The organism is [Erwinia] mediterraneensis (assembly GCF_900604315.1).
GTDB lineage: Bacteria > Pseudomonadota > Gammaproteobacteria > Enterobacterales > Enterobacteriaceae > Pantoea > Pantoea mediterraneensis_A.
Genome location: NZ_LR026978.1, coordinates 2,482,673 through 2,540,343, shown reverse-complemented (window position 1 = coordinate 2,540,343; position 57,671 = coordinate 2,482,673). Strand labels below are relative to the sequence as shown.

Annotated in this window: 54 protein-coding genes (2 of these 54 running past the window's edge); 24 read left to right on the top strand and 30 right to left on the bottom strand. The window is 54.8% G+C overall.

Annotated elements, in window-relative coordinates:
• Positions 1–90, top strand: partial view of an acyl-CoA thioesterase II gene (gene tesB / locus E0E17_RS11745; RefSeq protein ID WP_130834244.1) — the end only. The gene continues 768 nt to the left of window position 1, outside the view; 90 of the gene's 858 nt are visible here — the last part of the coding sequence; the start codon falls outside the window, past its left edge; it ends in the stop codon at positions 88–90.
• 73 nt (positions 91–163) lie between these two features.
• On the opposite strand, the gene amtB is transcribed toward tesB, so the two are convergent.
• The 5 genes from amtB to cof all read right to left on the bottom strand — a co-directional run bounded on the left by amtB (position 164) and on the right by cof (position 6,682).
• On the bottom strand, positions 164–1,450 hold the full coding sequence (amtB, locus tag E0E17_RS11740; protein ID WP_130834243.1) for an ammonium transporter AmtB: 1,287 nt from the start codon (positions 1,448–1,450) through the stop codon (positions 164–166).
• 33 nt (positions 1,451–1,483) lie between these two features.
• Entirely contained in the window at positions 1,484–1,822 is a 339-nt protein-coding gene (gene glnK, locus E0E17_RS11735) for a P-II family nitrogen regulator (RefSeq protein ID WP_007886947.1), read from the bottom strand.
• Positions 1,823–2,080: 258 nt separating this feature from the next.
• On the bottom strand, positions 2,081–3,856 hold the full coding sequence (locus E0E17_RS11730) for a SmdB family multidrug efflux ABC transporter permease/ATP-binding protein (RefSeq protein WP_130834242.1): 1,776 nt from the start codon (positions 3,854–3,856) through the stop codon (positions 2,081–2,083).
• Complete coding sequence (locus E0E17_RS11725; RefSeq protein WP_130834241.1) at positions 3,849–5,618, bottom strand: SmdA family multidrug ABC transporter permease/ATP-binding protein; 1,770 nt, start codon at positions 5,616–5,618, stop codon at positions 3,849–3,851. The genes E0E17_RS11730 and E0E17_RS11725 overlap by 8 nt, the downstream gene beginning before the upstream one ends.
• 242 nt (positions 5,619–5,860) lie before the next feature.
• Positions 5,861–6,682: an HMP-PP phosphatase gene (gene cof / locus E0E17_RS11720; RefSeq protein WP_130834240.1), complete on the bottom strand. Its 822-nt coding sequence runs from the start codon at positions 6,680–6,682 to the stop codon at positions 5,861–5,863.
• A gap of 95 nt (positions 6,683–6,777) precedes the next feature.
• Here cof and E0E17_RS11715 point away from each other — a divergent pair, with 95 nt between their 5' ends.
• Entirely contained in the window at positions 6,778–8,499 is a 1,722-nt protein-coding gene (locus tag E0E17_RS11715) for an SgrR family transcriptional regulator (protein WP_130834239.1), read from the top strand.
• Between the two features lie 27 nt (positions 8,500–8,526).
• The gene (gene queC / locus E0E17_RS11710; protein WP_130834238.1) at positions 8,527–9,222 is read left to right on the top strand and encodes a 7-cyano-7-deazaguanine synthase QueC; all 696 of its coding nucleotides are present in this window, start codon (positions 8,527–8,529) and stop codon (positions 9,220–9,222) included.
• A gap of 46 nt (positions 9,223–9,268) precedes the next feature.
• On the opposite strand, the gene E0E17_RS11705 is transcribed toward queC, so the two are convergent.
• The 9 genes from E0E17_RS11705 to bolA all read right to left on the bottom strand — a co-directional run bounded on the left by E0E17_RS11705 (position 9,269) and on the right by bolA (position 19,660).
• Positions 9,269–9,667 (bottom strand): acyl-CoA thioesterase, encoded by a 399-nt coding sequence (locus E0E17_RS11705; protein WP_130834237.1) that lies wholly within the window; start codon positions 9,665–9,667, stop codon positions 9,269–9,271.
• A gap of 100 nt (positions 9,668–9,767) precedes the next feature.
• Positions 9,768–10,094 carry a helix-hairpin-helix domain-containing protein gene (locus E0E17_RS11700; protein ID WP_130834236.1) on the bottom strand — a complete coding sequence of 109 codons (327 nt, stop codon included), beginning with the start codon at positions 10,092–10,094 and terminating at the stop codon, positions 9,768–9,770.
• 139 nt (positions 10,095–10,233) lie between these two features.
• Positions 10,234–12,102: a peptidylprolyl isomerase gene (ppiD, locus tag E0E17_RS11695; protein WP_130835532.1), complete on the bottom strand. Its 1,869-nt coding sequence runs from the start codon at positions 12,100–12,102 to the stop codon at positions 10,234–10,236.
• A gap of 248 nt (positions 12,103–12,350) precedes the next feature.
• The gene (gene hupB, locus E0E17_RS11690; protein WP_130835531.1) at positions 12,351–12,623 is read right to left on the bottom strand and encodes a nucleoid-associated protein HU-beta; all 273 of its coding nucleotides are present in this window, start codon (positions 12,621–12,623) and stop codon (positions 12,351–12,353) included.
• Positions 12,624–12,836: 213 nt separating this feature from the next.
• The gene (gene lon / locus E0E17_RS11685) at positions 12,837–15,191 is read right to left on the bottom strand and encodes an endopeptidase La (protein ID WP_130834235.1); all 2,355 of its coding nucleotides are present in this window, start codon (positions 15,189–15,191) and stop codon (positions 12,837–12,839) included.
• Positions 15,192–15,381: 190 nt separating this feature from the next.
• Positions 15,382–16,653 (bottom strand): ATP-dependent protease ATP-binding subunit ClpX, encoded by a 1,272-nt coding sequence (clpX, locus tag E0E17_RS11680; protein ID WP_130834234.1) that lies wholly within the window; start codon positions 16,651–16,653, stop codon positions 15,382–15,384.
• Positions 16,654–16,781: 128 nt separating this feature from the next.
• A complete protein-coding gene (gene clpP, locus E0E17_RS11675; protein WP_130835530.1) occupies positions 16,782–17,405 on the bottom strand; it encodes an ATP-dependent Clp endopeptidase proteolytic subunit ClpP in 624 nt (207 codons plus the stop codon).
• A gap of 334 nt (positions 17,406–17,739) precedes the next feature.
• Positions 17,740–19,044, bottom strand: coding sequence for a trigger factor (tig, locus tag E0E17_RS11670; RefSeq protein ID WP_130834233.1), 1,305 nt, complete (start codon positions 19,042–19,044; stop codon positions 17,740–17,742).
• Between the two features lie 301 nt (positions 19,045–19,345).
• Positions 19,346–19,660 (bottom strand): transcriptional regulator BolA, encoded by a 315-nt coding sequence (gene bolA / locus E0E17_RS11665; protein WP_130835529.1) that lies wholly within the window; start codon positions 19,658–19,660, stop codon positions 19,346–19,348.
• A 279-nt stretch (positions 19,661–19,939) separates the two neighbouring features.
• On the opposite strand from bolA, the gene E0E17_RS11660 reads away from it, so the two are divergent.
• The 8 genes from E0E17_RS11660 to E0E17_RS11625 all read left to right on the top strand — a co-directional run bounded on the left by E0E17_RS11660 (position 19,940) and on the right by E0E17_RS11625 (position 28,743).
• The gene (locus E0E17_RS11660) at positions 19,940–20,518 is read left to right on the top strand and encodes a lipoprotein (protein ID WP_130834232.1); all 579 of its coding nucleotides are present in this window, start codon (positions 19,940–19,942) and stop codon (positions 20,516–20,518) included.
• Positions 20,519–20,572: 54 nt separating this feature from the next.
• Positions 20,573–22,042: a muropeptide MFS transporter AmpG gene (gene ampG, locus E0E17_RS11655; RefSeq protein WP_130835528.1), complete on the top strand. Its 1,470-nt coding sequence runs from the start codon at positions 20,573–20,575 to the stop codon at positions 22,040–22,042.
• Between the two features lie 446 nt (positions 22,043–22,488).
• Positions 22,489–23,415: a cytochrome o ubiquinol oxidase subunit II gene (gene cyoA, locus E0E17_RS11650; RefSeq protein ID WP_130834231.1), complete on the top strand. Its 927-nt coding sequence runs from the start codon at positions 22,489–22,491 to the stop codon at positions 23,413–23,415.
• A 4-nt stretch (positions 23,416–23,419) separates the two neighbouring features.
• The gene (gene cyoB / locus E0E17_RS11645; RefSeq protein WP_130834230.1) at positions 23,420–25,402 is read left to right on the top strand and encodes a cytochrome o ubiquinol oxidase subunit I; all 1,983 of its coding nucleotides are present in this window, start codon (positions 23,420–23,422) and stop codon (positions 25,400–25,402) included.
• Positions 25,402–26,019, top strand: a complete 618-nt coding sequence (locus E0E17_RS11640) for a cytochrome o ubiquinol oxidase subunit III (protein ID WP_130834229.1) — start codon at positions 25,402–25,404, stop codon at positions 26,017–26,019. Before cyoB ends, E0E17_RS11640 begins: the two co-directional genes overlap by 1 nt.
• On the top strand, positions 26,019–26,348 hold the full coding sequence (locus E0E17_RS11635; RefSeq protein ID WP_130834228.1) for a cytochrome o ubiquinol oxidase subunit IV: 330 nt from the start codon (positions 26,019–26,021) through the stop codon (positions 26,346–26,348). Before E0E17_RS11640 ends, E0E17_RS11635 begins: the two co-directional genes overlap by 1 nt.
• 13 nt (positions 26,349–26,361) lie before the next feature.
• Positions 26,362–27,249 carry a heme o synthase gene (gene cyoE, locus E0E17_RS11630; protein ID WP_130835527.1) on the top strand — a complete coding sequence of 296 codons (888 nt, stop codon included), beginning with the start codon at positions 26,362–26,364 and terminating at the stop codon, positions 27,247–27,249.
• A 129-nt stretch (positions 27,250–27,378) separates the two neighbouring features.
• Entirely contained in the window at positions 27,379–28,743 is a 1,365-nt protein-coding gene (locus E0E17_RS11625; protein ID WP_130834227.1) for an MFS transporter, read from the top strand.
• Between the two features lie 39 nt (positions 28,744–28,782).
• Here the strand turns inward: E0E17_RS11625 and E0E17_RS11620 are convergent, their stop codons facing one another.
• A complete protein-coding gene (locus tag E0E17_RS11620) occupies positions 28,783–29,274 on the bottom strand; it encodes a YajQ family cyclic di-GMP-binding protein (protein ID WP_130834226.1) in 492 nt (163 codons plus the stop codon).
• Positions 29,275–29,401: 127 nt separating this feature from the next.
• Here E0E17_RS11620 and panE point away from each other — a divergent pair, with 127 nt between their 5' ends.
• From panE to E0E17_RS11605, 3 genes are all read left to right on the top strand, one after another.
• Entirely contained in the window at positions 29,402–30,322 is a 921-nt protein-coding gene (gene panE / locus E0E17_RS11615; protein ID WP_130834225.1) for a 2-dehydropantoate 2-reductase, read from the top strand.
• A complete protein-coding gene (gene yajL / locus E0E17_RS11610; protein ID WP_130834224.1) occupies positions 30,276–30,872 on the top strand; it encodes a protein deglycase YajL in 597 nt (198 codons plus the stop codon). The genes panE and yajL overlap by 47 nt, the downstream gene beginning before the upstream one ends.
• A gap of 109 nt (positions 30,873–30,981) precedes the next feature.
• Positions 30,982–31,866, top strand: a complete 885-nt coding sequence (locus tag E0E17_RS11605; RefSeq protein ID WP_130834223.1) for a hypothetical protein — start codon at positions 30,982–30,984, stop codon at positions 31,864–31,866.
• Here E0E17_RS11605 and thiI read toward each other — a convergent pair.
• On the bottom strand, positions 31,854–33,302 hold the full coding sequence (thiI, locus tag E0E17_RS11600) for a tRNA uracil 4-sulfurtransferase ThiI (protein WP_130834222.1): 1,449 nt from the start codon (positions 33,300–33,302) through the stop codon (positions 31,854–31,856). The genes E0E17_RS11605 and thiI overlap by 13 nt on opposite strands.
• A gap of 233 nt (positions 33,303–33,535) precedes the next feature.
• On the opposite strand from thiI, the gene xseB reads away from it, so the two are divergent.
• From xseB to E0E17_RS11580, 4 genes are all read left to right on the top strand, one after another.
• Positions 33,536–33,778 (top strand): exodeoxyribonuclease VII small subunit, encoded by a 243-nt coding sequence (gene xseB / locus E0E17_RS11595; RefSeq protein WP_130834221.1) that lies wholly within the window; start codon positions 33,536–33,538, stop codon positions 33,776–33,778.
• A complete protein-coding gene (gene ispA / locus E0E17_RS11590; RefSeq protein WP_130834220.1) occupies positions 33,778–34,677 on the top strand; it encodes a (2E,6E)-farnesyl diphosphate synthase in 900 nt (299 codons plus the stop codon). Before xseB ends, ispA begins: the two co-directional genes overlap by 1 nt.
• 19 nt (positions 34,678–34,696) lie before the next feature.
• Complete coding sequence (gene dxs, locus E0E17_RS11585) at positions 34,697–36,562, top strand: 1-deoxy-D-xylulose-5-phosphate synthase (protein ID WP_130834219.1); 1,866 nt, start codon at positions 34,697–34,699, stop codon at positions 36,560–36,562.
• A gap of 102 nt (positions 36,563–36,664) precedes the next feature.
• Positions 36,665–37,642, top strand: a complete 978-nt coding sequence (locus E0E17_RS11580; protein ID WP_130834218.1) for an aldo/keto reductase — start codon at positions 36,665–36,667, stop codon at positions 37,640–37,642.
• A 44-nt stretch (positions 37,643–37,686) separates the two neighbouring features.
• Here the strand turns inward: E0E17_RS11580 and pgpA are convergent, their stop codons facing one another.
• The 6 genes from pgpA to nrdR all read right to left on the bottom strand — a co-directional run bounded on the left by pgpA (position 37,687) and on the right by nrdR (position 41,765).
• The gene (pgpA, locus tag E0E17_RS11575; RefSeq protein ID WP_130834217.1) at positions 37,687–38,184 is read right to left on the bottom strand and encodes a phosphatidylglycerophosphatase A; all 498 of its coding nucleotides are present in this window, start codon (positions 38,182–38,184) and stop codon (positions 37,687–37,689) included.
• On the bottom strand, positions 38,171–39,148 hold the full coding sequence (thiL, locus tag E0E17_RS11570; protein WP_130834216.1) for a thiamine-phosphate kinase: 978 nt from the start codon (positions 39,146–39,148) through the stop codon (positions 38,171–38,173). Before thiL ends, pgpA begins: the two co-directional genes overlap by 14 nt.
• A gap of 58 nt (positions 39,149–39,206) precedes the next feature.
• The gene (gene nusB / locus E0E17_RS11565; protein WP_130834215.1) at positions 39,207–39,626 is read right to left on the bottom strand and encodes a transcription antitermination factor NusB; all 420 of its coding nucleotides are present in this window, start codon (positions 39,624–39,626) and stop codon (positions 39,207–39,209) included.
• 19 nt (positions 39,627–39,645) lie between these two features.
• The gene (gene ribH, locus E0E17_RS11560) at positions 39,646–40,116 is read right to left on the bottom strand and encodes a 6,7-dimethyl-8-ribityllumazine synthase (protein WP_130834214.1); all 471 of its coding nucleotides are present in this window, start codon (positions 40,114–40,116) and stop codon (positions 39,646–39,648) included.
• Positions 40,117–40,206: 90 nt separating this feature from the next.
• Positions 40,207–41,313: a bifunctional diaminohydroxyphosphoribosylaminopyrimidine deaminase/5-amino-6-(5-phosphoribosylamino)uracil reductase RibD gene (gene ribD, locus E0E17_RS11555; protein WP_130834213.1), complete on the bottom strand. Its 1,107-nt coding sequence runs from the start codon at positions 41,311–41,313 to the stop codon at positions 40,207–40,209.
• A 2-nt stretch (positions 41,314–41,315) separates the two neighbouring features.
• Positions 41,316–41,765, bottom strand: coding sequence for a transcriptional regulator NrdR (gene nrdR / locus E0E17_RS11550; protein WP_021185864.1), 450 nt, complete (start codon positions 41,763–41,765; stop codon positions 41,316–41,318).
• 182 nt (positions 41,766–41,947) lie between these two features.
• Between nrdR and lysM the strand changes: the two genes are divergently transcribed.
• Positions 41,948–42,388 carry a peptidoglycan-binding protein LysM gene (gene lysM / locus E0E17_RS11545; RefSeq protein WP_130834212.1) on the top strand — a complete coding sequence of 147 codons (441 nt, stop codon included), beginning with the start codon at positions 41,948–41,950 and terminating at the stop codon, positions 42,386–42,388.
• A 21-nt stretch (positions 42,389–42,409) separates the two neighbouring features.
• Complete coding sequence (locus tag E0E17_RS11540) at positions 42,410–42,985, top strand: SadB/YajI family lipoprotein (RefSeq protein ID WP_130834211.1); 576 nt, start codon at positions 42,410–42,412, stop codon at positions 42,983–42,985.
• A gap of 52 nt (positions 42,986–43,037) precedes the next feature.
• Here the strand turns inward: E0E17_RS11540 and secF are convergent, their stop codons facing one another.
• From secF to queA, 5 genes are all read right to left on the bottom strand, one after another.
• Positions 43,038–44,051 (bottom strand): protein translocase subunit SecF, encoded by a 1,014-nt coding sequence (gene secF, locus E0E17_RS11535; protein ID WP_439654633.1) that lies wholly within the window; start codon positions 44,049–44,051, stop codon positions 43,038–43,040.
• A complete protein-coding gene (secD, locus tag E0E17_RS11530) occupies positions 44,017–45,864 on the bottom strand; it encodes a protein translocase subunit SecD (protein ID WP_130834209.1) in 1,848 nt (615 codons plus the stop codon). The genes secF and secD overlap by 35 nt, the downstream gene beginning before the upstream one ends.
• Before the next feature lie 24 nt (positions 45,865–45,888).
• A complete protein-coding gene (gene yajC / locus E0E17_RS11525; protein WP_130834208.1) occupies positions 45,889–46,221 on the bottom strand; it encodes a preprotein translocase subunit YajC in 333 nt (110 codons plus the stop codon).
• A gap of 24 nt (positions 46,222–46,245) precedes the next feature.
• Positions 46,246–47,370: a tRNA guanosine(34) transglycosylase Tgt gene (gene tgt / locus E0E17_RS11520; RefSeq protein WP_130834207.1), complete on the bottom strand. Its 1,125-nt coding sequence runs from the start codon at positions 47,368–47,370 to the stop codon at positions 46,246–46,248.
• Between the two features lie 77 nt (positions 47,371–47,447).
• Positions 47,448–48,518, bottom strand: a complete 1,071-nt coding sequence (gene queA, locus E0E17_RS11515; protein WP_130834206.1) for a tRNA preQ1(34) S-adenosylmethionine ribosyltransferase-isomerase QueA — start codon at positions 48,516–48,518, stop codon at positions 47,448–47,450.
• 103 nt (positions 48,519–48,621) lie between these two features.
• Here queA and E0E17_RS11510 point away from each other — a divergent pair, with 103 nt between their 5' ends.
• The 4 genes from E0E17_RS11510 (at position 48,622) to E0E17_RS11495 (ending at position 53,723) form a co-directional block, all read left to right on the top strand.
• Positions 48,622–49,203, top strand: a complete 582-nt coding sequence (locus tag E0E17_RS11510) for an ACP phosphodiesterase (protein ID WP_130834205.1) — start codon at positions 48,622–48,624, stop codon at positions 49,201–49,203.
• A 186-nt stretch (positions 49,204–49,389) separates the two neighbouring features.
• Positions 49,390–50,190 carry an inositol monophosphatase family protein gene (locus E0E17_RS11505; protein ID WP_130834204.1) on the top strand — a complete coding sequence of 267 codons (801 nt, stop codon included), beginning with the start codon at positions 49,390–49,392 and terminating at the stop codon, positions 50,188–50,190.
• Between the two features lie 12 nt (positions 50,191–50,202).
• Positions 50,203–51,477, top strand: coding sequence for a histidine-type phosphatase (locus E0E17_RS11500; protein WP_130834203.1), 1,275 nt, complete (start codon positions 50,203–50,205; stop codon positions 51,475–51,477).
• Positions 51,478–51,770: 293 nt separating this feature from the next.
• Positions 51,771–53,723, top strand: coding sequence for an acyltransferase family protein (locus tag E0E17_RS11495; RefSeq protein ID WP_130834202.1), 1,953 nt, complete (start codon positions 51,771–51,773; stop codon positions 53,721–53,723).
• 27 nt (positions 53,724–53,750) lie between these two features.
• Here the strand turns inward: E0E17_RS11495 and proY are convergent, their stop codons facing one another.
• The 3 genes from proY to E0E17_RS11480 form a co-directional block, all read right to left on the bottom strand.
• Positions 53,751–55,103: a proline-specific permease ProY gene (proY, locus tag E0E17_RS11490; protein WP_130834201.1), complete on the bottom strand. Its 1,353-nt coding sequence runs from the start codon at positions 55,101–55,103 to the stop codon at positions 53,751–53,753.
• Positions 55,104–55,170: 67 nt separating this feature from the next.
• The gene (brnQ, locus tag E0E17_RS11485; RefSeq protein ID WP_130834200.1) at positions 55,171–56,490 is read right to left on the bottom strand and encodes a branched-chain amino acid transport system II carrier protein; all 1,320 of its coding nucleotides are present in this window, start codon (positions 56,488–56,490) and stop codon (positions 55,171–55,173) included.
• A 388-nt stretch (positions 56,491–56,878) separates the two neighbouring features.
• On the bottom strand, positions 56,879–57,671 hold the 3' portion of the coding sequence (locus E0E17_RS11480; RefSeq protein ID WP_130834199.1) for a cobalamin-independent methionine synthase II family protein. 320 nt of this gene lie beyond the right edge of the window; only the last 793 of its 1,113 coding nucleotides appear in the window; its start codon lies off the right edge, out of view — the gene reads right to left on this strand; its stop codon occupies positions 56,879–56,881.

The window sequence follows — 57,671 nt, the reverse complement described above, 5'->3', positions numbered from 1 at the left end:
GCACGCGGCTTTGTACGCGGTGAATTTTTTACGGCTGATGGAGTGCTGGTGGCTTCTGCTGTGCAGGAAGGGGTTATACGTCAGCGTTAAGCGATAAAAAGGGGCGATATTATCGCCCCTTTTGTATGTCATGTTGCAACTGCTTTTCTACAACCCGGCGGTTTTACTGGTTATAGGCATTTTCGCCGTGGCTGTTCACATCCAGACCTTCACGTTCCTGATCTTCCGGCACACGCAGGCCAACCATCATATCCGCAACTTTGAAGCCGATGAAAGCGACCACACCGGTCCAGGCGATGGTTACGATGCAGCTGAACAGCTGTACCCATACCTGATGACCCATGCTGACCCCCTCTGCATAGCCTACGCCGCCCAGTGAAGAGGATGCGAATACGCCGGTCAGAATACAACCTACGATGCCGCAGACGCCATGCACGCCGAATACGTCACAGGGATCGTCCACACGCAGCCATTTTTTCAGTGTCGTGACGCCCCAGATTCCCGCCAGACCACCTGCCAGACCGATAATCAGCGCACCGCCAGGTCCAACGTATCCACAGGCCGGGGTGATTGCGACCAGACCGGCGATAAAGCCTGAGCTGGCGCCCAGCAGAGAAGGCTTGCCACGCAACGCCCATTCGCCAAAGGTCCAGGCAAGAACTGCAGCTGCAGTGGCCATGACGGTATTCAGGAAGGCCAGCGCAGCGACTTCGTTAGCGGCAGAGGCAGAGCCCGCATTGAAGCCAAACCAGCCCACATAGAGGATTGCCGTACCGGTAAAGACCATCGGCAGGTTGTGCGGTTTAAAGGCTTCTTTACCAAAGCCAGCTCGTTTGCCGACCAGATAAGCGCCAACCAGACCGGCTACTGCCGCATTGATATGCACCACGGTACCGCCTGCGAAGTCCAGCGCGCCATCCTGCGCCAGGAAACCGCCGCCCCAGACCATATGCGCGATCGGCATATAGGCCAGCGTGACCCAAATCACCACAAAAATCAGTACCGCAGAGAAACGGATACGTTCCGCAATGGAACCTACAATCAACCCGACGGTAATACAGGCGAAGGACGCCTGGAACACTACGTGAATATACTGATAGAAGGAACCCATCACGGCGGTCAGCTCGATGTTTTTCAGCATCACCCACTCAAAGCCGCCGAAAAAGGCGTTACCTTCGCTGAAGGCCAGTGAGTAGCCGTAAACCATCCATAAGACACAAACCAGCGAAAAGGTGACCGCTACCTGAGTCAACAGAGAAAGAACGTTCTTGGCGCGGATCAGGCCGCCGTAAAACAGGGCAATGCCCGGGATTGTCATAAACAGCACCAGGGCGGTGCAGATCATCATAAAGGCGTTATCGGCCTTATCTACCACCGCAGGGGCCGCCATTGCCAGCGAAGGTAACAGTGCCAGGCTGCTCAGGCCCAAGGTTGCGAATAATTTATTCATCTCTTTTCATCCCATCACAGTACAGAGCTAAAATTACAATGCTGCTTCGTCGGTTTCACCGGTACGAATGCGGATCACACGCTGCAGCTCCGCCACAAAGATTTTGCCGTCGCCAATTTTGCCGGTGTAAGCCGCTTTGCTGATCACGTCCACCACTTCATCCAGCTGGTCGTCGGCAATAGCGATATCAATTTTGACTTTCGGCAGGAAATTCACACTGTACTCGGCACCGCGGTAAAGCTCTGCGTGGCCTTTCTGACGACCAAAACCTTTTACTTCGGTGACCGTCAGGCCCTGAATGCCAATGGAGGATAAGGCTTCGCGCACATCCTCCAGCTTAAATGGTTTGATTACCACGGTAACCAGCTTCATAGGATCCCCTCCAGGTAGTAAATAATTAAGTCACACCGGACACGCAGGGATATAAGCAAATATTGTGCCAAAAATAAGAAAAGCAGCAGATACAGGCGTGCAACGGGCGCTGACGCGGTTCGCTTTACGAGGAGAAAAGTAAGAGAGAGGGCAGGCCCCGTCCAGACCTGCCGTTAATGCACTATTTTAGTGCTGATGGAGACAAAGAAGTGCATTTATACAGAATACTCTGAGAAAATTGCGCAAAAAAAGTGCAAACTACCCCTCTGCAGCCAGCGGAATGCCCACTGCCAGTTCGTCGCCCGCCTGCTGCAGCTGGAACATCTGCCAGTAACGCCCCTGCTGCGCCAGCAGGCTGAGATGGCCGCCCCGCTCTACCACCTGACCGCGATGCAGCACCAGAATCGTATCCGCTTCGGTAATGGTGGATAAACGGTGCGCGATAACCACCAGCGTGGTGTGCTGCCGCAGAGCACGCAGCGTTTGCTGAATGGCCTGCTCCGTGCCGGAATCAATATTTGCGGTCGCTTCATCAAGAATCAGAATCTGTGGCAGCTCTACCAGCACGCGCGCCAGCGCCAGTAGCTGCTTCTGCCCGACCGACAAGGTATTCCCCTGTTCGCCCAGACGGGTATGGATCCCCTGCGGCAACGCGCGCGCCAGGCTGGCGAGTTGTACCTGCTCCAGCGCCTGCCACACCGCCTCTTCACTGATATTGCGCCCCAGCTGCACATTAGCCAGCAGCGAATCGGCCAGCACCACCGGGTCCTGCTGCACCATGGCGATGCCGCGCCGCAACACCTGATGCGTCAGCTGGCTGAGCGGGCGATTATCCAGTAGGATCTCGCCGCGCGTTACCGGATAGTAGCCCATCAGCAAATTAGCCAGCGTGCTTTTCCCGCTGCCGGTATGCCCTACCAGCGCAATAAAGCTGCGCGCGGGCACCTCCAGATTAATATCGCTCAGTACATCGCGATCTTCCCGGTAGGCAAAGCTCAGCCCACGTAAGGAGATGGTGCCTGAGGCGAGCGGACGCACATCGGTACCGTAGGCCTGGGGCGTCGCATCCATCAGTTCAAAGATGCGTTCCCCGGAAACTACCGCCTGCTGCAGCATCGACTGCTGGGTCGTCAGCTCAATCAGCGGCTCGTTAAGTCGCCCCAGAAAGCTGATAAAGGCGTAAAGCACCCCCACCTCAAACACGCCCGGCGTGGAAAAGCTGAACAGCAACAACAAGCCACAGAGGATCACTGCGGAAAACAGGCTCAGCAGCGGGCGCAGCAGAAAACCGTCCAGGCGCAGCGTCTCCATACGCGCCAGATAGTGGGAACGGCTGGCTTCCCCCATGCGCTCGCCAAAACGCGCCTGCTGACGGAACTGCTGAATCACGCTCATACCGTTAATGACTTCATTGAAACCATTATTGATGTCAGCCAGATAGCTGCGTACGCGGCGGGCTATCGGCGTACTGTAACGCTGATAAATAAACATCACCGTCAACACCAGCGGGAAAATCACCAGCGCCACCAGCGCCATACGCCAGTCAAGACTGAACATCGCCACCAGCATCGCCCCGATCAGCGCTGCGCTGCGCAATACCGTGGCCACGACCGTGACATAAAGATCTTTAATCACCTCGGTATCGTTGGTGACACGCGAGATAATCTGGCCGACCGGCTGGGTATCGAAAGCGCTCAGCGGCTGCTGCAGGGCGGCATCCATCACATCGCTGCGCAGACGCTGTACCACGCCGACCGACACACGGTTAAACAGCAGCGCCTGGTTGTAGTGCAGGGAGGCAGCCAGCAGCTGCAACAGAATATAGCTGACCGCTAAGCCTGCCACCGTTCCCCAGGGCATCTGATGACGAGCCAGCAGATGATCGATAAAAAAGCTGACCAGGACCGGTCCGGTCACTTCCGCCGCCGCGGCAATCCACAACATGCCTGCCGCCAGCGCCAGCGATTTGCGCCAGGGCTTGCCGTAAGCGAGCAATCGTTTCAGGGTGGGCCAGAGCCGGGCAGATTTAGCCATGGGGCACTCCTTTTTCTTCTTCATCCTCATCCAGCGCCGCTTCCAGCTGCTGGTAGCGATACATATCCCGGTACCAGCCGGGCTGCGTAGACAGCTGTTCATGCATACCGCGCTGCGTCACTTCGCCCTGCCGGAGCACCAGGATCTCGCTGGCTTCCGTCAGGGCGGAAAGCCGGTGCGCGCTGATAATCAGCGTGCGCCCTGCCCCCCAGCGCCGCAGATTATGCAAAATCTCGTGCTCAGTGCGGCCATCCACGGCCGACAGAGCATCATCAAGGATCAGGATTTCCGCATTCAGCAGCAGCGCACGGGCGATGGAGAGACGCTGTTTCTGTCCGCCGGACAGCATTACGCCGCGTTCGCCCACTTCAGTTTCATAGCCCTGCGGCAGACGCAAAATATCTTCATGCACACAGGCAAGTTGCGCCACATGTTCGATCTCCGCCTGGCTGGCGTTGGGTTTCCCCAGCGCAATATTGTTGGCAACCGTATCGGAAAACAGAAAAGGCGTCTGGCTCACTACCGCCAGACGGCTGCGCCAGTCATCGATACGCAGCTGCGGCAACGGGATGGCGTGATAACGAATCTCCCCCTGCTCGATATCGAAGTGGCGCTGAATCAGGCTCAGCAAGGTGCTTTTACCGCTGCCGGTGGGTCCGCATAGCCCCAGCATTTGTCCCGGCTGCAGCTGAAAATTGAGATGGCGCAATACCGGTCGGCTGTTGGCCGGATAACAAAACTCACGAATGGCCACCTGCAGGGTACCTGGCGCTTCCGGTAGCGACTGCGTACCATCCACCACGGCCGGGGCTTCCGCCAACAGCGCGCGAATGCGGCTCCAGGCAGCGCTGCCGCGCTCAACAATATTGAACATCCAGGCGAGCGCCAGCATCGGCCAGATCATCAGCCCCAGGTACATCACAAAACTGGTGAGCTGACCGAGGGTTAAACTGCCGTGCCACACCATCCAGCTGCCGCCGCCAATAGCCAGCAGATTGGAAAAGCCAATGGCGATGTAAATGGTAGGATCAAAGCGGGCATCGACACGCGCGACATGCAGATTTTTTTGTCCGGTATCACGGGCAATCTCACTGAATTGCTGTGACTGATGCGCCTCAAGGCCAAAAGCTTTAATCATGCGGATACTGGTCAGGGTCTCCTGCGTCTGATCGTTCAGCGAGGAAAATGCCGCCTGCGCCCGTTTAAAACGCTCATGCAACTGATTACCGTAGCGATGGATCACCCGCGCCATTATCGGCATCGGCACCAGCGCCAGCAGCGTTAACTGCCAGCTGATTTGCGTGCTCATCACCAGCAGCACCGCCAGACCCATCACCAGCGAATCCACCAGCGTCAGTACGCCTTCACCGGCAGCAAAGACCACGCGATCCACATCGTTTGTCGCGCGGGCGATCAGATCGCCGGTACGATGACGCAAATAGAACGCCGGATGCTGGCGGCTGAGCTGACGATAAAAATCCTCGCGCAACTCAACAGCCAGCTGATACGACGCGCCAAACAACAACACCCGCCAGACGTAGCGCAATAAATAGACAACCACCGCCGTCAGTAGCATGACGCCAATCCACATCAGAATACGTCCGCTGCTCAGGCTATGGCTGGTGACGCCATCCACAATGACGCCCACCAGATGCGGCGGCAACAGCTGTAACAGGGCAATAATGATCAGCAAGACAATCGCGCCCAGATAGCGTCGCCACTCGCGCAAAAAATACCAACTTAACTGGCTGAATAGTCGCACAACACGCTCTCGGTTTTTTAACTTGCAAGGTCAGGAGGATAAACCGGCCTGATTGATCGTCTCCTGCGCCTTGCGCGGGAAGCGATACTTTCTCTCTGAGCGCCAGTATAACGGAATAAGGTCGGTCTGTTTTCCTGAGCGTGCCCTGACGGGACGCGACCTGAGTGCGGGAAAAAGGGAGAAGAAAGCGCCGTCAGCCATGCGAAAAAAACCGGACTTCCTGTCCGGCTCACGCTAAAGTCTCAGCATTCGGGGGAATACGCGAGATGTGGCGTGGTCATCCAGTGATTTAAATAGTGAGACACTGCCTGTGTCTCGCAATGACCAATAACCGGCAAATGGGGCAGCGCTGTTTTTAACTGACTCATGGCATTACCCATAATGAAGCCTTTGCCTACCTGCTCCAGCATTTCGCGATCGTTCATCGCGTCGCCAAAGGCCATGCACTCTGCCAGACTCAGACCAAGGTGCTGGCACAGATAAGCCAGCGCCGCGCCTTTGTTGCAGTTCACCGGCAACACTTCCAGACAGTCACGGGCGGAGAAGCAGATATGCGCCTGTTGCCCCAGCGCCGCATGCAATTGCATCTTTAAATCGCACAGCGCATTATGTTCGTCGATAAAGCAGATTTTCGTGACCTGATGCGCGGGCATCCGGCGTAGATCGCACAGCTGATAGCTGAAGCCGCTGAGTTGGTGCGCCTGCAGCACCTCCGGCAGTGGCTGATCGGTAAACCAGCCCGCATCATTAAACAGGTGGATGCTGGCGCGGGTACGCCAGCGGGTATGCAGGACCTCTTCTGCAACCGCAGGCGTCAGATCGCTGGCAAACAACAGATTACCGTCAGGATCGTGGATGCGCGTGCCGTTACCGGTAATCAGCCAGGCGTACAGGCTCATCTGCTTACGCAGAATCTCCATCTCCAGCAGGTGTCTGCCGGTGGCGAATACCAGTCGCACCTGCCGCTCATGCAAAGCAATCAAGGTCGCCAGCGTCTCTTTGCCTGGCTGATGGTTCGGCAGCAGTAATGTGCCGTCCATATCAAATGCGGCTAATTGCGCCATAACACCCCCCTCTTGTCCGAATAGCGGGTTTTACTATCGCCTGGTAATTACGGAAGTAATAGTGAATACTTTTTAAAAATTGTTCCGGATTTTCTATGCGCCAGCTTAACCGACTGAATCAGTTTCAGCGCCTGTGGCAGCAAAGCCGCGGAGCGCCCCAGCACACCAGTGTGGCTGCGATGGCGGCCTGTTGCTTTTGTAGTGAACGACACCTGCGCACTTTGCTGACGCAGTGGCAGCAGGCGGGCTGGCTCCAGTGGCGCGGGGAGGCGGGACGGGGCAAGCGCGGCACGCTGCTGTTTTTGCACTCCCCCGATCAGCTGCGTCAGCAACTGTTACGTCAGCAGCTGGATGCGGGCCTCTCTGCGCAGGCGATGCAGCTGCTGCAGCTGGCACCGGATGGCCTGTTTAACCTGGTGCAGCCGCTGATGGGCGGACAGTGGCATAAGGATGCGCCCGTGTTGCGCATTCCCTATTACCGCCCGCTGGAGACCATCGCCCCGTTGCAAATCACCGGGCGCGCCGAACAATATCTGGCGCATCAGCTATTTTCCGGTCTGACGCGTTTTCATCACGACCAGCTGGAGGGCGATCTGGCCCACCACTGGCAGTGCGATGCGCAGGGAACGCTCTGGTATTTCTGGCTGCGCCCTCAGCTGTGCTGGCATAACGGTGAACCTCTCGTTGCTGATCAACTGGCCGCACAGTTTGCGGCTATTCTGCGTCACCCCGTGGCACATTATCTGTTGGCTGACGTTGAGACAGTGGATGCTCCACATCCGCTGACGCTGCGTATCCGGTTACGCCAGCCCGATTTCTGGCTGGCACACCGTCTGGCTCACCTGCTCTGCCTGTTACCTCATCCGCTTGATGCGCGTCTGGGTAGCGGCGCCTGGAAACTTGCCCATTTCAGCGCCGATCTGGTACGGATTGAAAGCCATGCGCGCTGGCATTTTCAGCTTCCGTTGATGCAGGCAGTAGAGTACTGGATCACGCCACAGCTGTTCGACAGCGCGCTGGGCACCAGCTGTCGCCACCCGGTGCAAATATCTATTGCGCAACCGGATGAGCTGACGTTACTGCGCCCGGTGGGTCACAGTATCAGCCTGGGCTTCTGCTACCTGGTGTGCCATCCCCACCCCGGTTTTAGCGCTGCGCAGGCACGTAAACTGTTTGCCCTGATCCAGCGCAGCGGCGTCGTGGGCCAGCTGCCGCTGGACGAAGGGCTGATTACGCCAAGTCAGGAACTGCTGCCTGGCTGGCCGGTGCCACAGATCGCTGACGAGCCTGTCGCGCTGCCCGCTACCCTGACACTGCATTACCATCTGCCGGTGGAGTTGCATGAGATGGCGCACGCGTTACAACAGCTGTTGCAGCAACAGGGCTGCAACTTGCATGTCGTATTCCACCCGGTTAAAAGCTGGCGTGACGGCGAGCTGCCAGACGATGCGGATCTGGTGATGGGCGATCGACTGATTGGTGACGCGCCGGTCTTTACCCTGGCCAGCTGGCTGCAAATGGATCCGCTCTGGCAACCGCTACAGCAAAACAGCAAAATAGCCGGACAGCTCGAAACTATTCAGCGGCTGCCGCAGGAAGCAGATCGGGCTGCCGCAGTGCAAACCTTATTTCAGCAGCTGATGCAGGAAGGCATGCTGCTGCCGCTGTTTAATTATCACTACCAGATTTCGGCACCGCCGGGTATCGAAGGCATCGCGCTGAATTCGCTGGGGTGGTTCGATTTTAACCGTGCCTGGATCCCGCCCCCGGGCTGGCCAGCCGACCCTGTTCAGGAACAGCGCGAGACATTACCATAAGTGCAAATTTTTTCTCAGGACATAACAATGAAACGAGCCGTTGTGGTTTTTAGCGGTGGACAAGATTCCACGACCTGCCTGATTCAGGCACTTCAGCAGTATGATGAAGTGCATTGCGTCACATTCGATTACGGACAGCGTCATCGCGAAGAGATAGAGGTGGCACGCGCACTGGCGCAGCAGCTGGGCGCGCGGGCGCATAAGGTGCTGGATGTTAATCTGCTGAATGAACTGGCTATCAGCAGCCTGACGCGCGACAGTATTCCGGTACCGGCTTACGATCCTGACGCCAGCGGTTTACCCAGCACCTTTGTACCGGGCAGGAATATTCTTTTTCTTACTCTGGCTGCAATTTATGCTTATCAGGTTGAGGCGGAGGCGGTGATCACCGGCGTCTGTGAAACGGATTTTTCCGGCTACCCTGACTGCCGTGATGAGTTCGTCAAAGCCCTGAATAACGCCGTTACGTTGGGAATGGCGCGCGACGTTCGTTTCGAAACGCCGCTGATGTGGCTGAATAAAGCGGAAACCTGGGCGCTGGCCGATTACTGGCAGCAGCTGCCGCTGGTACGACAGGAAACCTTAACCTGCTATAACGGCATAAAAGGCGACGGCTGTGGTGAGTGTGCTGCCTGTCATCTGCGTGCGCAGGGTCTGCAGAGTTACCAGCAGAACGCGCAGGTGGTAATGGCTGCCATGAAAGCGAAAACCGGGCTGGTCTGAGAGCGCGACGGTACAGCAAAGCCCGGCTCCGTGGCGCGTGGGCCGGTCAGAGAAGTAACCTTTGCAAATGCTGTTTCAGCTCGCCCTCAAGCGGCACAGCTTTCTGGCTGGTTAAATCAATGCAGACAAAGGTTAAGGACGCATCGGCCACGGGGGTTTGATCCTTTTCCAGCACCACACGCTGCGCCAGCACGCCACTTTTGCTGTTCAGCTGGATCACTTCGCTGTCTATCTGCAACAGGTCGCCCAGCACTGCCGGGCGACGATAGTTGATATTGATGTTTACCACGACAAAAGCCAGCTTTCGCGCCGCCATCCAGTCAAACGCGTCCGCCTGTTCAAGCCACTGCCAGCGTGCCTCTTCAAGAAATTCCAGATAACGCGCATTATTCACATGCTGATAAACATCAAGATGATAACCACGTACTTTAATCGAGGTACGCATAAGCCAGGTTCTCCTCAGGGGTTGCTCAACTGGTATGACCTTCTCAGCCTGGCAGAATCTGGCGAACATATCTGACGCTTCGCTATAGCTGCGAACACCATCACAATTTCAGCCGGGAGGCATTGCGCTCAATCAGCGCGCTGCCAATGCCGGGCACTTCTTTTAACTGCTCCAGGGCGGTAAAGGCACCGTACTGTTCCCGGTAACTGACAATGGATTGCGCTTTTTTCAGTCCGATCCCCTTCATCGCTGCTGCCAGCTCCTCAGCACTGGCTTCATTGATGCTGACCCGTTCTTCTTTCTGCGGGGCAACAGGCTCACTGATTTTCTTCTCTACAGGCGCCTCCGCCGCCGCCAGAGAGGTAATATAGCCTGCACCGCCAAGCGCCAGCGTAAAAAAAATTGCATTAAATGATTGTTTAAACATGCTGTTTTTCTCCTTGTGTTTGACAGCGCCCACAGGATGTCACAGCCCCAGACAGGCAACAAAAGGCAAAAACAGAAAATGGAAAAGGCCGCATAAGCGGCCTTTGTTTATCACAGCGGTTACGTTTTTTTTGCGAGGCTTACTGCATTTGCGCTGCGGCACCGTATTTGATTTTCGCCTCTTTACGCAAGCTCTGCAGCAGTGCTTCAAACGCAATCTGCGCATTATTTTGCGTTACGCCTTTGACCATCTGATCAATCTGGCCCTGTGGCAGCGATCCCGCACTGACTTTATCCAGCGCAATCAGTACCACGTTCCCCTGCATATCTTCGCTCACGCCAAAGGAGGGGCCCGCCTTCTCCGGCTGCGGCAAGTTGTAAGCCGCCTGCGCAACGGGATCCTGCGTATTGCGATCGACCGTTTTGCTCTCGCCAAAACTGAGGCCTGCCGCGGTCAGCGCATCCTGTTTGCCAGCTTTCAGGTCAGCGAGGATCTTATCGGCCTGCGCTTTCGCTTGTTTTTCCGCTTTGTCGTGCTTCAGAGTATCGGCAATCTGCGCTTTAACATCAGCCAGCGCCTTGACCGCTTCCGGCTTGTGCTCGCTGATACGCAGCACAAAAGCGCGATCGCCATCAACGGTGATGATGTCTGAGTTATTACCTGGTGCGCCATTTTCTCCCACCAGACCACCATTAAAGACAGCCTGTTTCACAGGATCAAAGTTCAGCTCCTGCGGTACGTCATCACGACTGAACCAGCCGGTTTCCATGGCTTTGACACCTGCTGCCTGCTCTGCGCCTGCCAGCGATTCGTTATCATTACTGGCCGCTTCGCTAACCTTCTGCTGCAGCTTATAGAAGGTATCCAGGGCTTTTTCCTGCTTCACCTTATCGGCAACGGCATCCCGGACGTCAGCCAGCGCTTTAACCTGCTCTGCCTGAACATCATCCAGACGAACGATCAGGAATCCCACTGACGATTTAATCACGCCTGACAGCTGACCTTTTTCGCTCAGGCCGGCATTTTTCAGCTCATCCGGCGTGGTGGCGGGCTCCAGCCAGCCCATGTCGCCGCCCTGACGCGCCGAGATAGGATCAATAGATTTCTCTTTAGCCAGCGCAGCAAAATCACCGCCCGCTTTCAGCTGAGCCAGCACCGCTTCTGCATCCGCCTCCGTTTTGGTCTGAATAACGCTGTAACGGCTGCGCTGCGGCTGGGTGTAATCCGCTTTATGTTGTTCGTACCAGCTCTGAATTTCCGCGTCGCTGGCCTCTGCCTGCATGCTGGCCGCATCAAGTTTGATATAGCTGACACGGAACTGTTCAGGCGCCAGGAAGCTGCTTTTATGCTGCTGATAATACTGGCTGATCTCATCATCCGTGACGCTCTGTTTCGCCGCCAGGGCATTGACATCCAGCGTCGCCTGACGAATCTGGCGCTGTTGCGCGACCAGGCTAACCAGCTTATCGGTTTCGCCTTTCAGCATAAAATCGGTATTGGCGACGGCGTTAATCAGCTGCTGGGTTGCCAGCTGTTTGCGCAGCGCTTCTGCATACTGGTCGGCACTGAAGCCCATGCTATTGATCAGGCCAAGGTATTTCGCATTATCGAATTTACCGTTAGTCTGGAAAGCCTGCTGATTGAAAATCGCCTGCTTGATCTGATCGTCGCCGATAGAGATATGGAGATCTTTCACATATTGATCGAGTAAGGTTTCATCGATCAGCTGCGACAGCGCCTGCTGACGCATCTGCTGCATATAGCCTTCATTGCTGGCGAGCTGTGAGAACTGCTCGCCTAACATTTGCTGCTGACGGCTACGTTCACTGTTAAAAGCGCGATCCAGCTGCGCACGGCTGATCTCGTTACCGTTAACCTTTGCTGCGTAATCGCCGCCACCGCCAATCAAATAGTTGCCGACACCGGTCAGCACAAAAGAGAGGATGATCAGTCCCAAAAGAATCTTGAGCACGACATGATTCGACGCCGCGCGTAAATTGTCCATCATGGTATGACAACACTCCGCTGTAGTGTGAATATAAAGCTCAGGCGCGGCGTCCTGCTCAGGCAGGCGCACCACACAGCTGCGGTTCAGGCTGGCAGCCAGCAACTTTGCAGAGACCATAGCCAGAGGCTAACCGTCACGCACAGGATAAAAAAAGGCACATCTTCAGTGATGTGCCCGTATGTTACATGAGAACGTGTGACCCGTCCGCAATCCACTGAAGAAAATGCTTCAATGGTTATCCGCTGTCATTAATTAACAGCGTCTTTCAGCGCCTTGCCAGCACGAAAGCCTGGCACTTTGCCAGCAGGAATGGTGATTTCTTTGCCTGTCTGTGGGTTACGGCCAGTACGAGCGGCGCGTTCGCGCACGGAGAAAGTACCGAAACCCACCAGAGCCACTTCCTCTCCGCCTTTCAGCGCATCGGAAACTGAATCCATGAATGCATCTAACACACGTCCCGCTGCTGCTTTAGAAATGTCAGCTTCCGCAGCAATTTTGTCGATCAACTGTGATTTATTCACTCTTTTCATCCCCTCTTTTATTATTTCACTTCGTATCCCGCTTCCCGCCTGATACGAACGCGCAGCAAGTTATATCAAGCCTGTTGAGCCGAAACAACGGTATTCATCTTAATCGTTATTTCCGCAGCCCCCTAAATTAGCGGCACAAAAAAAAGCTGGCAAGCACCAATTCGCTTGCCAGCTTCGCTTTTTAAGGCTTTTTGTCTTAAGTCACTATTTTGCTGTCGCAACCTGCATGCCGTATGGCGCGTTTTCCAGGGCGAGGTTCAGGACTTCTTCAATACGCTTCACCGGATGGATATCGAGATCGGCAATGACATTGGCCGGAATCTCTTCCAGATCGCGCTTGTTATCATCCGGAATCAGCACCGTTTTAATACCGCCACGGTGTGCTGCCAGCAGCTTCTCTTTCAGACCGCCAATCGGCAGAACCTGACCACGCAGAGTAATCTCACCGGTCATGGCGACATCAGAGCGTACCGGGTTCCCTGTCAGGCAGGAGACCAGCGCAGTACACATGGCAATACCGGCGCTCGGGCCATCTTTCGGCGTCGCACCTTCTGGCACATGCACGTGAATATCGCGTTTTTCATAGAAATCGCCGTTGATGCCCAGTTTCTCAGCACGGGCACGAACCACTGTCAGGGCTGCCTGAATAGATTCCTGCATCACTTCACCCAGCGAGCCGGTATAGGTCAGCTTGCCTTTACCCGGCACACAGGCGGTTTCGATGGTCAGCAGATCGCCGCCCACTTCGGTCCAGGCAAGACCTGTCACCTGACCTACGCGGTTTTCGCTGTCAGCACGACCATAGTCAAAACGCTGCACACCCAGGAAATCTTTCAGGTTGTCGCCGTTGATAACAATATGCTTTTGCGTATTGTCCATCAGCAGCGCTTTTACTGCCTTACGGCAGAGTTTGGACAGTTCACGCTCCAGGCTACGCACGCCCGCTTCACGGGTGTAGTAACGAATGATGCCGATAATCGCGCTGTCATCCACCGTGATTTCCGACGCTTTCAGCGCGTTACGCTCGATCTGCTTCGGCAGCAGATGCTGTTTCGCGATGTTCAGTTTTTCATCTTCGGTATAGCCCGAAAGGCGAATCACTTCCATACGGTCCAGCAGCGGCGCAGGAATATTCATGGAGTTAGAGGTGGCTACAAACATCACATCGGAGAGATCGTAATCCACTTCCAGATAGTGATCGTTAAAGGCGATGTTCTGTTCCGGGTCCAGCACTTCCAGCAGCGCCGAGGCCGGATCGCCACGCATGTCGGACGACATTTTGTCAATCTCATCCAGCAGGAACAGCGGGTTTTTGACCCCCACTTTTGCCATTTTCTGGATCAGTTTGCCCGGCATGGAGCCGATATAGGTACGACGATGCCCACGGATTTCCGCTTCATCGCGGACGCCGCCCAGCGCCATACGCACATATTTGCGTCCGGTGGCTTTGGCGATAGATTGCCCCAACGAGGTTTTACCTACCCCCGGCGGTCCTACCAGGCAAAGAATCGGCCCTTTGATTTTGCTGACGCGGCTCTGCACGGCAAGATACTCAAGGATACGATCTTTCACGCGCTCCAGACCGTAATGGTCGGTATCCAGCGTTTCCTGGGCTTTGCGCAGATCTTTTTTCACCTTGCTGCGCGCATTCCACGGCACCTGTACCATCCAGTCGATATAGCCGCGCACTACGGTGGCTTCGGCTGACATCGGCGACATCATTTTCAGCTTCTGCAGCTCGGCTTCCGCTTTTTCGCGCGCCTCTTGTGGCATTTTCGCCGCATCAATTTTGCGTTTCAGCGCCTCAAGCTCATCGGGCGCATCGTCCATTTCGCCCAGCTCTTTCTGAATCGCTTTCATCTGCTCATTCAGATAGTACTCACGCTGGCTTTTTTCCATCTGTTTTTTGACGCGGTTACGGATGCGTTTTTCCACCTGCAGCAGGTCGATCTCCGACTCCATCATCGCCATCAGGTATTCCAGACGCTCATTGATGTCGGACATTTCCAGCACTGACTGCTTATCAGCCAGTTTTAACGGCATATGCGCCGCCACGGTATCCGCTAACCGGGCCGCGTCATCGATGTTGTTGAGTGAAGTCAGGACTTCCGGCGGAATTTTTTTGTTGAGCTTGATGTAGCCTTCAAACTGATTAATCGCCGTGCGTACCAGAACTTCCTGTTCGCGCTCTTCGATTTCCGGCGAAACCAGATATTCCGCCTGCGCCACAAAGTGATCGCCATTGTCAGACAGCGTAGTGATATGCGCACGCTGCAAACCTTCCACCAGCACTTTTACCGTGCCGTCAGGCAATTTCAGCATCTGCAGGACAGATGCCACTGTGCCTACAGAGAAAAGATCGTTAATGCCAGGTTCATCCGTTGAAGCCTCTTTCTGTGCTACCAGCATGATCTTTTTATCTTGATCCATCGCGGCTTCGAGGCACCGAATCGATTTTTCCCGACCAACAAACAACGGAATTACCATGTGCGGATAAACCACCACGTCGCGCAACGGCAACACAGGGATTTCAATGCGTTCAGAACGCTCAGGATTCATAGAGCTCTCTCTTAGTTTAAAGTCCGCCAGGTGATGGGCCCCGCATAAGGCAGAGAATGTGCAGTTAAGCCCACAGGTATTTGAGTATATGGGGATGATCGACTGACATTCAATGTCACAGACGTGAGAAAAACAGAAGGGGAAAGACTTTTCCCCTTTTTTAAGATAACAACGTGGCAGATTTGTTTATTTATTCACCAGAGGCCTGGGCTTCATGCTTACCGTAAATCAGCATCGGCTCAGATTGCCCCTCAATGACCGACTCATCAATGACCACTTTTTCAATGTCTTCCATAGATGGTAAGTCGTACATGGTTTCCAGCAGAGCCGCTTCAACAATTGAACGCAGCCCACGTGCGCCTGTTTTGCGCGACATCGCTTTTTTCGCGATTGCCGTCAGCGCTTCGTCACGGAATTCCAGTTCCACCCCTTCCAGGTTAAACAGCGCCTGGTACTGCTTGGTGAGGGCATTTTTCGGTTCACGCAGGATCTGAATCAACGCGTCTTCGCTCAACTCATTCAGGGTCGCCACAACCGGCAGACGACCGATGAATTCCGGGATCAGACCAAACTTGATCAGATCTTCCGGCTCAACCTGCGACAGCAATTCCCCTTCGGTCGCTTTCTGTGATTTGCCTTTCACCGTGGCGCCGAAGCCGATACCTGACCCGGTTTCCACACGCTGGGAAATCACTTTATCCAGACCGGCAAAAGCGCCGCCACAGATAAAGAGGATTTTTGACGTATCCACCTGCAGAAATTCCTGTTGCGGATGTTTACGTCCACCCTGCGGCGGAACGGCGGCTACCGTACCTTCAATCAGTTTCAGCAGTGCCTGCTGCACACCTTCACCTGAAACGTCACGGGTGATAGACGGGTTGTCTGACTTACGGGAAATCTTGTCGATTTCATCGATATAGACAATACCGCGCTGCGCTTTTTGCACATCGTAGTCACACTTCTGCAGCAGTTTCTGGATGATGTTTTCAACATCTTCCCCTACATAGCCTGCTTCGGTCAGCGTGGTGGCATCTGCCATAGTAAAAGGCACATCCAGCAGACGCGCCAGCGTTTCAGCCAGCAACGTTTTCCCGCTACCGGTCGGACCGATCAGCAGAATGTTACTTTTACCCAGTTCTATACCGTTGCTGGTATCACCGTTGCGCAGACGTTTGTAGTGATTGTACACCGCCACTGCCAGCACTTTTTTCGCCTTTTCCTGGCCGATAACATAATCATCGAGGTGATGGCGGATTTCGTGTGGCGTCGGCAACGCGCTGCGTTCACGGTGCGGAGCAACTTCTTTAATCTCTTCGCGAATGATGTCATTACACAGATCGACACACTCATCGCAGATATACACTGACGGCCCGGCAATCAGCTTCCGCACTTCATGCTGGCTTTTGCCGCAAAAAGAGCAGTACAGCAGCTTACCTGAACCGTCTTTGCGCTTATCTGTCATCAGTTAACCTCTTCTTGTTCTCTGGCCATACCGGAGTACGGCGCAGGCCGTGCGTACACGGCCGATATTCATTCAACTAATCTACCGTATCCCGTTAACTATAGCGTAATGGCGCAGGCAGATAAGTCTTATTCGCGATGTGTCAGGATAGAATCGACTAACCCATACTCTACCGCTTCACTGGCTGAGAGGAAACGATCTCGCTCAGTATCGCGCTCAATTTCTTCCAGCGATTTGCCGGTATGCTCAGCCATTAACTCGTTCATGCGCTGTTTGACCTTCAGGATTTCACGGGCATGGATTTCAATATCCGTTGCCTGGCCCTGGTAGCCGCCCAGCGGCTGATGGATCATCACACGGGAGTTTGGCAGGCAGAAACGCTTACCTTTAGTACCAGCGGTCAGCAGGAAAGCCCCCATTGAACAGGCCTGTCCCATACAAATGGTGCTGACGTCGGGCTTGATAAATTTCATTGTGTCGTAAATTGACATGCCTGCGGTGATCACGCCGCCCGGTGAGTTGATATACAGATAAATATCTTTCTCCGGATTCTCCGCTTCCAGAAACAGCATCTGAGCGACAATCAGGTTAGCCATGTGGTCTTCAACCTGGCCGGTCAGAAAGATCACACGCTCTTTAAGCAGGCGGGAATAAATGTCGTAAGAACGCTCGCCACGCGAGGTTTGTTCAACCACCATAGGCACCAGCGCCATGTGCGGTGCAGTAAATTCACGATCGCCACTGTATGACATTACCGTCTCCTGATAAATTTCATTGGCAACATTCTGTACCGATTCTACGTGAGCCGAGCCGGGAAAACTATGCTCAACCTCCTCTCCGACATCTTCAGGACGGTTCGTCAGCCAGTCTGCTGTTTTCACGCATATCCTTTCATCTGGGGATGCTGCCCAGCTGTTTCAAGCATAACAATCTTTTCTTTGATCGCTAACCAGGAAAATCGCTTAGCGAAGATTTTGCCGTTTAATCCAGCACATAAGCGACAAATGCGCGCTGGTAACCGGAAAAAAAACGAAAAAGCCCGCTACTCTGCAGCAGCGGGCTCAGAACGTGCAGTTAACTGAAGGATCAAGCCGTTGCGGTCTGGTTCATCAGTTCCTGGAAGCTGGTGGCTTTTTCAGTCACTTTGGCTTTTTCCAGCACGACTTCCACAGCCTGTTCTTCCAGCGCAACATTGCGCATGTTGTTCATCAGCTCATTATTTTTGCTGTAGAACTCGATCACTTCCTGCGGATCTTCGTAGGCAGACGCCATCTCTTCGATCATCGCGTTAACGCGCGTTTCGTCCGCTTTCAGTTCATGGGTACGAATCACTTCGCCCAACAGCAGACCAACGACAACGCGACGTTTTGCCTGCTCTTCAAACAGCTCGCGCGGCAGTTCCAGCGCCTGCTGCTCGTTACCGCCAAAGCGCTGAGCAGCCTGACGACGCAGCACATCGATTTCGCTGTCGATAAGGGCAGCAGGAACGTCGATCTCATTAGCCTGCACCAGACCGTCGATCGCCTGAGTTTTCACACGGTTGCGTACCGCGCCTTTCAGTTCGCGTTCCATGTTTTTACGTACTTCGGCACGTAAGCCCGCTACGGAACCATCTTCCACGCCGAAACGCTTGATGAACTCTTCCGTCAGCTCCGGCAGTTCGCGTGTTTCGACTTTCTTCAGGACGATTTCGAACTTCGCGTCTTTACCTTTCAGATTTTCCGCATGGTAGTCGTCCGGGAATTTCACGTCGATAGTGAAGGTTTCGCCCGCTTTATGACCCACGATGCCTTCTTCAAAGCCCGGAATCATACGGCCCTGGCCCATTGCCAGTACGAAATCGCTCGCTTTACCGCCTTCGAAATCTTCGCCGTCGACAGAACCGCTGAAATCGATAGTAGCGCGATCTTCAGCTTCAGCTGCCGCATCGCTCTCTTTCCAGGTCGCCTGCTGCTTACGCAGGGTTTCCAGCATCACGTCAACGTCTTCGTCTTTCACTTCCACAATCGGTTTTTCTACTTCGATTGTGTCCAGGCCTTTCAGCTCAACTTCCGGAAAAACTTCAAATTCAACGCTGTAAGTAAAATCTTCACCCTGTTTGTACTCGCCTGGTACATAGTTAGGCGCGCCTGCCGGGTTGATTTTCTCTTTGATAATGGCATCAACAAAGTTGCGCTGCATCAGATCGCCCAGCACGTCCTGGCGAACAGAAGAACCGTAACGCTGCGCCACGATCTGCATCGGCACTTTGCCTTTACGGAAACCATCGATACGGACTTTCTTAGCTACATCCAGCAGCTCTTTTTTCACAGCGCTCTCGATGCTGTCAGCAGCGACAGTAATCGTAACGCGACGGCCAAGGCCCTGAGTGGTTTCAACTGAAACTTGCATCTTGTTACCTCAAAAAATCACGTGCTCGGTCAACTTCAGACACCACACATTGTGAAATGCGCCGTATCTAACAACCGGGACGGCTTCTGTGAAGAGAACCCTGATCCCTGTTACCAGAAGCGTCCCGAAGACATTCCGGAAAAATAGACGCCGCATTATAGCGGCATCACCGGAATGAGTCGAGGAGGCAAACTCACCCCTTTCCCCTGGTTTTGCTGCTTTTTGCACGGGAGATCGCGTTTCTCAAGGAAACAAACAGAAAAAAACGGCCTGAAGGCCGTTTTTATGGAGAATATGATCGTCAGGCCAGTGTACCGGCACCGCGACAATTGGGTGATGCTAAAACAGTGTCCTGCAAGCCCTCCCACTCTTTCAATGTATAGGTATGCAGCGCCAGCGCATGTACACTGCCTGCCAGCTCTTCGGTCAGCTCGCCATAAATGGCGCGATGGCGCGCCAGAAAGCGCTGGCCGCTAAAGCTGTCGCTCACGATCACCACTTTAAAGTGGCTTTCAGAGCCTGCAGGGACATTATGACGATAGCTTTCGTCATGCACTTCCAGATGTGCCGGTTCGAACGCCAATCGTAACTTTTCTTCTATTTGTTCGCGAATCATCATTACTTTCCTCAACGGCGAGCGATGTGCCCCATCTGTTTAAATAATAGTAGGATTTTTACCGTTTCCGCAGAGAACAAAGAAAAAAATCCTCTGACCTCTCTCTTCCCTTGCGCATCATAGCCTGACTGACTGCCCGGTCAATCAGCGCAGTCATATTCGTTCTGAAAAAAACCTTAGCAATCAAAATCCCGCTTGCCGGGGCTTTTTTCAGCGACGCTCAATGCTATGATGACCGTCGTTTTGCAAGCCAACCCACTACGCTAACGAGAAATAAGTATGTTGAAAAAAATCTTTATCCCGCTACTGGCTGCGTTTATTTTGGCCGGATGTGCCAACAACAGCAATACACTTAACGTCCAACCCAAAATTGAACTGCCGCAGCAGGATCCCAGCCTGATGGGCGTGACGCTGAGCATTAACGGTGCCGATCAGCGTGCCGACCAGGCGCTGGCAAAAGTAAACCGCGATGGTCAGTTGGTTACCCTGACGCCTTCACGCGACCTGCGCTTCTTGCTGCAGGAAGTGCTGGAGAAACAGATGAGCGCGCGTGGCTATATGATCGGTCCAAACGGCGCGGTTGATCTGCAGATTGTGGTCAATAATCTGTACGCCGACGTGACCCAGGGGAACGTGCGTTACAGCATCACCACCAAAGCGGATATCTCTATTATCGCCACGGCACAGAATGGCAATAAACAGGTGAAAAACTATCGCCAGACTTACAGCATTGAAGGTGCATTCAATGCCACCAACGACAAGATTACCAATGCGGTAAACGCCACGCTGAGCGATGTGATCGCCGATATGGCACAGGATACCAGCGTTCATAACTTCATTAAGCAAAACGCCCGCTGATAGTGTTCTTTTCCGCCCGGCAACTGCGCCGGGCGTCTCCCTAAGGTGAGTATGATTCATCACTACCTTCGCATTTTTACGCAACGTAACGCCGCCGTTCTGCTGCTGCTCGGTTTCGCTTCAGGCCTGCCGCTGGCATTAACCTCAGGCACGCTGCAGGCGTGGATGACGGTAGAAAATGTCGACCTGAAAACCATCGGCTTTTTTTCGCTGGTGGGTCAGGCCTACGTATTTAAGTTCCTCTGGTCGCCGCTGATGGATCGCTATACGCCCCCCTTCCTGGGCCGGCGTCGTGGCTGGCTGCTGGTCACGCAACTGCTGCTGTTGGTCGGCATTGTGGCGATGGGTTTTATGCAACCTGCGCATAACCTAACCCTGCTGGCCGCGCTGGCGGTGCTGGTCGCTTTTCTCTCTGCCTCGCAGGATATCGTTTTTGATGCCTGGAAAACGGACGTGCTGCCGCCGGAAGAGCGCGGCAGCGGTGCCGCGATCACCGTGCTGGGATATCGCCTGGCGATGCTGATCTCTGGCGGGCTGGCGCTCTGGCTGGCCGACCGTTTTCTTGGCTGGCAAGCCACTTACTGGCTGATGGCCCTGATGATGGTGCCGGGGCTGATCGCCACCCTGCTGGCGCAAGAACCCGCCGCCAGTGTCAGAACGCCGCACTCTTTACGTCAGGCGGTGGTGGAGCCGCTGCAGGATTTTTTTCAGCGCAATAACGCCTGGCTGCTGATTACCCTGATTGTTCTTTATAAGCTGGGCGATGCTTTTGCTGCCGCGTTAACCACCACATTTTTGATCCGTGGCGTGGGTTTTGACGCCGGCGATGTTGGCCTGGTTAATAAAACCCTTGGCCTGCTGGCAACCATTATTGGCGCGCTCTGGGGCGGCGTGCTGATGCAGCGCCTGAGTCTGTTTCGCGCTCTGATGCTGTTCGGTCTGTTACAGGCGCTCTCTAATTTTGGCTACTGGCTGCTGGCGGTGACGGACAAGCAACTGTGGAGCATGGCCAGCGCGGTATTTGTGGAAAACCTGTGCGGCGGCATGGGTACGGCGGCCTTTGTCGCTTTGCTGATGACGCTGTGTAATAAATCCTTTTCCGCTACCCAGTTCGCCCTGCTCTCTGCCCTGTCTGCCGTAGGACGTGTTTATGTTGGGCCAGCGGCGGGTTGGCTGGTGGGCTTATGGGGCTGGCCCACTTTTTATGCTTTTACCGTGCTGGTTTCACTGCCGGGCCTGTTTTTGCTCTGGATCAGTCGTCATACCCTTGACCGCATGCAGCAGACCGGTACTTTTACTCCGCGTCTCGCCGGACAGCAAAGTTACCGCTGGACGTTGCGGCTGTTTATTTCCGGGGCGGTGCTGCTCGCTTTCTGCCTGATTGTGCTGGCGCTGGAAGCAGCGAATCTCTGGCAGCCAGTGCAGATGTTGCCCAGGCTGTTCGAAATCGGCATGGTGTTGACGCTGGCGGGTGTGATCTGCGGTAGCCTGCTCGATTACCTGGCGCTACGTAAGGAGCGTTAAGGCGGGTTTATTTTTTTGCTGCGGGGCGGCATTAATTTGCCGCCGCAAAATGGCCAACCCTTTTTTGATCATTGCGTGTTATTTTTTTCTTTTAAATACCAGGGGAATCGCATTAAGCTGGAGATATTAAAAACCGGTGAGTAATTATATTGTGGTGAATTTATCACTCAAATGATACAGAGTTGTTAAATATTTGAAAGCTTAAATCGAAGGTTATACGCTCCCTCATTTTTCTGAGGTTATTACTATTGTTTTTTGTTATATCAACGCCAACTGCTTGTCAGCGTTAAGATTTTACTCACCTCGTTAACATCTGTGATACTCTTAGCAAAAGGCGTCAACGTCCGTCTGACACATCCTTAAGCTGGTTTACACTGCATAAACCTTCCCGTAAAATGCCGCCACACTTAAACGACAATAGAGCCCTTTGTCATTGAGGTCGTTAAATGAGACTCAGGAAATACAATAAAAGTTTGGGGATTTTGTCATTAATTGCAGGCACTTTATTAGTAAGTGGCTGCGATAGTGCATTGTTAAATCCCAAAGGACAGATTGCGATGGAGCAACGTTCGCTGATACTGACAGCCTTCGGGTTGATGTTGATCGTCGTTATCCCCGCAATTCTAATGGCAGTTGTGTTTGCCTGGAAATATCGGGCATCAAACACAAATGCGAAATACAGCCCCAACTGGTCACACTCAAACAAGGTTGAAGCTGTGGTCTGGACCATTCCGATCCTGATCATTCTTTTCCTTAGCGTATTGACCTGGAAATCAACCCACGCCCTGGAGCCGGGTAAACCCCTCGCTTCAGACGTTAAGCCGGTTGAAATTGAGGTTGTTTCGCTGGACTGGAAATGGTTGTTCATCTATCCGGAGCAAGGCATTGCTACTGTGAACGAGATCGCGTTCCCGGTAAATACGCCGGTGAACTTCAAGATCACATCTAACTCCGTGATGAACTCCTTCTTTATTCCGACACTGGGCAGCCAGATCTATGCGATGGCGGGCATGCAAACCAAGCTGCACCTGATCGCGAACGAGCCTGGCACCTTTGACGGTATGTCTTCCAACTTCAGCGGTCGCGGCTTCTCCAGCATGAAGTTCAAAGCCATTGCTACCAAAGACGATGCGGAATTCCAGCAGTGGGTTGCCAAAGTGAAAGCGGCACCTGCCACGCTGACCACCATGGATGAGTATGAAAAACTGGCTGCGCCCAGCGAAAATCATCCGGTGGAATATTTCTCTACAGCAAATCCTGACCTGTTCTATCAGGTGATTGATAAGTTCAAGATGAGCCACGGGAAAATGGACATGTCGAAGCATAAAGACATGGACATGAGTCACACCGCTTCCGCGGGAGCCGAGGAATAAAACGATGTTCGGAAAATTAACACTGGATGCAGTGCCGTACCATGAGCCTATTATCATGGTTACGATCGCCGCCATCATTTTAGGTGGTCTGGCACTTGTTGCCGCTATCACCTATTTTGGTAAGTGGCAATATCTGTGGTCAGAATGGTTTACTTCCATTGACCATAAAAAACTGGGTATCATGTATATCATTCTGGCCTTTGTCATGCTGCTGCGTGGCTTTGCCGATGCCATCATGATGCGTGCCCAGCAGATGATATCTTCGGCGGGTGAGGCTGGCTTCCTGCCGCCGCACCACTACGATCAGATCTTCACCGCTCACGGCGTGATTATGATCTTCTTCGTGGCGATGCCGTTTGTTGTAGGTTTGATGAACATCGCGGTTCCGCTGCAAATCGGCGCGCGTGACGTTGCTTTCCCCTTCCTGAACAACCTGAGCTTCTGGTTCACCGCTATCGGTGTGGTTCTGGTGAACCTTTCTCTGGGTGTGGGTGAGTTTGCGCAGACCGGCTGGCTGGCCTACCCGCCCCTTTCTGGTGCGGAGTACAGTCCTGGCGTAGGGGTCGACTACTGGATTTGGGCGCTACAGCTCTCCGGTATCGGTACCACGCTGACGGGTATCAACTTCTTCGTGACCATTCTGAAGATGCGTGCCCCGGGCATGGACCTGTTCAAAATGCCGGTCTTTACCTGGACTGCACTTTGTACCAACGTCCTGATCATCGCTGCGTTCCCGGTTCTGACCGTGACCCTGGCACTGTTGACACTTGATCGTTACCTTGACTTCCATTTCTTCACCAATGATATGGGCGGTAACATGATGATGTACGTCAACCTGATCTGGGTTTGGGGTCATCCGGAAGTGTACATCCTTGTTCTGCCGGTGTTTGGTGTGTTTGCTGAAGTTACTGCAACCTTCTCGAAAAAACGTCTGTTTGGTTACACCTCACTGGTGTGGGCGACTATCGCCATTACCATTCTGTCGTTCATCGTCTGGCTGCACCACTTCTTCACCATGGGCGCAGGTGCGAACGTTAACGCCTTCTTCGGTATCATGACGATGATCATCGCGATTCCGACCGGCGTGAAAATCTTTAACTGGCTGTTCACCATGTATCAGGGCCGCATTCAGATGCATTCTGCCATGCTGTGGACGGTAGGCTTCCTGGTCACCTTCTCTATCGGTGGTATGACCGGTGTTCTGCTGGCGGTGCCGGGCGCAGACTTCGTTCTGCACAACAGCCTGTTCCTGATTGCTCACTTCCATAACGTCATTATCGGTGGAGTGGTATTTGGTTGTATGGCGGGTGTGACCTACTGGTTCCCGAAAGCACTGGGCTTCACGCTGAACGAAACCTGGGGCAAACGCGCCTTCTGGTTCTGGATCATCGGCTTCTTCGTTGCCTTTATGCCGCTGTACGCGCTGGGCTTTATGGGCATGACGCGTCGTCTGAGCCAGGATATCGATCCGCGTTTCCATGCGCTGCTGGTTGTTGCAGCTATCGGTGCAGCTCTGATCGCTTGCGGTATTCTCTGCCAGCTGATCATGTTCTGGGTCTCTGTACGTGACCGTCATCAGAACCGTGATCTGACCGGTGACCCGTGGGGTGGTCGTACGCTGGAGTGGGCAACCTCTTCACCGCCGGCATTCTACAACTTTGCTGTTATCCCCCACGTGCATGAGCGTGACGCTTTCTGGGAAATGAAAGAGAAAGGCGAAGCCTGGACGCAGCCAGAAAAATATGAAGAAATTCATATGCCGAAAAACAGCGGCGCTGGCCTGATTATTGCTGCCTTCGCGACAGTCTTCGGTTTTGCCATGATCTGGCATATCTGGTGGCTGGCGGGCCTCACCTTCCTGGGCATGATTGTCTCCTGGGTTGTGAAGAGCTTCGACGAGGACGTGGATTACTACGTTCCGGTTAAAGAGATCGAGCAGATCGAGAAGCAGCACTTTGACAATATCAGCAAAGCAGGTCTGAAATAATGTCAACTGAAACTCTGATTAAGCACCACCACGACGCCCATGCGGAGCATGGGCATCACGATGCAGGAGCCAATAAGATCTTTGGCTTCTGGATCTACCTGATGAGTGACTGCATTATCTTCGCAACCCTGTTTGCGACCTATGCAGTTATGGTCAACAGCACTGCCGGTGGCCCGGCAGGTAAAGACATCTTTGAACTGCCGTTTGTTCTGGTGGAAACCGCTCTGCTGCTGCTGAGCTCCATTACCTACGGGATGGCAGTGATTTCGATGAATCACGACAACAAAGGCGCCGTTAATGGCTGGCTGGCGTTGACGTTCCTGTTCGGCCTGGGCTTCATCTGCATGGAAATCTATGAATTCCATCATCTGATTGCGGAAGGTTTTGGTCCGGATCGCAGCGGTTTCCTGTCAGGCTTCTTTACGCTGGTCGGTACGCACGGTCTGCACGTGACCTCGGGTCTGATTTGGATGCTGGTACTGATGTATCAGATCGCCAAACGTGGCCTGACTTCCACTAACCGCACCCGTATCTTGTGCCTGAGCCTGTTCTGGCACTTCCTGGACGTGGTCTGGATTTGTGTGTTTACCGTTGTCTATCTGATGGGAGTGATGTAATGAGTCATTCAGCCAACGAACATGTTGTCCCACATAGCAGCGTGAAGTCCTACATGATCGGCTTCATCCTCTCTATCATCCTGACCGGTATTCCGTTCTGGATGGTAATGGATGGCGGCGCCTCAAAAAGCACCATTCTGGGTGTAGTGGTGGTCTGTGCAGTGATTCAGGTTATTGTTCACCTGATCTACTTCCTGCATCTCGACACCAAAACCGAGGGCGGCTGGAACATGGTGGCCATTGTCTTCTCGGCAATTATTATCCTGATTGTTGTGGTTGGCTCGCTGTGGATTATGTGGAACCTCAACTACAACATGATGGTTCACTAAAGAGTCGTACGTGATGATTAAGCAATACCTGCAAGTAACAAAGCCAGGAATTATTTTCGGGAACTTAATTTCTGTCATTGGCGGATTTCTGCTGGCGTCTAAAGGTAGCATTGATTACGCCCTGTTCCTCACCGCGCTGTTTGGTGTTTCACTGGTCGTCGCATCAGGTTGTGTCTTTAACAACGTGATCGACCGTGACATCGACAGAAAGATGGAGAGAACAAGGAATCGAGTGCTGGTAAAAGGCCTCATCTCTCCGAAAGTAAGCCTGGTTTATGCAACCGTATTAGGTATTGCTGGCTTCGCGTTGCTGTATTTCGGAGCAAACCCGCTGGCCATGTGGCTGGCGGTGATGGGCTTCGTCGTATACGTCGGCATTTACAGCCTCTATATGAAGCGTAATTCAGTCTACGGTACGCTGATTGGTAGTCTTTCCGGTGCTGCGCCGCCGGTGATTGGCTACTGCGCAGTGACCAACGAGTTTGATGCTGGCGCGCTGATTTTGCTGGCGATCTTTAGCCTGTGGCAGATGCCGCATTCGTACGCGATTGCCATCTTCCGCTTTAAAGATTACCAGGCAGCGAATATCCCGGTTCTTCCGGTAGTGAAAGGCATTTCCGTGGCGAAAAATCATATTACGCTCTACATTCTGGCTTTTATGATCGCAACGCTGATGCTGACACTGGGCGGCTACGCTGGCTACAAATATCTGGTGGTTGCGGCGGCAGTAAGCGTGTGGTGGCTGGGAATGGCGTTATCAGGTTACAAAACCTCAAACGATCGTGTTTGGGCTCGTAAACTGTTCGTCTTCTCTATTGTGGCTATCACGGCACTGAGCGTCATGATGTCGGTGGACTTTATGGCCCCGGCATCGGAAGACTTGCTGACCTACCTCCGGTAATCAGCACCGCAAAGCAAAAAGGGCGCGACTATCGCGCCCTTTCTTTTTGTTACTACTACTTAAAAACTATTGTTTTACCCGCCCTGCCCTGCTCCTTAGAATAACCCCAGCAAACTTACAGAGGTGGTAATGAACGACAATAAAATGACACCGGTGGAGCTACGCGCGACCTGGGGTCTGGGCACCGTTTTTTCCCTGCGTATGTTGGGAATGTTTATGGTCTTGCCGGTTTTAACGACTTACGGCATGGCATTACAGGGCGCCAGTGAAACCCTGATTGGTCTGGCTATCGGTATTTATGGCTTAATGCAGGCTATTTTCCAGATTCCCTTCGGCCTGCTTTCCGATCGTATTGGTCGTAAACCGCTTATCGTCGGCGGTCTGCTGGTATTTGTGCTGGGAAGCGTGCTGGCGGCGAATTCAGATTCCATCTGGGGCATTATTCTGGGGCGCGCGTTACAGGGCTCCGGCGCGATTGCGGCTGCCGTGATGGCGCTGTTGTCTGACTTGACCCGTGAGCAGAACCGCACCAAGGCGATGGCCTTTATCGGCATCAGCTTCGGAATTACCTTTGCGATTGCCATGGTCGTCGGGCCGGTGGTGACGCATGCGTTAGGTTTGCATGCCCTGTTCTGGATGATCGCCCTGCTCGCTTCGCTCGGAATTATCATTACGCTGCTGGTGGTGCCTTCCGCTCCCCATCACCTGCTGAATCGCGAGTCTGGCATTGTAAAAGGCAGCATCCGCCTGGTTCTGGCAAACCCCCGGCTGCTGAAATTAAATTTTGGCATTCTCTGCCTGCATGTCTTGCTGATGTCCAGCTTTGTTGCCCTGCCTGGCCAGTTCGAACAAGCCGGCTTTCACGCGGCGGATCACTGGAAGGTGTATCTCATCACCATGCTTATCGCTTTTGCCAGTGTGGTGCCTTTTATTATCTATGCAGAAGTGAAGCGCCGCATGAAGCGCGTGTTTGTCGCCTGCGTGGGCTTGATTGTGATCGCAGAGATTGTTCTCTGGGGATCGGGCAACCATTTCTGGACGCTGGTCGCTGGCGTGCAGCTGTTCTTTATTGCCTTTAATCTGATGGAAGCCATTCTGCCTTCGCTGGTAAGCAAAGAGTCACCGGCGGGTTATAAAGGTACGGCAATGGGCATCTACTCGACCAGTCAGTTTCTTGGCGTCGCGATTGGCGGCAGCCTGGGCGGTTGGGTGCTGGGCCAGTTCGATGGTCAAACGGTCTTTCTGCTCAGCGCCATGATCGCTACGCTCTGGCTGTTAGTGAGTATGACTATGCAGGAACCACCTTATGTCAGTAGTCTGCGTCTGGTACTGAGCGAGGCGGCGCTTCAGGCACCGAATCTGGAGCAGCGGCTGAAATCTCAGCCTGGCGTGGTGGCGGTATTTATTGTGCCGGAAGAGAAAAGCGCTTACGTGAAAATTGACAGTAAAAAGACCAGTCGTCTGGAACTGGAAGCGCTTATCGCCGCAGCATAACCCGCAGAAAAAGGGCCTGGACTGGCCCTTTGATCGCAATCAGTCGCGGAAGTTTTTAAACTGGAACGGCTGGCCCAGATTCCCTCCCCGCACCAGTGCCATGGCGCTCTGCAGATCGTCACGGGATTTACCGGTCACACGCAGTGAGTCTCCCTGAATTTGCGTCTGTACCTTCAGCTTACTGTCTTTGATCAGCTTAACGATCTTTTTCGCAACTTCGGTTTCGATGCCTTTTTTCATTTTGGCATCCAGACTCCAGTTTTTACCGCTGTGCAGAATCTCTTCGGGCACATCCAGTGCTGAACCTTCAATGCCGCGTTTTAACATTTTCTCACGCAGAACATCAACCAGCTGGCGCACCTGGAAGTCAGATTCACTGGTGACTTTAATAGTTTCATTTTTTTCATTCAGCTCGAAGCTGGCGTTAACGTTGCGGAAATCGAAACGGGTCGCAAGCTCGCGGTTAGCATTTTCGACCGCGTTACGCACTTCCTGGATGTCGACTTCAGAAACGATATCGAAAGATGGCATCTTTTCTTCTCCTGACGCTAAGGTGACATGCATAATACGCGTCTTAAGCCACTAAATAAAATCACGCATCGCAGAAAGCTATACTTAGCTGAACCTCTGTACAGGGAACCCCTTAACGGGAGGCAAAATGAAAATTACCGTGTTAGGTTGCGGCGCCTTAGGTCAGATTTGGCTTGCTGCCCTTGCACGTCAGGGGCATGAAGTGCAAGGCTGGTTGCGCGTCCCGCAGCCTTACTGTTCGGTAAATGTGATGGATACCGAAGCTCACGTCAGCAATGACACCCTGATTGCCAACGATCCGCTGTTTCTGGCCGAAAGTCAGTTGCTGCTGGTTACCTTGAAAGCCTGGCAGGTTTCCCCCGCGGTCAAAAATCTCCAGAGCGTCCTGCAGGCACAGTGCCCGATACTGTTGCTGCATAACGGCATGGGTACGCTGGAAGAACTGAAAGGCGTGACGCAACCGTTGTTACGCGGTATTACCACTCACGCTGCCATGCGCGACGGCACGCTTATCAGGCATGTCGCCCACGGCACGACCCATATTGGCCCGGTTATGCCTGCTGGCTCGGGGTTAAGCGAGCTGGCCGATACGCTGCATCAGGCGCTGCCTGACGTCGCCTGGCACGATAATATTACACTGGCCTGCTGGCAGAAGCTGGCAGTTAACTGTGTCATTAATCCGCTGACGGTGGAATATAGCTGCCAGAATGGCGCTCTGCGCAGCTATAGCGAGCAGATCACGACGCTATGCGAAGAGCTCAGCGCGGTAATGGCGCGCGAAGGTATGCATACCAGTAGCGATAGCCTGTACGATCATGTGCTGAATGTGATTGAGTCTACTGCTGCCAATACCTCTTCCATGCTGCAGGATGTGATGGCGCAGCGCCGCACCGAAATTGAATACATTACCGGTTACCTGCTGCGGCGCGCCCGTGCTCATGGCATTGCCGTACCAGCTAATACCCGTTTATATGAAATGGTAAAACGTAAGGAGTCCTATTATGACCGCGAACGCATCGGTACTGGTTTGCCTGGCACATGGCAGTGAGGAGACCGAGGCGGTCACAACGATCGATCTGCTGGTACGCGCGGGTCTGCAGGTCACTACCGCCAGCGTAGAGAGCGACGGTACGCGCGAGATTGTTTGCTCACGTGGCGTGCATCTGCTGGCCGATGCGCCGCTGGTCGAGGTTGCCGATAACGATTTTGCTGCCATTGTGTTGCCCGGTGGCCTGAAAGGCGCAGAAACCTTCCGCAACAGTCCGTTGCTGGTTGAAACGGTGCGGCAGCACCATCTTTCCGGTCGCATCGTAGCGGCTATTTGCGCTGCGCCCGGCACCGTCCTGATCCCCCACGATCTTTTCCCGGTGGGGAATATGACCGGTTTCCCTGGTCTGAAAGAGACGATTCCGGCGGATAAATGGATGGAAAAGCGCGTGGTCTGGGATCCGCGGGTAAACTTGCTGACCAGTCAGGGACCGGGCACCGCAATCGATTTTGCCCTGAAGCTGATTGACTTGCTGTGTGGCAAAGAGCAAGCCCGCGAAGTCGCCTCACAGCTGGTGATTGCCTCCGGTATTTATAACTATCAGGAGTAACCCCAAAGATGAAAAAAGCCGCATGAGCGGCTTTTTTTTGCAGGCGCGTTGCTGTACCCGCTGTTTTTGGCCGGGGTCGCCAGACTGGCAAACAAGCCAGCGTGGATCTGTGGCACGAAAGGTTGATGTACCACGCGTCGGCGGTGCGGCCAGTCTGGTTGCGGCCTGCGCACAGCACCCGGAGCGTACTGGAGTACGTGAGGAGTGCGAGCACAGCCCGCGGCCAGAATGGCAAACAAGCCAGCGTGGATCTGTGGCACGAAAGGTTGATGTACCACGCGTCGGCGGTGCGGCCAGTCTGGTTGCGGCCTGCGCACAGCACCCGGAGCAGCGTACTGGAGTACGTGAGGAGTGCGAGCACAGCCCGCGGCCAGAATGGCAAACAAGTCAGCGTGGATCTGTGGCACGAAAGGTTGCGGTACCACGCGTCGGCGGTGCGGCCAGTCTGATTGCAGCCTGCGCACAACACCCGGAGCGTACTGGAGTACGTGAGGAGTGCGAGCACAGCCCGCGGCCAGAATGGCAAATCAGCCAGCGTGGATCTGTGGCACGAAAGGTTGATGTACCACGCGTCGGCGGTGCGGCCAGTCTGGTTGCAGCCTGCGCACAGCACCCGGAGCGTACTGGAGTACGTGAGGAGTGCGAGCACAGCCCGCGGCCAGAATGGCAAATCAGCCAGCGTGGATTTGTGGCACGAAAGGTTGATGTACCACGCGTCGGCGGTGCGGCCAGTCTGGTTGCAGCCTGCGCACAGCACCCGGAGCGTACTGGAGTACGTGAGGAGTGCGAGCACAGCCCGCGGCCAGAATGGCAAATCAGCCAGCGTGGATTTGTGGCACGAAAGGTTGATGTACCACGCGTCGGCGGTGCGGCCAGTCTGGTTGCAGCCTGCGCACAGCACCCGGAGCGTACTGGAGTACGTGAGGAGTGCGAGCACAGCCCGCGGCCAGAATGGCAAACAAGCCAGCGTGGATCAATGCTTCAAGGGCGGTAAATCTTAACGTTGGTATACCCCTGCTCATGCAGATAAAGCGCCTGCAGGCGGCTCATCACACCGCGATCGCAATACAGCAGCCAGGTTTTACTCTGGTCGAGATCGGCAAACTGGCTGCTCAGCTTATAAAACGGCAGCGATTTCACCTCAACGCCCGGCATCTGCAGCGGTTTATCGTCCTGTTCATCCGGGGAACGGATATCCAGCACCCACTCATTTTCTCCCAGCGATGCAACAGTTTCGACCTCCACCACCTCCTGCTGCGCCTGTTGGGCAATGTCGCGAATATCGAGGTTGCTGGCTTCCTGCACAACACGTTCCAGGATCGCAAAGTCGAAGTTTTGCTCTTCCGCTTCGATGCGCGCCTTCACCGCTTTTACCGTCGGACTTTTGGAAATCACGCCACAATATTCTGGCATGGTGCGGGCAAAATCTTCGGTGCCGATTGCCCGGGCGACCTTGATAATGTGTTCCTTATCATGGGAGATCAGCGGACGCAGGATCAGTGTATCACTGGCGTTATCGATCAGACGCAGGTTGGTCAGCGTCTGGCTGGAGACCTGGCCGAGCGCTTCGCCCGTCACCAGCGCCTGTACGCCGTAGCGCTCAGCTACCATGGAGGCAGCGCGTACCATCATGCGTTTCAGCACCACGCCCATCTGACCATCGTCGACTTTTTCCAGAATTTCGCCCACGACGGGTTCAAAGTTGATGGCTACGAAACGTACGCGATGGGAACGGCCAAAGCGGTTCCAGAGATAATGCGCCACCTGACGTACGCCGATTTCATGCGCCGCGCCGCCCAGGTTAAAGAAACAGTAGTGCACCCGACAACCGCGACGCATCAGCATATAGCTGGAAACGCCGGAATCGAAGCCGCCGGAAATCAGTGACAGTACATCTTCCTGTGTCCCGATGGGGAAACCGCCCAGCCCTTCATAACGGCCGGTGACCAGCAACAGGCGATCGTTTTCAATCTCCAGGTTAACGGTTTCTTCCGGATGGTTGAGCTGTACCTTCGCGGTGGGGATATGCTGATTCAGGCCGCCGCCGACATAACGCTCCACATCCTGAGAGCTGAACGTATGGGTCCCCCGGCGTTTTACGCGCACACAGAAGGTTTTGCCTTCCAGGCGTTCACGGTTGAGCTCCAGGGTCTGTTCAAAAATGTGATGAATATCGGTGTAAGGACGATCTTCTACCGCCAGCACATGGTGAATGCCGGGAATACGCGTCAGTTCATCCACAATAATTTCGCGCAGGCTCTCATTTTTGGCCCGTACTTCAATGTGGTCCCAGTGACGCACCACCGCCACTTCTTCATTTAACTCTTTGAGGATATTACGAATATTCCCCGTCAGGATCTTGATAAAGCGCAGACGTACCGACTGGCTTTTAATGGTGATTTCGGGAAATAATTTAATGATAAACTTCATGGTGGCAACGGTTCTTTGGACAAATAAGTGCTGAGTGCAACTACACTTAACTGTTAAAATCATATAATTGCGGGCTGAGCTGGATCTACCGCATCCGAGGCGCGCAAGTATACCACCATTGTCTGGTGACTGCTTCTGCAACCGCAGTTACACACATTATTTTGCTAATTAATTCGTGTCGGCTACCATGAGCGTTTGCAAGATGATGACTAACCTGTGAGTCGACCCTGATTATGCCGAAAAAAGCCGAACAGCCCGCCAGTTTTGAGAGTTCATTACAGCAACTGGAACAAATCGTCAGCCGCCTGGAAAGTGGTGACCTGCCACTGGAAGAGGCGCTGAATGAATTTGAACGCGGCGTGCAGCTGGCTCGTGCCGGTCAACAGACGCTGCAACAGGCTGAGCAACGCGTACGTATTCTTCTTAATGATGATAAAGACGCCGATCTCGCCCCTTTTACGCCGGAAAATGAATAATGGATTTCGCTAAACTGCTCAGCGCTTATCACGATCGTGTTAACAGCACGCTGACGCGCTTAATCGAGCCACTTCCTTTTCAGAGTTCTCCTCTGGTGAATGCCATGCAATACGGGGCATTATTAGGGGGTAAACGACTGCGCCCTTTTCTGGTGTATGCCACCGGTGAGATGCTGAGAGCCGATGCGGCCAGCCTGGATGCCCCTGCCGCCGCAATAGAGTGTATTCACGCTTATTCCCTGATCCACGACGATCTTCCTGCCATGGATAATGATGCATTGCGTCGTGGGCAACCGACTTGCCATATTAAATTTGGTGAAGATACCGCGATTCTGGCGGGTGACGCTCTGCAGACGCTGGCCTTTTCCATTCTGGCTGATGAGCCGATGCCGGGCGTCAGCAGCGAATTTCGCGTTGCGATGATTTCTGAACTGGCGCAGGCCAGCGGCGTCGCAGGTATGTGCGGCGGTCAGGCGCTCGATCTGGCCGCAGAAGGCAAACGGGTAGATCTGGCACAGCTGGAGCAGATCCATCGCCATAAGACCGGCGCGCTGATCCGGGCAGCCGTGCGCATGGGCGCGCTGGCGGCCGGTGCGCCAGGACGTGAGGCTTTACCCATACTGGATACTTACGCCAACGCCATTGGCCTCGCTTTTCAGGTCCAGGATGACATCCTTGATGTGGTTGGTGACAGCGCCATTACCGGCAAGCGCCAGGGCGCCGATCAGGATTTAGGTAAAAGCACCTATCCGGCGTTAATGGGGTTGGACAATGCTCGCCAGAAAGCCTGGGATCTCTATCAGGAAGCCCTGGGTGCGCTGGAAATTCTCTCTGCGCGCTCGTGTAACACAACAGCACTCCAGGCGCTGGCAAGTTTCATAATTGAACGCGATAAATAACTTCCATAACGAGTCTCTGATGAGTTTTGATACTGCAAAATACCCGACACTGGCGCTGGCAAGCACCGTACAGGAATTACGTTTACTGCCAAAAGAGAAGCTGCCTGCGCTCTGTAATGAGTTGCGCCAGTATCTGCTGGATAGCGTCAGCCGCTCCAGCGGCCATTTCGCTTCGGGTTTAGGCGTGGTGGAACTGACGGTAGCGCTGCATTATGTCTATAACACGCCTTTTGACCATCTGGTGTGGGACGTGGGCCATCAGGCTTATCCGCATAAGATTCTCACGGGACGCCGCGATAAGATCGGCACGATACGCCAGAAAAATGGCCTGCATCCTTTTCCGTGGCGGGAAGAGAGTGAGTTTGACGTGCTGAGCGTGGGTCACTCCTCGACCTCCATCAGTGCCGGCCTGGGTATGGCGGTGGCTGCTGAGCGGGAAGGTAAAGGACGTCGCACCGCCTGTGTGATTGGCGATGGCGCCATTACTGCCGGGATGGCTTTTGAGGCGATGAACCATGCCGGGGATATTAAGCCCGACCTGCTGGTGATCCTCAACGATAACGAAATGTCGATTTCCGAGAACGTCGGCGCCCTCAACAACCGCCTGGCGCAGATTCTCTCCGGGAAAACCTACTCCCGCCTGCGGGAAGGGGGCAAACGCGTTCTGACCGGCCTGCCGCCGATTAAAGAACTGGTGAAGCGCACTGAAGAACACCTGAAAGGTATGGTGGTACCAGGTACGCTGTTTGAAGAGCTGGGCTTTAACTATATCGGCCCGGTAGACGGTCACGATGTGATGATGCTGGTGCAGACGCTGAAAAATATGCGCGATCTGAAAGGTCCGCAATTCCTGCACATCATGACGCGTAAAGGCAAAGGCTACGCGCCGGCGGAAGAGGATCCCATTACCTGGCATGCGGTGCCCAAATTCGATCCCGCCAGCGGGGCGCTGCCCAAAAGCGTGGAAGGCCTGCCGAGCTATTCGAAAATTTTCGGCAACTGGCTGTGCGAAATGGCCGCCGACGATGCAAAACTGATGGCGGTCACGCCCGCCATGCGCGAAGGTTCCGGGATGGTCGGCTTCTCGCGTGAGTATCCGGCGCAATATTTCGACGTGGCGATCGCCGAGCAGCATGCGGTCACCTTTGCAGCCGGTCTGGCGATTGGCGGCTATAACCCCGTTGTGGCCATCTACTCAACCTTCCTGCAGCGCGCTTACGATCAGCTGATCCACGACGTGGCAATTCAGAAACTGCCGGTGCTGTTTGCCATCGATCGTGGCGGCATCGTCGGAGCTGACGGCCAGACGCATCAGGGCGCTTTTGATCTGGCATTCCTGCGCTGCGTGCCAGGCATGGTGATCATGACCCCCAGCGATGAAAACGAGTGCCGCCTGATGCTCTATACCGGCTATCACTACCAGCAGGGTCCCAGCGCGGTGCGCTACCCGCGTGGCAACGGTGTCGGCGTTCCGCTGACGCCGCTGCAAAGCCTGCCGCTCGGCAAAGGGGTGGTGAAACGTGAAGGAGATAAGCTGGCGATTCTCAACTTCGGTACGCTGTTGCCGGAGGCGCGTGCGGCGGCAGAAACGCTGAACGCCACCCTGGTGGATATGCGTTTTGTGAAGCCGCTGGATGAAGCCCTGATCCTGGAGCTGGCCGCCAGCCATGAGGCGCTGGTCACTCTGGAGGAAGGTGCGATTAAAGGCGGCGCAGGCAGTGGCGTGAATGAACTGCTGATGGCAAAACGTCTGCTGGTGCCGGTACTTAACCTCGGGCTGCCCGATGAGTTTATTCCACAAGGCACACAGGATGAAATTCGCCACGATTATCAACTGGATGCCGCCGGGATCCAGCAACAAATCGCGGCCTGGCTGGCACAATAATCCTTTTCTTCCCACTCCCCGTCCGGGGAGTGTGTAGCCTGCTATGATTACCGGGACCATTTTCCTTCGGGAAAGCATTCCCGGAATCGCGCAGGAGCCACAATGAAAACTGTACAATTAGGCACAACCGATCTGCAGGTATCCCGTCTTTGTCTGGGCTGTATGACCTTTGGTCAACCCGATCGCGGCAGTCATGCCTGGACGCTGCCTGAAGAACGCAGCCGACCGCTGATCAAACAGGCGCTGGAGGCGGGCATCAACTTTTTCGACACCGCCAACAGTTACTCTGATGGCAGCAGCGAAGAGATCGTGGGCCGGGCGCTGAAAGATTACGCGCGGCGTGAAGAGGTGGTAGTCGCTACCAAAGTCTATTTCCCGATGAGCAACCTGTCACAGGGGTTGTCACGCGCCAGTATTCTGCAATCCATTGATGACAGTCTCTCCCGTCTGGGGATGGAGTATGTGGATCTGCTGCAGATTCATCGCTGGGATTATGAAACGCCGCTGGAAGAGACGCTGGAAGCGCTGAATGATGTGGTAAAAGCGGGCAAGGCGCGTTATATCGGGGCGTCATCAATGTACGCCTGGCAGTTTGCCAAAGCGATTTACACCCAGGAGCGCTATGGCTGGGCGCGCTTTGTCAGCATGCAGGATCAATATAACCTGATCCAGCGTGAAGAGGAGCGTGAGATGCATCCGCTGTGTATGGCGGAGAATATTGCCGTTCTGCCGTGGAGCCCTCTGGCGCGCGGACGCCTGACGCGCCCCTGGGGAGAAGGCACCGCCCGCACCGCCACGGATGAGTACGGGAAAAAGCTCTACAGTAGCCATACCGAAGAGAACGATGCGGCGATAGCTGAGCAGGTAGCGGAACTGGCGCAGCAGAAAGGCGTCAGCCGCGCCCAAGTCGCTCTCGCCTGGATGCTGAGCAAACCGGCGGTAACTGCACCGATTATCGGTGCATCACGGGAAGAACAGCTGGCGGATCTGGTACAGGCGGTTGAGGTGACGCTGGATGCGGCGGAAATCGCTGCGCTTGAAGAGGCTTATCAGCCGCACCCGGTGGTCGGTTTCGAATAAAGGCCAGGCTCCGGTCAGGCGTTGCGCCAGGCCGGACAGGGTTGTTATACCAGCCAGTAATGCCCGGCGGCGTACAAAATCCCGGCGGAAACCACCCCGGCGATAATGTCGTCGACCATAATTCCCATCCCGCCATGCACGTTGCGGTCAAACCAGCGGATCGGCCAGGGTTTCCACATATCAAAAATGCGGAAAATCAGAAAACCGGCCGCTACCCACTGCCAGGTCAGCGCCGGGATCGCCATCAGGGTAATCCACATGCCGATAAACTCATCCCAGACGATGCTGCCATGATCATGCACGCCCATATCTTTGGCGGTGCGATGGCACAGGTACACCCCGACGCTGATACCTACCAGCACCAGCAGCGAATAAAGCTGGAGCGGCAAAAAGGTCATCAGCCACCAGAACGGGATAGCGGCCAGAGACCCTACGGTTCCCGGGATAAACGGACTCAGACCGCTGCCAAAACCGGTAGCCAGCAGATGCCAGGGGTTGCTCAGACGTAAGCGGCTTTTGGCGATATCTTTATCTAAGGTCAAAATGATCGAATCCTTTATGATCGAACCTGAACGGCTTGCCGTTATCCAGCAGCGTAAGCCCTTCCGATTCCGGCGCAATCTGACCGATACAAGTATAGGGCACGCCCAGATGACTTAAAGCGACATCCAGCGCTCCACGATGCATCTCCGGCACGGTAAAGCAGAGTTCATAATCCTCTCCCCCGCTCAGCGCCCAGCGCACTACTTTCTCTGCGGCAAAGTGATCGCGTAACGCGGAGGAAAGCGGCAGCGCTTCCAGATTAATGCGCGCACCGCAGTGGCTGGCATTAAGGATATGTCCCAGGTCGGAGATTAAGCCGTCAGAGAGGTCAATGGCGGAAGAGGCCAGATTGCGCAACGCCTGGCCCTGCAAAATGCGCGGCATGGGTCGCAGGTGACGCTTGATTAGCGCCTCATGAACGGCGGGCTCCTGAATACGGATATGATGCTGCAGCAACGCCAGTCCTGCAGCGCTGTCTCCCAGCGTACCGGTAACAAAAATCCAGTCGCCCGGACGTGCGCCCGATCGTTTCAGCTCACGACCATTCGGAACCAGACCGTGGATCCCCAGCGTCATGCTGAGCGGCCCTCGGGTGGTATCGCCGCCGATCAGCTGCATATCGTAATAGTCGAGCAGCTCAAACAGGCTGTCGCTGAAGGCCTGCAGCCAGTTTTCGTCCACTTCCGGTAGCGTCAGCGCCAGGGTTAGCCACGCCGGATCAGCCCCCATCGCGGCCAGATCGCTCAGGTTAACCGCCAGCGCCTTATAGCCCAGATCGGCAGGATGAATATCCCGCAGGAAATGCACGCCTTCTACCAGCGTATCGGTACTGATGGCCAGTGTCTGTTTCTCTGGCACCCTCAGCAGCGCGCAGTCATCGCCAATCCCTTTTTCCACATCACGTCGGGAACTGGTTACACGATTAAAATAACGCGCGATGAGTTCAAATTCACCACAAGCCATAATTGCGTTCCGCTAAAACCTGAAAGAAAAAAGGCCGGCGAACCGGCCTTTTTCAGCACTACTTTCTGTTTGGTCGAATCTGTGGAGCTGCTTTATCCAGTACACCGTTAACAAATTTATGGCTGTCTTCTGCGCCAAAAACTTTTGCCAGCTCGATACCTTCGTTGATGGCTACTTTATAGGGCACATCATCACGCTTGCTTAACTCATAGAGCGAAATGCGCAGAATGGCTTTCTCCACCTGCCCCAGCTCTTCCAGCTGACGCGACAGGTAAGGTTTCATCAGGCCATCAAGGTATGCGCTGTTAGTCGCCACACCAGTCAGCAGTTCACGGAAATAGCTAATATCGACGTCTTTCACGTCCTGTTCCGCCAGAAACTGGTATTCCACATCGGCAATATCGTTATTGGACAGCTGCCAGGAGTAAAGCGCCTGGACAGCGCATTCACGGGCGCGACGACGAGCAGCAGGTTTCACAAAATTCCCCTTACAAAAATCAGGCTTTAATGGCTTTCAATACGTTAATCATTTCAAGTGCGGTGAGAGCCGCTTCGGCACCTTTGTTGCCCGCCTTCGTGCCGGCACGTTCAATGGCCTGCTCGATATTCTCAGTGGTCAGCACGCCAAAGGCGACCGGAATCTCACTGTTCATGGCAACGCTGGCGATACCGGAACTGGCTTCACCTGCAACATATTCGAAGTGGGCGGTGCCGCCGCGGATAACGGTACCCAGCGCAATCACCGCATCATGCTTACCGCCTTTAGCCAGCGCGCGTGCGGCCAGCGGCAGTTCGTACGCACCCGGAACCCAGACGACGGTGATATTTTCATCTTTCACCTGACCGATGCGTTTCAGCGCATCGATCGCGCCATCCAGCAGGCTGTCATTAATGAAGTTGTTAAAACGCGCAATCACGATGGCAACATTGGCATCGGGCGTGGCAACAGCAGCTTCGATAACTTTCATACTTATCCTTTCAGGGTGTTGTTATGGCCCCGCAGGGGGGCGGATTCTATCACACTCTTTAGCGACGTGCTCTCGCTTTTCGGCGTGCCGCTAGCGCGGCGTCAGCGTCAGACGCAGGTCGGGTCCCACCTGGCGTACATCGCTAAAGGAAAACTCTGGCGCATCAGCCAGTTGTGCCAGGGCCGGCAGTTCGCACAGGCCACGCGCAGCATTACCCAGCAGCTTCGGTGCCAGATAGACAATCAGTTCATCCACCAGACCGGCCCGCAACAGCGCACCGGCCAGTGTAGCGCCCGCCTCAACCCACAGGCTATTTATCTGGCGCTGTCCCAGCATCATCATCATCGCCACCAGATCCAGCCGCCCCGCCACCTCTGGCACCGCTATCTGCGTCACGCTCGTCGGCCAGCTGGCGCCATCGGGCGTGCGGCGCATCAGCCAGGTTTCGCCAGGCTGATGAATAACACGCTGCTGCGCGCTGACGCGGTTATGACTGTCAATAATCACCCGTACCGGCTGACGCAGCTGCGTCTCCGTGTCGAGGTGCGCGCGCGCGTCATCATCCAGTTCGCCCCAGCGCACCGTCAGCGCCGGGTCGTCCGCCAGCACCGTGGCACTGGTGCTGAGGATCGCCGAACTCTGGGCGCGCAAGCGCTGTACATCGCGACGCGCAGCGCCCGAGGTGATCCACTGACTCTCGCCGCTGGCCATCGCCGTCCGGCCATCCAGCGACGCGCCGAGCTTCAGCTGAATAAAGGGGAACCCGGTGCGCATCCGCTTGAGAAAACCGCGGTTAAGCGCTTCCGCTTCCGCCATCATCAGACCATGACTCACTTCCAGGCCCGCCTGCTGCAGGCGATACAGCCCGCGTCCGGCCACCTGCGGATTGGGATCCTGCATGGCGACGACTACCCGTCTGACACCCGCCGCAATCAGGGCGTCGCAACAGGGGGGCGTGCGGCCAAAGTGACTGCAGGGCTCCAGCGTCACATAGGCCGTGGCGCCGCGCGCCTGCTCGCCCGCCATACGCAGCGCGTGCACTTCCGCATGGGGTTCACCAGCACGCTGGTGCCAGCCCTCCCCCACCAGAACGCCGTCGCGCACCAGCACACAGCCGACATTAGGATTCGGTGTGGTAGTAAAACGACCGCGCCGCGCCAGTTCCAGCGCGCGCGCCATAAAAAGTTCATCTTGCATCGTTAATCCTGCAGCCGGGCGATCTCTTCACCGAAATCCCGGATATCTTCAAAGCTGCGATACACCGAGGCGAAACGGATATAAGCGACTTTATCGAGCTTTTTCAGCTCATCCATCACCAGATTACCGATAAGTTTACTGGGAATTTCTCGTTCGCCAGTGGCGCGCAGCTGCGTTTTAATATGATTAACCGCGCTTTCCACCGCATCGGCACTGACCGGGCGCTTCTCCAGCGCCTTCATCATGCCACTACTCAGTTTATCTTCGTTGAAAGGTTCACGTACATCATTGCTTTTTACCACGCGCGGCATAACCAGTTCCGCCACTTCGAAAGTGGTAAAACGCTCATGACAAACCAGGCACTGGCGACGTCGCCGCACCGATGAGCCTTCACTGACCAGACGGGAATCAATCACTTTGGTGTCGACAGCGGAGCAAAATGGGCAATGCATGACGTTTCCTGACGCGAGATGAATAGGTTATACAGTGTAACGCGAACTGTTAAGCAACAAAATCTCTTCCGCTGCCTTTCCCCTGTTCCGTCTCCCGCTTTGGGTAAGAAGCGGCAAAACGCACTATGCTTAAAAAGCCGTGCGTTACGGCACACTCACCGAAGAATCAGTCAGGAGGTAGTATGGGTCTGTTCAATTTTGTTAAAGATGCGGGCGAGAAACTGTGGGATGCAGTTACCGGGGGTGAAGACCAGAAAAACAAGAAGCTGCAGGAACACATTAATAATCTTGGCCTGCCGGACAGCGACAAAGTGAATGTGGACGTCAAGGGAGATACCGTTACTCTGAGCGGGGATGCCATTTCTCAGGAGCTGAAAGAGAAGATCCTGGTGGCGGCCGGTAACATCGCAGGCATCACCAAAGTGGAAGATAACGTTAAGGTGGCACAGACCGCGCCGGAAGCGGAATTCTACACGGTGAAAAAAGGGGACACGCTGAGCGCCATTTCTAAACAGGTTTATGGCACCCCAAACGAATACAACAAGATTTTCGAAGCGAACAAGCCGATGCTGACGCACCCGGATAAGATCTATCCCGGTCAGGTGTTACGTATTCCCAAATAAAGGCCACGGGGGCAGATCACCATGCTAAGGAGGATTTGGCCGCCGGTCGCGCTGGCGCTGCTGGCGCTGAGCGGTTGCAGTACGAGGCCCGCATCACCTGAGGTGCAACAGCTGAATCAGGAAGTGAAGCAACTGAATCAGGAGATGCGTCAGCTCACCCGCCAGGCCGCCGCGCTGGAACAGCAAAGTTTGCTCAACAGCCACTCCGCACAGGGTGCCTGGCTGCTGCCTGCCGCCAGCCACTCAGTGACGCTGCAAACCCGGCTGGGTGAACTGCGTCTTTCGCTGACGCAGATTGAAAGCGAAGCGAGCGGCACGCGCGCCAATCTGAATATCCGGGCGGCGGGTGAAGCACCCTTGCCGGCACTGCGTGCCGAGGTGCAGTGGGGAGAATTGGATCCCGCCAGCGGCAAGCCGCTGAGTGCGGAGGCATTAAGCCAGCGCATTGAGGTCCCCGCCAGCTTGCTGCCCCAGTCGTCGGTGATGGTTCCGTTACGTCTGAGCGGCATTGCGCCCGAGCAACTGGGCTTTGTGCGTGTGCATGCTGTAGAGCCGCTGCCCGCGGCGCAAAGTGCGCAGCGCACAGTCGCCCCATAAAAAAACGGGCCGCCCACTGGCAGCCCGTTTATTCCTGCATATTGCCTGCGGGTTACGGCAGAATCGAAGGCTGATCGGCGCCCTCTTTTTCCACTTTCTGTACCAGCATATGTTCACGCTTCATGCCCAGCTTCAGCGCCAGCGCTGAGGCGACATAGATCGACGATACCGTACCGATCGAGACACCAATCAACATGGTCAGCGAGAAGCCTTTCAGCAGCTCACCGCCAAAGATGAACAGCATCAGCACCACCACCAGAGTGGTTGCCGAGGTCATAATGGTACGGCTCAGGGTTTGCGTCAGCGACACGTTCACGATCTCATACGGCGTACCACGACGGATACGACGGAAGTTTTCACGAATACGGTCCGACACCACGATACTGTCGTTCAGCGAGTAACCGATCACTGACATCAGCGAAGCGATGATGGTGAGGTCAATCTCGACATGGAACAGTGACAGGATGCCCAGCGTAATCACCACGTCATGCGCCAGCGCCAGTACCGCACCGAGCGCCAGACGCCACTCAAAGCGGAAGCCGACATAGATCAGGATGGAGATCAGCGCCACCAGTAGCGCCATGCTGCCCGCCTGCGCCAGATCGCTGCCCACGCTCGGTCCAACAAACTCAATCCGCTTCACGTTGGCATTCTGGCTGGTGGCCTGATTGATCACCGAAACCACCTTGTTGCCCAGCTCCTGCCCGGCGTTACCGGCATTCGGTGACAAACGCACCATCACGTCACGGCTGCTGCCAAAGTTCTGCACCTGCGGCTCAACAAAGCCGGACTGCATCAGCGATGTGCGCAGCGTATCGAGATCGGCCGGTTTCTCCAGGCTAATCTCGATCACTGTACCGCCAGTAAAATCCAGGCCCCAGTTAAAACCGCGCACGCCCATAATGATCACCGAAGCGATCAGCAGCAGGCCTGACAGGGTAAAGGCCAGCTTATCCCAGCGCATAAAGTCATGGACTTTACGGCCATAGTTCAATTGTTCAACGCTATGTTGCTGTGCCACAACGTACTCCTCAGATAGACAGCTTGTTGATGCGTTTGCCGCCATACAACAGGTTAACGATGGCACGCGTACCGACAATCGCCGTAAACATTGAGGTCACCACACCGATAGCGGTCGTGATCGCAAAGCCTTTGATTGAGCCAGTACCCACCGCGTAAAGAATAATCGCGGTAATCAGCGTGGTGAGGTTGGCGTCGATAATACTGGAGAACGCACCCTTATAGCCTTCATGGATCGCCTGTTGCACCGTGCGTCCATTTTTCAGCTCCTCTTTGATACGTTCATTGATCAGTACGTTGGCATCGACCGCTACCGCCAGAGTCAACACGATACCGGCGATACCTGGCATGGTAAGGGTAGCGCCCGGTAACAGCGACATTACCCCGACAATCAGCACCAGGTTAGCGACCAGCGCCGTAGTGGCGATCACACCAAATTTCTTATACCAGACCACCATAAAGACGATAGAGGCAATCAGACCCCACAAACAGGCTTCAAGACCCTGATTGATGTTCTGTTGTCCCATGGTCGGGCCAATGGTGCGCTCTTCCACAATCTGAATCGGCGCAATCAACGCACCGGCGCGCAGCAGCAGCGAGAGCTGACGGGCTTCGTTCGGATTGTTGATGCCGGTAATACGGAAGCTGTTACCCAGACGTGACTGGATATTCGCGACGTTAATCACCTCTTCCTGCTTCTGCAGGATGGCGCGGCCATTGGCATCTTTCTTACCGCTGTCTTTGTACTCGACAAACAGCGTCGCCATCGGCTTACCGATGTTGTCTTTAGTGAAGTTCGACATGGCATTACCGCCCACGCCATCCAGCGAGATATTCACCTGCGGCTGGTTATATTCATCCATGCTGGAGGTGGAATCGGTAATGTGGTCACCGGTAAGAATGACGCGCTTATACAGCACGACCGGTTGACCTTCACGCGTCTGCTTCACTTCAGAATCGCCCGGCACACGGCCATTGGCTGCCGCGGTGGGATCGACACTGCTATTGACCAGACGGAATTCCAGCGTGGCGGTAGCGCCAAGGATCTCTTTCGCCCGGGCGGTATCCTGAATGCCAGGCAGCTCAACCACGATACGATCGCTGCCCTGACGCTGAACCAGCGGCTCGGCCACACCCAGTTGGTTGACGCGGTTACGCAGGATATTGATGTTCTGCTGCACCGCATATTCACGCGCTTCGCGCAGACGATCGTCGCTCATCACCGCCCGCAACGCATTGTTGCCGCTGCTGGTGATCACCAGATCGCGATGGCGTGTAGTGAGGTAATTGACGGCATCGTCACGGCGGGTGCCATCACGAAAACGGATTTCAACGCCGTAGTTATCCAGCTTGTTGACGTTGGTATAAGGAATGCTTTTCTCACGCAGATCGCTGCGCAGGCCGTCCGCATTTTGTTCCTGCAGCTTGCCCAGTGCGGTATCCATATCCACTTCCATCAGGAAGTGCACACCACCACGCAGATCGAGACCGAGCTTCATGGGTTCTGCGGCCAGCGCGCTTAACCAGCGCGGCGTTGCCGGTGCCAGGTTGAGTGCAACAATGTAGTTCTCGCCAAGCGCCTGCAAAATTGCTTCACGGGCACGCAGCTGAATGTCCGTATCGGCAAAACGCGCCAGGATAGCGCCATTTTCCAGTGCCAGTGATTTGCTCTGGATATTCTCTTGTTTTAAGACGTTCTGGATCTGATCCAACGTTTGCTCACTGGCGGCGCCACCGCGCGCGCCAGTGATTTGAACGGCCGGATCCTCACCATAGAGGTTGGGAAGCGCATAGAGCAGACCGACGACTAGTACGACGATCAGCATCAGATACTTCCACAGAGGATAACGGTTTAACACGGCAGTTCCCTTAGGGAAGAAAAATTACAGCGCCTTCATCGTACCTTTCGGCAGAACGGCAGCCACGAAATCACGTTTGATCACTACTTCAGTGGTATCGTTCAGAGCGATAGCGATATAGCCAGTCTCAGCCACTTTGGTGACGCGACCCACCAGACCACCATTGGTCAGCACTTCATCACCCTTAGAGATGGAATCCATCAGCTTCTTGTGCTCTTTGGCACGTTTCTGCTGTGGACGCAGGATCATGAAATAGAAGATCAGACCAAATACCACCAGCATGATCACCAGAGAATACGGACTTCCCTGAGACGGTGCGCCAGCTGCAGCCACAGCGTCAGAAATGAAAAAACTCATTAAATTTCCCTCATTGATGAATTATCAGTCGTTTAACGGCGGAACGGTTTTGCCCGTCCGTTGGTAGAACTCGCTAACAAAGTGCTCTAATTTACCCTCTTCGATGGCCTGGCGTAAACCTGCCATCAGACGCTGGTAATAGCGCAAATTGTGAATAGTATTCAGACGCGCGCCCAGTATTTCGTTGCAGCGATCGAGATGATGCAAGTAGGCGCGGCTGTAATTGCGACAGGTGTAACAATCGCACTCGCTATCCAGCGGCGAAGTATCCGCTTTATGCTTCGCATTACGGATTTTTACCACACCGTCGGTGACGAAAAGATGGCCGTTACGGGCATTGCGCGTCGGCATGACGCAGTCGAACATATCGATACCGCGACGAACGCCTTCCACTAAATCCTCGGGTTTTCCCACGCCCATTAAATAACGCGGTTTATCTGCAGGGATCTGCGGACAGACATGCTCCAGAATGCGGTGCATATCCTCTTTCGGCTCGCCAACCGCCAGGCCGCCCACAGCGTACCCATCAAAGCCAATCTCTACCAGACCTTTCACCGAGACATCTCGTAAATCTTCGTAAACACTGCCCTGAATAATGCCAAACAGCGCATTTTTATTGCCCAGCGCATCAAAACGGTCACGGCTGCGTTTGGCCCAGCGCAGCGACATCTCCATGGAGCGTTTGGCGTAATCCCATTCGGCAGGATATGGGGTGCATTCATCGAAGATCATCACGATATCAGATCCGAGATCGTACTGGATCTCCATCGATTTTTCCGGATCGAGAAAGATCGGATCGCCGTTGATCGGATTACGGAAATGCACGCCCTCTTCGGTGATCTTGCGGATATCGCCGAGGCTAAACACCTGAAAGCCGCCGGAATCGGTGAGAATCGGCCCCGACCAGTTCATAAAGTCGTGCAGATCACCATGCAGCTTCATGATCTCCTGGCCTGGACGCAGCCAGAGATGAAAGGTATTGCCGAGCAGAATTTGTGCGCCAGTCTCTTTGACCTCTTCCGGCGTCATCCCTTTGACCGTGCCGTAGGTGCCCACCGGCATAAACGCCGGGGTTTCCACCACGCCGCGATCGAAAATCAGACGGCCACGGCGCGCGCGCCCGTCAGTGGTATCCAGTTCAAACTTCACATGACCTCCATCAGAGAAACAGTCTGATGTGATGGGTTAAACAAGCGACGCCAGATAAGGTCCGGCGTCGGGTGATATCAGACGCCAACCTTCTCCTGCGGCGCCTGGGGATTTTTGCTGATAAACATCGCATCGCCATAGCTGAAGAAACGGTACTGTTGCGCCACCGCTTCTTTATAAGCGTTCATGGTGTGCTGATAACCGGCGAAAGCAGAAACCAGCATAATCAACGTAGATTCAGGCAGATGGAAATTGGTGATCAGAGCATCGATGACCTGATACTGATAGCCGGGGTAGATAAAGATCTGCGTATCATCGAAGAAAGGCGCAATCAACGCTTCGCAGCTGGCCTGCGCCGCGCTTTCCAGCGAGCGCACTGAGGTGGTGCCTACCGCCACAACCCGGTTGCCGCGCGCTTTACACGCCAGCACCGCATCAACCACTTCCTGCGGCACTTCCGCATATTCGGAATGCATGGTGTGATCTTCGATGGTTTCGACACGTACCGGCTGGAAAGTACCTGCGCCTACATGCAGCGTAACAAAGGCCATTTCGATGCCCTTCTCTTTCAGCGCCTCAAGCAGTGGCTCATCGAAATGCAGTCCGGCAGTGGGCGCAGCCACCGCGCCGGGGCGTGCGCTGTACACAGTCTGATAAAGTTCGCGGTCCGCTTCTTCATCCGGGCGATCGATATAGGGCGGCAATGGCATATGGCCGACGCTGTTGAGGATCTCCAGCACCGTACGATCGTCATCAAAGACAATTTCAAACAGCGCATCGTGACGCGCCACCATGGTTGCCCTGACATCCTCGTTATCGCCCAGCAGCAGCGTACTGCCCGGTTTCGGCGCTTTTGACGCACGCACGTGCGCCAGCACCCGTTTCTCGTCCAGCATACGTTCTACCAGCACCTCGATTTTCCCGCCACTGGCTTTACGCCCAAAGATACGTGCCGGAATTACGCGGGTATTGTTGAATACCAGCAGATCGCCCGGGTTCAGTTTCTCCAGCAGGTCGGTAAACACGCCGTGGCTCAGCGCACCGCTGGGACCATCCAGAGAGAGCAGACGGCAACCGCTGCGCTGCGCCTGCGGATAGTGGGCAATCAAAGATTCAGGCAACTCAAAGGCAAAATCGGCTACACGCATACTTCACTTCTTTCATGACTCAAAACAGGCGGCCTAGTTTAGCGGAAAAGTGCGCAATTCTGAACAACTGGCTGAGCGTTAGCGAATCTGCCTATAATGCATTATGAACTTTCTCGCTCACCTTCATCTGGCCCGACTGGCCAACAGTTCCCTGCCGGGCAATCTGATGGCTGATTTCGTACGCGGCAATCCTCATGAGCAGTGGCCGGCTTGCATCGCGCAGGGTATTGCCCTGCACCGCCGCCTTGATGTGCTGACTGACGGATTACCCGAAGTGCGTGAGGCCTGTCGTCTGTTCCGCCCTGAAACGCGGCGCGTCGCCCCCATTACGCTGGACGTGGTGTGGGATCACTTTCTCTCTAAGCACTGGGCGCAGCTGCATCCGGATCAGTCCCTGGCCCACTTTTCCGCAGACGCGCAACGCGAGATTCTGGCGGTCCTGCCCGGCACACCGCTGGCCTTTCAGGAGCTAAACCAGATTATGTGGCGCGAACGCTGGCTCGAACGCTATGCCGATGCCGCCTGGCTGCAGAATGTCCTGAACGGTATGGCGCGTCGCCGTCCGCGACTGCATATGCTGCGCAATTCCTACCAGGATTTCGCCGACAGCTATCAGCAACTTGAACCCCTTTTCTTCCGCTTTTATCCGCGTCTGATGACGCTTGCCCGCCAGCAACAGCTGTAACCTCTGCCGCCGCGCGTCCTTTGTTCGTCTGAAAAATCAAACAGAAGCACGGACTTCATCTTGCTAACGGCGGCAGACTACGGCTTAATGAAGTCTTTCTTAACTATATTTAAGCGATCTGCACAGCCCATCGCCTGTTCAGGCATTTTTGCTGGTCAAAAGGCCATAAAAACATAAGAGGGAAAGATGTCATTAGCTTCGCAGAGTGAAACAGACATACGTTATCGTTATGCCTGTGATATCGCCAGAGCGGCAGCCAGTCGTGCTTACGCCTTTTATCAGCAACGTGAGCGTCTGGTCACCGAACAGGACAAGGATTTACAGGATGTGGTCAGCGAGGCCGAACGTAACGTAGAACAATTAATAAAATCTTTGATTACTGAACGTTTTCCGCAGGATGCGATCGCCGGCGAGACAGCCCCCGGTGAGGATGTCCGTTACCTCTGGGTTATCGACCCGCTGGACGGCAGCGACTGCTTTATTAACGGCCTGCATAACTGGTGCGTTTCGCTGGCACTGGTGCTGGAAGGCGAAGCGGTTGCCGGGGTGGTCTACGATCCCAATCATCGTGAAATGTTCCACGCCTGCCAGGGCCGTGGTGCCTGGGTAAATGAAACGCGTCTTCAGGTACACCCTGCTCAACATCTGACTGAAGGTGTGTTGGGCGTGGGTACGGCAGACGCTGGCGCAGTCGTCACCTTTATTCCTTTCTTATCCGCATTGCTGCAACAGGGCGGCACCTTTATCCGCACCGGCTCCGGGGCGCTGATGAGCGCATGGGCGGCGGCTGGTCGTCTGATTGGCTACTACGCACCCCATATGTTTTCCCGCAATAGCCTGGCGGGCATCGTGCTGATGCGTGAAGCGGGTGGCGTCAGCAATGCTTATCTGCAGGGCGAGGGGCTGAAAAACGGCAATCCCCTGCTGCTGGCGAACGAGGCGATTTACAGCCAGCTGAAAGTGCTGCTGGCGCATTCTCTCCACTAAGGTAACGGCACCATGACGCCTGTGGCGCGCAGTCTGTTAACACTCCTGCTCTGGCTGACAGGTTGCTCTGCGTTGTGGGCGGCGGAAGAGTATCAGCTGGAAAAAGTGGTGGAGATCAGTCGGCACGGCGTGCGGGCGCCGACGCCCGGCAATCGCAAAGAGATCGAAGCCGCCACGCAGCGCACCTGGCCACGCTGGCGCAACGCGGATGGTGAACTGACGCGTCATGGCTATCGCGCCGTGGTGCACATGGGGCGGGCGCAAGGTGACTATTATCGTCAGGCTGGTCTGTTTCAGGCTGGCTGTCCCGCTGCGCAGAACGTTTACGTGCGTGCCAGCCCTTTTCAGCGCACGCGTGCCACAGCGCAGGCATTGATGACGGGTGCCTTTCCCGGTTGTCGTATCCGGGTTCATTATGTGCCAGGCGAGGCCGATCCGCTGTTCCAGAGCGATGCATTCAGGGAGACGTCACGGAATGTGCGGCGGGAGCGCGAGGCTATTGTCCGGGCAGCCGGCGATCTCAACGCATTACAACGTCAGCTCCAGCCCGTAGTGCGGCAGTTAAAAGCGTATGTCTGCGCATCAGAGCGCGACTGTGAATTTTTTGATCGCCCCTGGCAGTTAAAAGCGACCAGAAGCGGGCACTTTTATGTGCAGGGACTGAGCGCTATGGCGAGTATGGTGGAGACCTTACGGCTCGCCTGGAGTGAAAATCTGCCGCTGAGCGAAGTCGCGTTTGGTCATATTACCCATTCTGCGCAAATCACTGCACTGCTGCCGCTACTGACCGCCAACTACGATCTCAGCAATGATGTGCCCTATATCGCGCAACAACGTGGCTCGACATTGTTGCATGCAGTGCTTGCCAGTCTGACGCAGGGCGTCAGGTCGCAGGATGCGGCGTTACCGGATGCGCGCTGGCTGCTGCTGGTGGCCCACGATACCAATATTGCGATGCTGCGCACCCTGATCGGCTTTCACTGGCAGTTGCCAGGCTATGCACGCGGCAATATCCCGCCAGGCGGCAGCCTGGTGTTTGAGCGCTGGCGCGAACGCCGCAGCGGTGACAGATTCATCCGAATTTATTTTCAGGCGCAGGGGTTAGATGATCTGCGTCAGCAACAGCCGGTAGACGCACAGCACCCGCTGCTGCGTCAGGAGTGGAAACAGGAAAACTGTCGTATTACCCGCGTCGGTCTCCTCTGCCCTTATCAGTCAACCCTTGATCGCTTACGCAGTGCAGTCGATCCTGACGCGCAACTGCCGGTAACTTATAGCTTGCCCTGAACACTGTTCAGATAAATTGCAATAGCATTGTTAATTTGACTTAAGTATTAAATCCAAAAACAGCCAATACTTTTAATTTATTTTCTCCGCGCATTCCGGGTTAATTCCGCTTATGCCTCTGCGTCATGGTAAATGCATTTTTTAAAAGTTACCCTTCAAAGGTCAACATCCCCTTTGATTACTGGATTTCTTATTACTGACAGGGCGAAAGGAAGCGCCCTTTTTTATTATGGAACTTTTAGCTGTTTAATACCGGGAAATATTTTAGTCGATAATTACTGCGAGAAACTCTTATGTCTGAGAAAAAAAGCTGTGCGTATCGTGCTGATATCGACGGACTGCGAGCAGTGGCTATCCTCCTGGTGGTCCTGTTCCACTCTGGCGTGCCCATGTTGAGTGGGGGCTATATCGGCGTCGACGTCTTTTTTGTTATATCCGGATTCCTGATTGGCGGTATTATCAGTCGTGAAATCGCCGCAGGTACTTTTTCCTTTTATCAATTCTGGCTGCGCCGCATACGAAGAATTATACCTGCCCTGTTCTTTTTACTTTTCACCCTGTTTGCCATTTGTTATTTCATATTATCACCGCTGGAACTGCGGCAACTGGCTAAATACAGTGTTTCGGTCTTGCTGTCCGTTCCCAATGTCCTGCTGTATAAAAGCGATGACTATTTCAGTATTTCTTCCGATCTTAATCCTCTGCTGATGACCTGGTCGCTGGGCATCGAGGAACAGTTTTATATTTTACTGCCGATCATTCTCTTACTGACAGCCAGAGTGAAACGTTCGCCCTTGCTGGTCATCGGTCTGTTGACACTGGCCTCCTTTGTCGCCTGTTTGCTGATCACCCAGCTCAATAGCCGGGGCGCGTTCTATCTTTTACCTACCCGCGCCTGGGAGCTGGGCGTGGGCGTGCTGCTCGCCTTATGGAAACCACAGCCGTTTAGCGGCAGAGCCGCTAACGGAATGACGCTGCTCGGACTGGTGTTGATTGCCGGCAGCGCCCTGCTGCTGAATAAAGAAGCGCAGTTCCCCGGCTGGCTCGCGCTGCTGCCGGTTACAGGCGCCGCCCTGTTGATTGCCGCTCGCGGCAGCCTGAGTCAGCGTCTGCTGGAAAATTCTTCGGCGCGTTTTATCGGTAAAATTTCTTACTCCTGGTACTTATGGCACTGGCCGCTACTTAGCCTTGCGCGCATCTGCAGTGACACCCCCCTCAGTATCAGTCAGGGGCTGGTTATCAGCGCACTGGCTCTGCTTATTGCCTGGTTCTCCTGGCGCTGGATCGAACAACCTTTCCGCCAGGCGGCGACCAATACCCGGCCGGTTATACCGGTTTGGGGAACTGTGACCATGGTGGCCTGCCTGGGGATGACCTCAGTATGGGCGAGCGGCGGACTGAAACATCGCGTCAATCAACTGGTAGTGAATGGTGAGTCTTACAAAATTGCGGCGGAAAATAACCCCTGCCTGCAACTGTACGACGCCAGCGCGCCATCAGCGCATCAGCAGTGCCAGCCACCAACCCGTCAGCCGGCGGTTGCGCTGGTCGGCGACAGTCACGCGGCAGCACTGCGTACCAGCGTGGCGAACTATGCCCAACGCAGAAATAAAGCATTATTTCAGCTGACCAAAGCCTCCTGTCCGTTCCTGCTCGGCACCACGCGGGATGTGACTGGCCGTCCTGCGCATGCGCATCAGTGCACCACTTTCAATAATTCAGTGATGCGCACGCTGCTCAGCGATCGTATTGATGAGGTGGTGATTACGGCGTACTGGACAGCGGGTATGGAAAAGGCGCGCGGCAAAGGTTATCTGGCCCCCTATAACCCGCAACTTAACAACCTGCAGGCGTTAAAAGCGGGCATGGATAAGGTGGTTGCCCGGCTGTTGGCAGCCGGGAAAAAAGTGATGATTATTGAGGATGCGCCCAGTCTGGCGATCGATCCACTGCGTTACAGCAATAACCGCCATATTCCGCTGCGGCGACAACTCAACGCGCTGTTAACGGCCTGGAACGGCGAATCACCGGTCATGGAGCGAACCCACCTGGTGCACTTTCCGGCACGGGAAATCGATACGCTGCTGGAAAGTTACCGTCAGCCGGGTGTCAGGGTGGTCTCGCTGCGGAAAAACTTATGTAGTGAGCAGGGTTGTCTGATTAGCGCGCGTGGACTCCCGGTTTACTACGATGACAACCATTTGAGCCCCCACGGTGGCGATATCGCCCTCGGGAAAAACTGGTAAAAAAGGGGCGACAGCGTCGCCCTTTTCTCAGGCTGGCTTCCGCACCAGGCGGTAACCCAGCAGCAGCACCCCTACCCAGACGATACCGGCATAAAGCGATACGCGCGTATCAGGGAAATAGCCGATCAGGGCGATAATAAAGCAGAGAAACAGTACGCCGACGCCTGCTGTCCAGCTGCCGCCCGGCAGGGCAAATTTCAGTTTGCTGGCTGCCTCTTTGCCAATTTTACGGCGGAAGGCGATCTGCGACAGCAGAATCATAATCCACACCCAAACGGTGGCGAAGGTAGCCAGCGAGGCGATCACCAGAAAGACTTTTTCCGGCATCAGGTAGTTCAGATAAACCGCGATCAGCATCGCCAGCATCATCACCATCACCGTCACCCAGGGGATGCCGCGTTCAGAAACCTTCATAAAGACCTTCGGCGCATGCCCCTGCTGCGCCATCCCGTGCAGCATACGTCCCACGCCAAACACGTCGCTGTTAATCGCTGAGAGCGAAGCGGTAAGCACCACAAAATTGAGAATAGAAGCGGCGGCGGCGATGCCAAGATGCTGGAAGGTCAGAACAAAAGGACTGCCCGAAGTGCCCACCTGATTCCAGGGATAAATCGACATAATGACGAACAGCGTTCCAACGTAAAACACCAGAATACGCAGCGGCACGGAGTTGATGGCGCGCGGAATCGAGGTGGCAGGATCCTTCGCTTCGCCCGCGGTAATACCGATAATCTCAATGCCGCCATAGGCGAACATCACCATCTGCAGCGACAGCAGCATGCCCACAATGCCGTGAGCAAAGAAGCCGCCGTTGCTCCAGAGGTTATGGATGCCGGTCGGGGTGCCACCATTGCCGATCCCCCAGAAGATCATGCCGAAACCGGCGACAATCATCACAATGATGGTGGCGACTTTAAAGAAGGAGAACCAGAACTCCACTTCGCCAAACACCTTAACGCTCATCAGGTTCACGGCACCGATAATCAGCACCACGCTCAGCACCCAGATCCAGTGCGGCACATCCGGGAACCAGACGCCCATATAGATGCCGAACGCGGTAACGTCCGCAATGGCTACGATCAAAATCTCGAAGCAGTAGGTCCAGCCGGTCAGGTAACCCGCCATTGGCCCGAGATAATCCTGCGCGTAGCGCGAAAAGGAGCTGGCCTGCGGGTTATTTACTGACATCTCCCCCAGCGCACGCATGATGATATAGGCCACCGCGCCGCCGATGATATAGGCCAGCAGCACGCTGGGGCCAGCCATTCTAATAGCATCCGCCGAACCATAGAACAGCCCGGTGCCGATGGCGGATCCCAGCGCCATAAAGCGGATATGACGCGTGCTCAGTCCACGTTTGAGCTTATTGGTTTCTTGCATAACAACAGTACCTTACAAATGAAAAAACCACGGGCAAGCCCGTGGCTGAAAAACAGTACAGTAACGGTTACGGGTGCACGGTAACCTGTTCACGACCGGCAACACGATCGATGGCCGCCACCACCAGCAGTATCACCAGTACCGGCGGCAACCAGGCGAGACCCTGATCCGCGAGCGGCAGATGCTGACTGAACGCAGGCAGCGCCGCTTTTAATTGGGTAGATTTAATCGCATCAAGGATACCAAACAGCAGGCTGACCAGCATCGTCGGAGCGATAATACGGCTGCTTTTATTCCACCATTTCAGGGTGAAGCTCAGCACCACCAGGACGATACAGGGCGGGTAGATAGCTGTCAGCACCGGAATGGAGACTTTGATCAGCTGGCTCAGACCAAGGTTAGAAACCAGCATGGAGAACAAGCCGAGCACAAATACCAGCGTCCGGTAGGAGAATGGCAGATACTGAGCAAAAAACTCGGCGCAAGCGCAGGTCAGGCCTACCGCCGTGACCATACAGGCGATGAAAATCAGTGCGCCGAGGAACAGGCTGCCCGTGCCGCCAAAGGTGTTCTGTACATAGGCGTGCAGGATAGCGGCGCCGTTAGCATTTTGATCAACGATAGCACCGCTGCCTGCGCCCAGTTTGAACAGGCTCAGATAGACCAGCGTCAGGCCGATACCGGCAATCAGCCCGGCCAGCACGGTATAGCGTGTCAGCAGACCCGCATTATCTACCCCGCGTGAACGCGCAGCGTTAACAATCACGATACCAAACACCAACGCTCCGAGGGTATCCATCGTCAGATAGCCGTTCACAAAACCGCTGGAGAAAGCGGCACGCTGATAATCCGCCGTCGCCGGCGAGATACCGCCAGCGGGCCAGAGCAGAGCCGCCACGCCCAGTACTGCCAGAGCGATAATTTTCAGCGGCGCGAGAAAATGGCCGACGGTATCCAGCAGCTTGCCGGGATAGAGCGAAATGCCAATCACCAGCGCAAAGTAGATCAGGCTGTAGATAAACAGCGGTATATCGCCTTCGCCGGTCAACGGAGCAACTCCGATCTCAAAGGAAACGGTGGCGGTACGCGGGGTGGCGAACAACGGGCCGACTGCCAGATAACAGACGGTCGCCAGCACCAGGCCAGCCGCTTTACCGATTGGCGAGCTGAGCGCGTCAATACCGCCGCCAACGCGCGCCAGGGCGATGACCGTCATCACTGGCAGACCGACAGCGGTGATCAGGAAGCCGATCGCGGCGGTCCAGACATGTTCTCCGGACTGAATACCGACCACGGGCGGGAAAATGATGTTACCTGCGCCAACAAACAGGGCAAATGTCATGAAGCCCAGCGCGAGGATATCCTTGGGAGTTAAACGGTGTGTCATAAACTTCTGTCGTGCCTGTTGCTGATGTTGCGGTGGAAGTTGGGTTTGTGTTGTCACCCGAGTCACGCTAACGCGGTGGCTTAGCAGATCATTCTGCGGCTAACGATCGCCGTTGCCTCGCAGCGCGGATAATTATGATGTTTTCGGTACACAAGGGGGAAACTGACAACGGCGCTAAGTAAAACGTTTATAGCGGAGAAAGGCAATACGGGATCGAAAAACCAGAAGAATATAGCGTAAAGTCAACAGCAACCAGTGGGACAATTCATAATATAAGGAAACCGCCTCAGATGATGTGCCTGTTTTTTCATCAGGCCATGATAAACTTCAGCATCCAGCCACGATTTCATGCACAAAAGGCGCGTTTTACGCGCCTGTTTGCACAGATTTACACCCTGCCCCACCACTGTTTTGCCGTATCGACCACCAGACGCACTTTTTCCCACTGCTGCGCTTCACTCAGGCTATTGCCCTCCTCGGTGGAAGCAAAACCACACTGCGGACTGAGACACAGCTGATCGCGGCTGACATAGTTTTCCGCTTCCGCCAGCCGTGCTTTCACCTGTTCAGGCGCCTCCAGCTCGCCCGTTTTGGTGGTAATCAGGCCCAGCACCACCTGCTGATGACCGGGCCGGATAAAGCGCAGCGGTGCAAAGTCGCCGGATCGCTCATTGTCATATTCAAGAAAAAAGGCGTCGACGTTAACGCTGCCAAACAGGATCTCTGCCACTGGCTCATAGCCGCCTTCGGAGATCCAGGTGGAACGGAAATTACCGCGACAGACATGCAGGCCGACGGTCAGATCGGCAGGTTTATCTGCCAGCGCCTGGTTAAGCACCCGGGCGTAGGTACGTGCCAGCACCTCCGGATCCTCGCCGCGCTCACGAATCTGCTGCTTCTGCTCGTCTGAACAGAGATAGGCCCAGACGGTATCATCCAGCTGCAGATAACGGCAGCCCGCCGCATAAAAGGCAGCGATCGCCTGTTGCCAGGTACGCGCCAGATCGTCGAAATAGTCGCTCAGATCGGGGTAAACCGCAGCATCGATCATTTTGCGTCCGCCGCGGAAGTGCAGCACGCTCGGACTGGGAATCGTCATTTTCGCGACGGCATCGCCCGCTATGCTCTGCAGGAAGCGAAAATCGTCCAGCATCGGATGCGCGCCAAAGCCCAGCTTGCCG

What these genes read in the sequence shown, in the direction of transcription:
- tig (WP_130834233.1), bottom strand. Translation starts at nt 19,044, where the DNA reads ATGCAAGTTTCAGTTGAAACCACTCAGGGCCTTGGCCGTCGCGTTACG.
- E0E17_RS11625 (WP_130834227.1), top strand. Translation starts at nt 27,379, where the DNA reads ATGAACGACAATAAAATGACACCGGTGGAGCTACGCGCGACCTGGGGT.
- yajC (WP_130834208.1), bottom strand. Translation starts at nt 46,221, where the DNA reads ATGAGTTTTTTCATTTCTGACGCTGTGGCTGCAGCTGGCGCACCGTCT.
- E0E17_RS11495 (WP_130834202.1), top strand. Translation starts at nt 51,771, where the DNA reads ATGTCTGAGAAAAAAAGCTGTGCGTATCGTGCTGATATCGACGGACTG.
- cyoB (WP_130834230.1), top strand. Translation starts at nt 23,420, where the DNA reads ATGTTCGGAAAATTAACACTGGATGCAGTGCCGTACCATGAGCCTATT.
- E0E17_RS11500 (WP_130834203.1), top strand. Translation starts at nt 50,203, where the DNA reads ATGACGCCTGTGGCGCGCAGTCTGTTAACACTCCTGCTCTGGCTGACA.
- cyoE (WP_130835527.1), top strand. Translation starts at nt 26,362, where the DNA reads ATGATTAAGCAATACCTGCAAGTAACAAAGCCAGGAATTATTTTCGGG.
- clpP (WP_130835530.1), bottom strand. Translation starts at nt 17,405, where the DNA reads ATGTCATACAGTGGCGATCGTGAATTTACTGCACCGCACATGGCGCTG.
- brnQ (WP_130834200.1), bottom strand. Translation starts at nt 56,490, where the DNA reads ATGACACACCGTTTAACTCCCAAGGATATCCTCGCGCTGGGCTTCATG.
- secF (WP_439654633.1), bottom strand. Translation starts at nt 44,051, where the DNA reads ATGGCGGCAAACGCATCAACAAGCTGTCTATCTGAGGAGTACGTTGTG.
- E0E17_RS11705 (WP_130834237.1), bottom strand. Translation starts at nt 9,667, where the DNA reads ATGCGTACCTCGATTAAAGTACGTGGTTATCATCTTGATGTTTATCAG.
- clpX (WP_130834234.1), bottom strand. Translation starts at nt 16,653, where the DNA reads ATGACAGATAAGCGCAAAGACGGTTCAGGTAAGCTGCTGTACTGCTCT.
- glnK (WP_007886947.1), bottom strand. Translation starts at nt 1,822, where the DNA reads ATGAAGCTGGTTACCGTGGTAATCAAACCATTTAAGCTGGAGGATGTG.
- thiL (WP_130834216.1), bottom strand. Translation starts at nt 39,148, where the DNA reads ATGGCTTGTGGTGAATTTGAACTCATCGCGCGTTATTTTAATCGTGTA.
- thiI (WP_130834222.1), bottom strand. Translation starts at nt 33,302, where the DNA reads ATGAAGTTTATCATTAAATTATTTCCCGAAATCACCATTAAAAGCCAG.
- E0E17_RS11510 (WP_130834205.1), top strand. Translation starts at nt 48,622, where the DNA reads ATGAACTTTCTCGCTCACCTTCATCTGGCCCGACTGGCCAACAGTTCC.
- E0E17_RS11505 (WP_130834204.1), top strand. Translation starts at nt 49,390, where the DNA reads ATGTCATTAGCTTCGCAGAGTGAAACAGACATACGTTATCGTTATGCC.
- E0E17_RS11660 (WP_130834232.1), top strand. Translation starts at nt 19,940, where the DNA reads ATGTTGAAAAAAATCTTTATCCCGCTACTGGCTGCGTTTATTTTGGCC.
- lysM (WP_130834212.1), top strand. Translation starts at nt 41,948, where the DNA reads ATGGGTCTGTTCAATTTTGTTAAAGATGCGGGCGAGAAACTGTGGGAT.
- lon (WP_130834235.1), bottom strand. Translation starts at nt 15,191, where the DNA reads ATGAATCCTGAGCGTTCTGAACGCATTGAAATCCCTGTGTTGCCGTTG.
- ribD (WP_130834213.1), bottom strand. Translation starts at nt 41,313, where the DNA reads ATGCAAGATGAACTTTTTATGGCGCGCGCGCTGGAACTGGCGCGGCGC.
- E0E17_RS11635 (WP_130834228.1), top strand. Translation starts at nt 26,019, where the DNA reads ATGAGTCATTCAGCCAACGAACATGTTGTCCCACATAGCAGCGTGAAG.
- bolA (WP_130835529.1), bottom strand. Translation starts at nt 19,660, where the DNA reads ATGATTCGCGAACAAATAGAAGAAAAGTTACGATTGGCGTTCGAACCG.
- amtB (WP_130834243.1), bottom strand. Translation starts at nt 1,450, where the DNA reads ATGAATAAATTATTCGCAACCTTGGGCCTGAGCAGCCTGGCACTGTTA.
- E0E17_RS11700 (WP_130834236.1), bottom strand. Translation starts at nt 10,094, where the DNA reads ATGTTTAAACAATCATTTAATGCAATTTTTTTTACGCTGGCGCTTGGC.
- yajL (WP_130834224.1), top strand. Translation starts at nt 30,276, where the DNA reads ATGACCGCGAACGCATCGGTACTGGTTTGCCTGGCACATGGCAGTGAG.
- E0E17_RS11715 (WP_130834239.1), top strand. Translation starts at nt 6,778, where the DNA reads ATGCGCCAGCTTAACCGACTGAATCAGTTTCAGCGCCTGTGGCAGCAA.
- E0E17_RS11730 (WP_130834242.1), bottom strand. Translation starts at nt 3,856, where the DNA reads ATGGCTAAATCTGCCCGGCTCTGGCCCACCCTGAAACGATTGCTCGCT.
- ppiD (WP_130835532.1), bottom strand. Translation starts at nt 12,102, where the DNA reads ATGATGGACAATTTACGCGCGGCGTCGAATCATGTCGTGCTCAAGATT.
- cof (WP_130834240.1), bottom strand. Translation starts at nt 6,682, where the DNA reads ATGGCGCAATTAGCCGCATTTGATATGGACGGCACATTACTGCTGCCG.
- nrdR (WP_021185864.1), bottom strand. Translation starts at nt 41,765, where the DNA reads ATGCATTGCCCATTTTGCTCCGCTGTCGACACCAAAGTGATTGATTCC.
- dxs (WP_130834219.1), top strand. Translation starts at nt 34,697, where the DNA reads ATGAGTTTTGATACTGCAAAATACCCGACACTGGCGCTGGCAAGCACC.
- ribH (WP_130834214.1), bottom strand. Translation starts at nt 40,116, where the DNA reads ATGAAAGTTATCGAAGCTGCTGTTGCCACGCCCGATGCCAATGTTGCC.
- queC (WP_130834238.1), top strand. Translation starts at nt 8,527, where the DNA reads ATGAAACGAGCCGTTGTGGTTTTTAGCGGTGGACAAGATTCCACGACC.
- xseB (WP_130834221.1), top strand. Translation starts at nt 33,536, where the DNA reads ATGCCGAAAAAAGCCGAACAGCCCGCCAGTTTTGAGAGTTCATTACAG.
- E0E17_RS11620 (WP_130834226.1), bottom strand. Translation starts at nt 29,274, where the DNA reads ATGCCATCTTTCGATATCGTTTCTGAAGTCGACATCCAGGAAGTGCGT.
- E0E17_RS11580 (WP_130834218.1), top strand. Translation starts at nt 36,665, where the DNA reads ATGAAAACTGTACAATTAGGCACAACCGATCTGCAGGTATCCCGTCTT.
- panE (WP_130834225.1), top strand. Translation starts at nt 29,402, where the DNA reads ATGAAAATTACCGTGTTAGGTTGCGGCGCCTTAGGTCAGATTTGGCTT.
- E0E17_RS11640 (WP_130834229.1), top strand. Translation starts at nt 25,402, where the DNA reads ATGTCAACTGAAACTCTGATTAAGCACCACCACGACGCCCATGCGGAG.
- queA (WP_130834206.1), bottom strand. Translation starts at nt 48,518, where the DNA reads ATGCGTGTAGCCGATTTTGCCTTTGAGTTGCCTGAATCTTTGATTGCC.
- proY (WP_130834201.1), bottom strand. Translation starts at nt 55,103, where the DNA reads ATGCAAGAAACCAATAAGCTCAAACGTGGACTGAGCACGCGTCATATC.
- ispA (WP_130834220.1), top strand. Translation starts at nt 33,778, where the DNA reads ATGGATTTCGCTAAACTGCTCAGCGCTTATCACGATCGTGTTAACAGC.
- cyoA (WP_130834231.1), top strand. Translation starts at nt 22,489, where the DNA reads ATGAGACTCAGGAAATACAATAAAAGTTTGGGGATTTTGTCATTAATT.
- E0E17_RS11540 (WP_130834211.1), top strand. Translation starts at nt 42,410, where the DNA reads ATGCTAAGGAGGATTTGGCCGCCGGTCGCGCTGGCGCTGCTGGCGCTG.